38 protein-coding genes and 2 riboswitches are annotated in these 45,571 nt (G+C 41.9%); of the genes, 19 read left to right on the top strand and 19 right to left on the bottom strand.

All coding sequences use genetic code 11. The features are described 5' to 3' along the window. The coding region (locus E3K36_15145; protein ID MCF6156539.1) for an IS3 family transposase at positions 1-195 on the bottom strand (195 nt) is incomplete at its 3' end. 819 nt (positions 196-1,014) lie between these two features. Between E3K36_15145 and E3K36_15140 the strand changes: the two genes are divergently transcribed. Both E3K36_15140 and E3K36_15135 read left to right on the top strand, forming a co-directional pair. Next, complete coding sequence (locus tag E3K36_15140) at positions 1,015-3,099, top strand: electron transfer flavoprotein subunit beta (protein ID MCF6156538.1); 2,085 nt, start codon at positions 1,015-1,017, stop codon at positions 3,097-3,099. Between the two features lie 46 nt (positions 3,100-3,145). Then, positions 3,146-4,840 carry an FAD-binding protein gene (locus tag E3K36_15135; GenBank protein ID MCF6156537.1) on the top strand — a complete coding sequence of 565 codons (1,695 nt, stop codon included), beginning with the start codon at positions 3,146-3,148 and terminating at the stop codon, positions 4,838-4,840. Positions 4,841-4,904: 64 nt separating this feature from the next. Here E3K36_15135 and E3K36_15130 read toward each other — a convergent pair whose 3' ends face one another. Next, positions 4,905-5,165, bottom strand: a complete 261-nt coding sequence (locus tag E3K36_15130) for a hypothetical protein (protein ID MCF6156536.1) — start codon at positions 5,163-5,165, stop codon at positions 4,905-4,907. Between the two features lie 338 nt (positions 5,166-5,503). On the opposite strand from E3K36_15130, the gene E3K36_15125 reads away from it, so the two are divergent. Beyond that, on the top strand, positions 5,504-6,046 hold the full coding sequence (locus E3K36_15125) for an arginine decarboxylase, pyruvoyl-dependent (protein ID MCF6156535.1): 543 nt from the start codon (positions 5,504-5,506) through the stop codon (positions 6,044-6,046). Positions 6,047-6,189: 143 nt separating this feature from the next. After that, the gene (argJ, locus tag E3K36_15120; protein ID MCF6156534.1) at positions 6,190-7,425 is read left to right on the top strand and encodes a bifunctional glutamate N-acetyltransferase/amino-acid acetyltransferase ArgJ; all 1,236 of its coding nucleotides are present in this window, start codon (positions 6,190-6,192) and stop codon (positions 7,423-7,425) included. 71 nt (positions 7,426-7,496) lie between these two features. On the opposite strand, the gene E3K36_15115 is transcribed toward argJ, so the two are convergent. Beyond that, positions 7,497-7,694: a hypothetical protein gene (locus E3K36_15115; protein MCF6156533.1), complete on the bottom strand. Its 198-nt coding sequence runs from the start codon at positions 7,692-7,694 to the stop codon at positions 7,497-7,499. A gap of 126 nt (positions 7,695-7,820) precedes the next feature. Next, positions 7,821-8,924, bottom strand: coding sequence for an alanine dehydrogenase (gene ald, locus E3K36_15110; GenBank protein MCF6156532.1), 1,104 nt, complete (start codon positions 8,922-8,924; stop codon positions 7,821-7,823). A gap of 220 nt (positions 8,925-9,144) precedes the next feature. Here ald and mtaB point away from each other — a divergent pair, with 220 nt between their 5' ends. The 6 genes from mtaB (at position 9,145) to E3K36_15080 (ending at position 14,192) form a co-directional block, all read left to right on the top strand. Then, positions 9,145-10,479 carry a tRNA (N(6)-L-threonylcarbamoyladenosine(37)-C(2))-methylthiotransferase MtaB gene (mtaB, locus tag E3K36_15105; GenBank protein MCF6156531.1) on the top strand — a complete coding sequence of 445 codons (1,335 nt, stop codon included), beginning with the start codon at positions 9,145-9,147 and terminating at the stop codon, positions 10,477-10,479. A gap of 176 nt (positions 10,480-10,655) precedes the next feature. Next, positions 10,656-11,237, top strand: a complete 582-nt coding sequence (locus tag E3K36_15100) for a hypothetical protein (GenBank protein ID MCF6156530.1) — start codon at positions 10,656-10,658, stop codon at positions 11,235-11,237. A 156-nt stretch (positions 11,238-11,393) separates the two neighbouring features. Continuing rightward, positions 11,394-12,683: a hypothetical protein gene (locus E3K36_15095; protein MCF6156529.1), complete on the top strand. Its 1,290-nt coding sequence runs from the start codon at positions 11,394-11,396 to the stop codon at positions 12,681-12,683. 62 nt (positions 12,684-12,745) lie between these two features. Continuing rightward, positions 12,746-13,057: a hypothetical protein gene (locus E3K36_15090; protein MCF6156528.1), complete on the top strand. Its 312-nt coding sequence runs from the start codon at positions 12,746-12,748 to the stop codon at positions 13,055-13,057. Then, on the top strand, positions 13,054-13,323 hold the full coding sequence (locus tag E3K36_15085) for a hypothetical protein (protein ID MCF6156527.1): 270 nt from the start codon (positions 13,054-13,056) through the stop codon (positions 13,321-13,323). Before E3K36_15090 ends, E3K36_15085 begins: the two co-directional genes overlap by 4 nt. Before the next feature lie 53 nt (positions 13,324-13,376). Next, positions 13,377-14,192 carry a DUF4159 domain-containing protein gene (locus E3K36_15080; GenBank protein ID MCF6156526.1) on the top strand — a complete coding sequence of 272 codons (816 nt, stop codon included), beginning with the start codon at positions 13,377-13,379 and terminating at the stop codon, positions 14,190-14,192. Between the two features lie 182 nt (positions 14,193-14,374). Here E3K36_15080 and ahbC read toward each other — a convergent pair whose 3' ends face one another. From ahbC to E3K36_15025, 11 genes are all read right to left on the bottom strand, one after another. Next, complete coding sequence (gene ahbC, locus E3K36_15075) at positions 14,375-15,601, bottom strand: 12,18-didecarboxysiroheme deacetylase (GenBank protein MCF6156525.1); 1,227 nt, start codon at positions 15,599-15,601, stop codon at positions 14,375-14,377. 184 nt (positions 15,602-15,785) lie between these two features. Continuing rightward, a complete protein-coding gene (locus E3K36_15070; GenBank protein ID MCF6156524.1) occupies positions 15,786-16,946 on the bottom strand; it encodes a hypothetical protein in 1,161 nt (386 codons plus the stop codon). Continuing rightward, positions 16,946-17,782 carry a LysM peptidoglycan-binding domain-containing protein gene (locus E3K36_15065; protein ID MCF6156523.1) on the bottom strand — a complete coding sequence of 279 codons (837 nt, stop codon included), beginning with the start codon at positions 17,780-17,782 and terminating at the stop codon, positions 16,946-16,948. The genes E3K36_15070 and E3K36_15065 overlap by 1 nt, the downstream gene beginning before the upstream one ends. Before the next feature lie 167 nt (positions 17,783-17,949). Next, complete coding sequence (secD, locus tag E3K36_15060) at positions 17,950-21,498, bottom strand: protein translocase subunit SecD (GenBank protein ID MCF6156522.1); 3,549 nt, start codon at positions 21,496-21,498, stop codon at positions 17,950-17,952. 69 nt (positions 21,499-21,567) lie between these two features. Then, positions 21,568-21,933 (bottom strand): preprotein translocase subunit YajC, encoded by a 366-nt coding sequence (gene yajC, locus E3K36_15055; protein MCF6156521.1) that lies wholly within the window; start codon positions 21,931-21,933, stop codon positions 21,568-21,570. A gap of 78 nt (positions 21,934-22,011) precedes the next feature. Beyond that, complete coding sequence (tgt, locus tag E3K36_15050; protein ID MCF6156520.1) at positions 22,012-23,115, bottom strand: tRNA guanosine(34) transglycosylase Tgt; 1,104 nt, start codon at positions 23,113-23,115, stop codon at positions 22,012-22,014. A gap of 21 nt (positions 23,116-23,136) precedes the next feature. Next, the gene (locus E3K36_15045; protein MCF6156519.1) at positions 23,137-24,324 is read right to left on the bottom strand and encodes a SpoIID/LytB domain-containing protein; all 1,188 of its coding nucleotides are present in this window, start codon (positions 24,322-24,324) and stop codon (positions 23,137-23,139) included. Between the two features lie 32 nt (positions 24,325-24,356). Next, entirely contained in the window at positions 24,357-24,992 is a 636-nt protein-coding gene (locus tag E3K36_15040; GenBank protein ID MCF6156518.1) for an epoxyqueuosine reductase QueH, read from the bottom strand. Between the two features lie 12 nt (positions 24,993-25,004). After that, positions 25,005-26,030: a Holliday junction branch migration DNA helicase RuvB gene (gene ruvB, locus E3K36_15035; GenBank protein MCF6156517.1), complete on the bottom strand. Its 1,026-nt coding sequence runs from the start codon at positions 26,028-26,030 to the stop codon at positions 25,005-25,007. A gap of 43 nt (positions 26,031-26,073) precedes the next feature. Beyond that, the gene (gene ruvA / locus E3K36_15030) at positions 26,074-26,664 is read right to left on the bottom strand and encodes a Holliday junction branch migration protein RuvA (protein MCF6156516.1); all 591 of its coding nucleotides are present in this window, start codon (positions 26,662-26,664) and stop codon (positions 26,074-26,076) included. A gap of 58 nt (positions 26,665-26,722) precedes the next feature. Then, a complete protein-coding gene (locus tag E3K36_15025) occupies positions 26,723-28,093 on the bottom strand; it encodes a tetratricopeptide repeat protein (GenBank protein MCF6156515.1) in 1,371 nt (456 codons plus the stop codon). Between the two features lie 320 nt (positions 28,094-28,413). On the opposite strand from E3K36_15025, the gene E3K36_15020 reads away from it, so the two are divergent. After that, positions 28,414-28,614: a cold-shock protein gene (locus tag E3K36_15020; protein MCF6156514.1), complete on the top strand. Its 201-nt coding sequence runs from the start codon at positions 28,414-28,416 to the stop codon at positions 28,612-28,614. Positions 28,615-28,786: 172 nt separating this feature from the next. Here the strand turns inward: E3K36_15020 and E3K36_15015 are convergent, their stop codons facing one another. Next, the gene (locus E3K36_15015; GenBank protein ID MCF6156513.1) at positions 28,787-28,990 is read right to left on the bottom strand and encodes a hypothetical protein; all 204 of its coding nucleotides are present in this window, start codon (positions 28,988-28,990) and stop codon (positions 28,787-28,789) included. A 202-nt stretch (positions 28,991-29,192) separates the two neighbouring features. Between E3K36_15015 and E3K36_15010 the strand changes: the two genes are divergently transcribed. Together E3K36_15010 and E3K36_15005 are read left to right on the top strand one after the other, a co-directional pair. Continuing rightward, entirely contained in the window at positions 29,193-30,890 is a 1,698-nt protein-coding gene (locus E3K36_15010) for a peptidase M4 family protein (GenBank protein ID MCF6156512.1), read from the top strand. A gap of 194 nt (positions 30,891-31,084) precedes the next feature. After that, the gene (locus E3K36_15005; GenBank protein ID MCF6156511.1) at positions 31,085-31,513 is read left to right on the top strand and encodes a hypothetical protein; all 429 of its coding nucleotides are present in this window, start codon (positions 31,085-31,087) and stop codon (positions 31,511-31,513) included. A gap of 258 nt (positions 31,514-31,771) precedes the next feature. On the opposite strand, the gene E3K36_15000 is transcribed toward E3K36_15005, so the two are convergent. Together E3K36_15000 and E3K36_14995 are read right to left on the bottom strand one after the other, a co-directional pair. Further along, positions 31,772-32,692 carry an NAD-dependent epimerase/dehydratase family protein gene (locus E3K36_15000; protein ID MCF6156510.1) on the bottom strand — a complete coding sequence of 307 codons (921 nt, stop codon included), beginning with the start codon at positions 32,690-32,692 and terminating at the stop codon, positions 31,772-31,774. 110 nt (positions 32,693-32,802) lie between these two features. Next, positions 32,803-34,017 (bottom strand): DUF481 domain-containing protein, encoded by a 1,215-nt coding sequence (locus E3K36_14995; GenBank protein MCF6156509.1) that lies wholly within the window; start codon positions 34,015-34,017, stop codon positions 32,803-32,805. 620 nt (positions 34,018-34,637) lie between these two features. Here E3K36_14995 and E3K36_14990 point away from each other — a divergent pair. Then, positions 34,638-36,644, top strand: coding sequence for a hypothetical protein (locus tag E3K36_14990; GenBank protein ID MCF6156508.1), 2,007 nt, complete (start codon positions 34,638-34,640; stop codon positions 36,642-36,644). 59 nt (positions 36,645-36,703) lie between these two features. Here the strand turns inward: E3K36_14990 and E3K36_14985 are convergent, their stop codons facing one another. Continuing rightward, on the bottom strand, positions 36,704-39,616 hold the full coding sequence (locus tag E3K36_14985; GenBank protein ID MCF6156507.1) for a radical SAM protein: 2,913 nt from the start codon (positions 39,614-39,616) through the stop codon (positions 36,704-36,706). Positions 39,617-40,095: 479 nt separating this feature from the next. After that, positions 40,096-40,211: riboswitch (cyclic di-GMP riboswitch) on the top strand. A 207-nt stretch (positions 40,212-40,418) separates the two neighbouring features. Between E3K36_14985 and E3K36_14980 the strand changes: the two genes are divergently transcribed. The 5 genes from E3K36_14980 to E3K36_14960 all read left to right on the top strand — a co-directional run. After that, the gene (locus tag E3K36_14980; GenBank protein MCF6156506.1) at positions 40,419-40,631 is read left to right on the top strand and encodes a hypothetical protein; all 213 of its coding nucleotides are present in this window, start codon (positions 40,419-40,421) and stop codon (positions 40,629-40,631) included. Positions 40,632-41,094: 463 nt separating this feature from the next. After that, entirely contained in the window at positions 41,095-41,373 is a 279-nt protein-coding gene (locus tag E3K36_14975) for a PqqD family protein (protein MCF6156505.1), read from the top strand. A 25-nt stretch (positions 41,374-41,398) separates the two neighbouring features. Further along, a riboswitch (cyclic di-GMP riboswitch) is annotated at positions 41,399-41,503 on the top strand. 402 nt (positions 41,504-41,905) lie between these two features. Then, positions 41,906-42,937, top strand: a complete 1,032-nt coding sequence (locus E3K36_14970; GenBank protein MCF6156504.1) for a hypothetical protein — start codon at positions 41,906-41,908, stop codon at positions 42,935-42,937. Positions 42,938-43,397: 460 nt separating this feature from the next. Beyond that, entirely contained in the window at positions 43,398-44,849 is a 1,452-nt protein-coding gene (locus tag E3K36_14965; GenBank protein ID MCF6156503.1) for a radical SAM protein, read from the top strand. Positions 44,850-45,135: 286 nt separating this feature from the next. Next, positions 45,136-45,571, top strand: a 436-nt coding sequence (locus E3K36_14960) for a hypothetical protein (GenBank protein MCF6156502.1), incomplete at its 3' end; no start/stop codon positions are given.

The following is a 45,571-nucleotide window of genomic DNA, read 5'->3' as shown; positions in this document are numbered from 1 at the left end:
GCCTTTCTCCTGTTGGCGACGCCACGTGGTGAGATTGGACGAGTAGAGTCCTTCACGACGTAAAAGCGCCCCAATTTGACCCTGTGTAGTACATGCCTCCGCCTCTTGAAGGATGCGGAGTTTGTATTTCGCGGTGAATTTCCTCCGAACAGACTTCTCTGTTACTTCAGGGTCAGGGAAACGACCGCTTGGGATTGCGCCGCCAGGGGAAACTCCAGTCGCCCTACGGGCTCCTTCCGTTTCCCCTGGCGTGTTATTTGTTTTCAGACTTATTGTACTACTATTTTTCATAGTTTTTCTCCTTTACGCCCTACACTAAACTATATGGGGTAAAGTGTCTAACTATTATTGACACAGAGGGTTAGTTACAAAAACCGAACCGTTTTTAACAAAGCAAGGAAGGTTCTTAAAGAGATAAAAGAAACCTGCGATACTTTATACCACAAAAAGGACAAGAAAATACCAAAACTAGTAGGAGAAATTGATACCCTGTTTAAAGACATTGCAAAAGAGTTGAAACGTGCAAAACTTAAGTGGTCAATTTAGAAACGGCAATTAACACATAAACAATGTTGAATTGTTCGTAACCTCTTAATTTATAACTGCTCTAGGATAATTAGGGACAGACACTATATATTGTGCTTTGTTTCTTCGTCCTGCCTCTTGGCAAGACGCTTAATATTCTACCTGCTTTTCTCCCTAACTTCGCAATAAACTCTTCCCTGGAAGGGAAAGTAGGGGTCAAACAAATGACCCCTTTGTTCCTTTTGAAAACTGAATTCTCGGACAGTCTGTTAAAAATTAAGTAATTGCTTCTTCAAATTTGTTATCTTGTCACGCAGGTTTTTATTCCTAATCAGCTCAGCATTCGTCTGGCTGTATCTCATGGTAATTTCCGCACCTGATTTTTATATGCTTTCTTCGTTAATCAGGGATTAAGGGCTAATATAATCAGACTCAGTTTTCATCTAAAACTTGACTCCTTTTCAAATAATTTGTTATTCTTAGTAAGATATGAGTAATTATATTGTTCTTGTCAAACAGGTTCCGGACGTCACTCAAATTACCGGCAACGCCTTTGATCCTGAGACCGGCACCCTCAAACGTGGGGCTTTGCCCAGCGTTATCAACAAACTTGATACAGACGCACTGGCGTTTGCCAGCAAGATGAGGCAAGCTTCCCCGGGAAAGATTGTTTGTCTCACCATGGGTCCTCCCATGGCAAAAGATATCTTGATATATTCATTGACCAGGTGTGCAGACTCTGCGGTGCTTCTTACCGATAGGGCGCTAGGAGGGGCGGATACCCCTGCGACTGCTAATCCACTGGCACATGCAATAAGGCGGATAGTTAAGGATATGTTTAACGGCGATAATGATTATGTGGTGATAGCAGGTATGCAATCGGTTGACGGTGATACCGCTCAGGTTCCACCACAGGTAGCTGAGGAATTGCAGATACCCTGTATCGCATATGCCACGGATGTCGAATGTATTGATGAGAAGTTTAGAATTAAGAAAATCGTTGCGGGTGGGAATCAGTGGGTAATTCCGAAAACACTCCCATGCGTGATAACGGTTGCCAACTATGAGTATCCGTTGTTTGCATCTTTTCAGAGGTCACGATGGGCCAACAAATTTACCGTTATTACCTGGACCGCAGAAGATATAAAACCCACTTTATTCGGTACCAATGGCTCAAAGACACGTGTGATAAGGGTCTTCCCGCCACCAAAGAGCTCCAGGAAAAATAAGCATGTTAATAATATTGCTGAGTTTGTTACCGAGTTGGTTGAGGACTATAAAAAAGGCGGATTCCATAGTGCTTTTGAAAAGGAAGGAACAGATTATGTACTCCCGTCAAAAAGAACTGGTGATCCATTTAACCGCGATTATGAATTTACTGATAAGGAAGTTAAATTATTCAAAAAGGTCGCACAGGCACTTTCCAGGATGGGAGTAACCGATATACATCAGCTTAACGAAACACTCGTTGATAGGGTTCTGGAGATTATTGAAGAGAAACCAACCAAACGGATGATCCTGGAAATGTTTGAAGGATATAAGATCACCCAACCGAGTTATACGGGCGATGTTTGGGTAATTGCTGAACATGATGGTGAAAAGATGATTGATGTTACATCAGAACTCCTTGGAAAAGCCAATAGCCTGGCAAATTCGTTACAGGTGAAGGTTGGCGCTGTGATTGCGGGTCATAGATGCAAGCATATGTCGGATGGACTCGTTGCCGCCGGTGCCGATGATGTTCATATAATAGAAGATGAACTCTTAAAGGAGTTCAGGCCCGGGCCATATAAAAAAGTGATTGCTGGGGTGATAGAAAGACACGGTCCACAAATTGTTCTATTTGGCGCTACCCCTCTGGGGAGAACCCTGGCTCCCATGGTTGCTTATCGTCTTGGTTGCGGGCTGACAGCCGATTGTACCGGATTGGATATCAGGGATAATACAAGGCGGGGCGCTATCGCAATATTGATGCAGACCCGTCCGGCATTGGGTGGTAACGTAATGGCCACTATATGCACCATAAATTCAAGAATACAAATGGCAACTGCCAGACCGGGAGTCATGAAAAAACTGAAACCCGATCCTTCGAGAAAGGGGAATATTATAGAGCACAGGGTTGCCCTTTCAGAAGCGGATATTGATTTTGACATTATCAGTACAGAATTGAGCGGTGGGATTTCAAAACTTGCTACTGCTGATGTGGTTGTATCAGGCGGCAAGGGTCTGAGGAATAGAGATACTTATAATAAGCTTGTGAGCGATTTGTCTCTTGCGTTGCAGGAAAAACTGAATTGCCAGGTTGAGCGCGGGGCATCCAGGGCAGCCGTGGAGCATGGCTTTATTGACCGTATCCATCAAGTCGGGCAGACGGGAACCGCTGTGAGTCCCAAGCTGTACATTGCTCTTGGAATTTCAGGCGCCATCCAGCACTTAATTGGTATTGAAAATGCAGGGATAATTGTGGCCGTCAATTCCGATCCGCAGGCACCCATATTCAAGCACTCAGATTACTACATCATTGGAAATGCAGAGGAGATTGTACCCAAAATCATTGAGGCATTAAGACATTGACCTGTGATAACCGGAGAAATCAATCTTTAATGTACAAATATTCATTATGATGATACAAGAAAAAGATTATACACATGTTTCAATCCTTGTTATAGGTGCTGGACCTGGTGGCCTGGCTGCCGCAATTGCAGCCAAAAGTGCACATAAAGATGCAGACGTCGTGGTTCTGGAAAAGGGAGGGTCCCTTGGCAGCCACAATCTGTCTGGTGCAGTTCTGGAAATGGCCTCATTAAAACGCCTGCTTGACGAAGCCAGCCCTGATTGGCTTTCCATGGAAGGAGCTGATCATATCACAGGAAAGGAGGTAAAAACTGATGACGTCTGCTTCCTCCTGGGAAAAAAATTTGCCATCAACATCTCACCGCTCATTAAGATTGGGAAGAAATTGGGACTATCATTTGGTGAAATGGACAATAGTGGTGATCATATTATTTCAATAGGTAAGTTGACGAGATTTCTTGGTAAAATTGCCATCTCGCTGGGTATCGAGGTTTATACAAGCTTTGGCGTGAAGGAAATCTTATATGAGCAGACACGGAAAGAAGTTTACGGAGTTAAACTTGTTGATCAGGGTCTAGACAAAAAAGGGTATCAACAACCCAATTACCTTGAGGGCGAGACGATTACCGCGGATATTATTATCCTTGCCGAAGGAGCGGATGGCCTTGTTACCGAGGATTTGGTTGCAAAGGCCGGCCTACAACGAGAGATCAATCAGGTATTTTCGGTTGGCGTTAAAGAAATCATTCGGGTTAGTAAAGAGCGCTATGAATCGTTCGGCAATAACCGGGTGGTCCATACACTGGGTTATCCGTTATGGTTTCCCCTATTTGGCCCAGAAATTTTTGGGGGTGGATTTGCGTACAGCTATGGTGATAATCAGATCGCGATTGGCATTATTGCGGGGGCTGACTGGAAGTATTGTAACTTTAATCCGCAAAAGGCCCTGGAAGATTTTAAACGTCATGCGTTTGTCCGTCAGTTCATTGAAGGAGGCGAAATAATTGAAGCCGGTGTAAAAATGATCCCTGAAGGGGGTTATTATGCATTGCCTCGTTACAAACAATCAGGCACCAATGGCAAGACAACGGGTACTGTCGGTTACAAAAATGTGATGATCGTTGGCGACAGTGCAGGTTTTGTAAATATGCACAAGATCAAGGGACTCCACAATGCCGTTGAATCCGGATTACGTGCTGGCAAGGCATCAATTCAATGTCTCAACGATCCTAGCAAGGCTGCTGAAGTCTACACCCATCTGTTAGAACAAAATTCAGTAATAAATGAAATGAAGTCTGCCAGAAATTTTCGTGCAATAATCGCAAAATTTGGTCCAACATTCGGTTTCCCATTTTCGATTATTGGCAAGTTCTTACCTCGGTTTGGTATGGAAAGAGATTTCAAGGCAATGACCTCAGCCAAGTTCAAATATGGTATTCCAGGCAAATTTGACAAGACGACCTTCGTCTCATTAGCTGGTACAAAGCACAGGGAAGACCAACCTGCGCATCTCCGTATTTCAGACCAAAATTTTTGTATCAATAAGTGCGATCGCCTTTTTGATCGGGCATGCATAACGTTTTGTCCCGCAGGTGTTTATGAGCAGGTTGGAAATGATACCCTTCCAGCAAATCCTTCGAATTGTATCCACTGCAAGACCTGCCAGAGAAAGTGTCCTTTTGATAATATCAGATGGACTGTACCAGAGGGCGGTGGAGGGCCCAGATACAAACAGATGTAATTCATTAGATAATACGTGGATAACGGTTTCCGGTTTTTCAAAACTATCCAACGTTAAGTTTTGCCTATGGTTTCTTAGAAGCCGCTCTTTCAATAGTCGTACTGAGATAGTTCGCTGCTTCATCCGTATCGCGCCAGTTTTCGAGTTCTACCCATTTTCCCGGCTCAAGGTCCTTGTAATGTTTGAAAAAGTGGACAATCTGGTCGAGCAAAATTGCCGGTAACTGTTTGTACGAAGACACATCCTTGTAGAAGGGGTGGAGTTTGTCAACGGGAACAGCAAGCACCTTTTCATCCCGGCCTTCTTCGTCACGCATGACTAACATGCCAATTGGCCGGCAACTATTCCTGTACAGAAACAATCATGCATGGAAGCAACACGTAATGCAAAAATTTTACAGAATACCGTGTTTCTCACGTTCTCCAGAAAATTGTAAGAACACCTTACCATGAAGCAATGAGAAAATCAAAAATAAAGATAATTAAGTGCTAAGAATTACGTCACATCTCGGTATTCTACATGGTGAGTAAATGAATGAAAAAATATACCTCAATTTTTCAAAATTCTATTGAATTTCATTGAGAAATTTGTTTCACTAAGCAACTTAATTTATTTATTCCACATATTTTATTTCAAACTATTTGAGGGAGCCAATCAATTATGATGATACCGAGGTTGGTATTCTTTACCAAAGGTGTTGGAAAACATAAAGACAAGTTACAGTCATTCGAACTTGCCCTGCGAAAAGCAGGTATTGAAAAATGCAACTTAGTAAGAGTATCAAGCATCTTCCCACCGAATTGCAAGATTGTCACGAAGGAACAAGGTACTGCAATGCTAAAGAGTGGACAGGTGATTTTTTGCGTAATGAGCGAGAATTCTACCAATGAGCCTAATCGGATGATCTCCGCCTCTGTTGGCATGGCGGTTCCATCCGAGCACGAGCACTACGGATATCTCAGCGAACACCATGCCTTTGGAGAAACTGAAGAAAAATCAGGCGATTATGCAGAAGACCTTGCCGCCACCATGCTGGCCACTACTCTGGGTATCGAATTCGACCCTGCAAAAAACTATGATGAACGGAAAGAAACGTATCGGATGAGTGGTAAAATCGTAAAAACGAGAAATATCACACAAGCAGCGCGGGGGGACAAAAATGGCTTGTGGACTACCGTAGTTGCAGCGGCTGTATTTATTTTATAACCATGTTTTTATCTAACCGAAAGAAGCCGTGTAAACAACTCAAACAGCTCAAACCGTTTGTTATTTGCCTTCCTCATACTTCAACATGACAAATCTCTGTTGCTTTTTGATTTCATCATCAGCATGCATCAGCCCGGTCTGCAATGCAGGAAAGGATATCTGGTGACGTGGAAGTACTAACGACAGGATGCATTGTTGCCCCCAGGGGTTTCAAGGCAGGTGCTACCTATTGTGGAATAAAAACGGTAAAAGACAGTTTTGATCTGGGAATTATCTTTTCAGAATTTCCTGCAACTGGCGCCGCCTTGTTTACCACAAACCAGATCTATGCGGCACCGGTAAAGCTCAGCAGAAAAATCATTCAAATGGGTCGCGTGCGTGCCTTCGTCATCAACAGCGGCAACGCCAATGCCTGCACGGGAGAACAGGGTTACAAAGATGCCGAAGAGATGGTACGGATTGCGGCAAAATGCCTGAAAACCCCTGAAGATGAGATACTGGTCGCCTCCACAGGGATTATTGGAAGACCACTTCCCATGGAAAAGGTTTTTGCAGGTATTAAGGCCTCTGCTGCGTTTTTGGGAAACACCCCAGAGCATGGTAATGCCATGGCACGGGCCATCATGACGACGGATACGAAACAAAAAGATATTGCCGTTAAACTAAAGATAAACAACAAATTTGTAGTAATTGGTGGAATTGCAAAAGGGGCAGGGATGATTGCCCCAAACCTTGCAACCATGCTCTGTTTTCTTACGACTGATGTCTCCATGCCGGCATCACTCCTTAACGAATGCCTCAGAAACTCTGTAGAATCCTCTTTTAATTGTATCACCATTGACGGTCACATGAGTACCAACGACACCATTGCCATTATCGCAAACGGTGCCTCTGGGGTAAATATCCCCTCGAAAAATCACGATCTCCAGGTCTTTCAGCAAGGACTGGATTATGTGACCAGCTATTTGGCAAAGGCCATTGTGATGGATGGTGAAGGTGCCACAAAATTTATTCAGATTGATGTGATTGGTGCAAGGTCACGCAGTGATGCAACAAAGATTGCCAGGTCCATTGCAGATTCGCCACTGGTAAAAACGGCAATGAACGGAGAAGACCCCAACTGGGGACGCATCGTCTCCGCTGCTGGTTATGCAGGTGTGGAACTGGATGAATCAAAAACCAATCTCTCTATAAACGACATCCTGATCTTTGCCAAAGGGATGCCAACACAGTGCGACCTCAATGTACTCAGTACCTCCATGAAAGGCAGGGATATCAAGATTCGCCTGGAACTTGGACTGGGGAACTTCAAGGATACCATGTGGACGTGTGACCTGTCACATGAATACATTACCATTAATGCAGAGTACCACACGTGATCTTTTTGGCAAAGCATCAATTCAACCCGCCAAATACTCCAAAAAACAACAGATTGCACCCACAAATATTTTCAAACTTCCGAAGTAAAGTCTCTCTCCATTACTGTTTTGCGGCCATCTGTTTTTGCTTTCTCGATTGCCTGATTACACAAACGGCGAACGATATCAGACAATACTTCCGCAACATTGCCCGCCGTATTCATGTCAGCAGTAGAACGTATGTAATTCTTAAGTTTGGACACAACTATCAGTATTTCTTTTTCGCTCATGTTATCTTTCCTTTCTCTTGTTAATACAATGAATGAATTGCTTTTTTGAAAATCTATCCTATTTTATAAAATCCACGCTAAAATACAACGCAATTCAACCAATACGTACAACTAAAATTTTCCAAATTACTCAGATGCACTATATGTCATACCAAAAGCACTAGCAACTGCCTTGTTTGTAAGCTTTCCCTTTACCATGTTGACACCTCTCAGTATGGCAGGGTTTTCTCGTGCTGCAGGCTCGTATCCCTTGTCAGCAATCTCCAGGGCATATGGCAGCGTTACGTTGGTCAGTGCATGGGTTGATGTGCATGCCACGGCACCGGGGATATTGGTCACACAGTAATGGATAACATCATATTCCTTGTAAATAGGATTACTATGGGTTGTGGGTTTGCTCGTTTTCACACATCCCCCCTGGTCAATGGCTACGTCAACGATCACTGCACCGGGTTTCATCGTTCGAACCATTTCCCTTGTTACGACACGTGGTGCCCGCGCTCCTTCAATGAGTACGGCACCAATGAGCAAGTCGGCATCCCGTATCTTCTCCCGGATATTCTGGGTATTTGACATGAGCGTAACTACATTTTTTGGCATGATGTCATCCAAATATCGTAGCCGATCTATATTGATATCGAGGATGGTAACTCGCGCCCCAAGCCCTGCAGCCACCTTTGCGGCATTGGTACCTACAACACCACCACCTATGATAACCACCTCTGCAGGGGCTACCCCTGGTACCCCGCCCAAAAGTATACCGCGCCCAAGCATGGGTTTCTCCAGATATTTTGCACCCTCCTGGATGGACATCCGCCCTGCCACCTCACTCATGGGTGTCAGGATCGGGTGGCGCCCATGTTCGTCCCGTATCGTTTCGTAGGCAATGGCTACCACCCTTGCCTTCAGTATCGCGTCTGTTAATTGTTTCGAAGCAGCAAAGTGGAAAAAAGTGAATACGATCTGGTCTTCTCTCAGCAAAGGGTATTCTTCAGGTAAGGGTTCTTTGACCTTCATCACAAGCTGTGCTTTATCGTAAATTTCCCCTGGCTCATCAACAAGCTTTGCACCCGCACTTGTATATTCCTGATCAGAGATGCCGCTCCCTAAACCAGCGCCCTTTTCAACAATCACAGCGTGTCCGCGTTTCAACATCTCCTCCACACCTGCAGGAATAAGAGCCACCCGATACTCATCTGATTTAATCTCTTTCGGTACGCCAATAATCATCTGAATTTCTCTTCAAAAAGAATGTAGAGTCTGATAAAATCACTCCTAACTTTTAACCACGAATCGAACCCGGCTAAACATGAGAGAAAGGAAAATATTCGCAGAAATTTGTGCCAATTCGTTGCTCAATAATTCTTTGGGTCTATCGGTCAAACGTAGTGTACACAGACGGTAATTTTTGTCAAGCTAAATCGGATTCCTTTAAATCCTGTCAAAAAACATGAAGACGTGTGCCTTTATTACGCTTGGATGCAAGGTCAATCAGTATGAGACCCAGGCCATACGGGAATCCCTTGCCGCGAAAGGATTCATAGAAACCGCTCCTGAACAAGCTGCTGATCTTTATGTAATCAACACCTGTACGGTCACCTCGGCCAGCGACGAAAAATCACGACAATACATCAAAAAGGTCAGACGAAAAAATCCCGCGGCAACAGTCGTTGTTACCGGGTGTTATGCAGAGTCAGATACCGAAACCATTAAAAAACTGGAAGGTGTAGACTTTGTGATTACCAAGGCAGAAGAGGCACAATTAGCGGAAATTGTCAGTAGGGACACGGTGCACCGTGTCCCTGCTTCCCCTTCGAAGAGGGGGGGATGGGGTGATGATACATATATTCCCAGGTCCGAGAAAGAATCTATTTACAATCTTAAAATAAGTCATTTTGCAGGGCATACAAGGGCATTCCTCAAGATCGAAGACGGATGTGACTTGTATTGTTCCTATTGTATCATCCCTTACGTTCGCGGAGGTATCAAGAGCCGGAGACCACAGGATATCCTGGAAGAAGCGCAACGTTTAATTGATAACGGTTACAAGGAGATTATCCTGACCGGCATTCATCTGGGGGCTTACGGCAAGGACACTCAGGGAAACTACCGTTTATTGGATATTATTCAGATGCTCTGTAACCTATCAGGATTAGAAAGACTCCGACTAAGCTCTATCGAAGTTAATGAAATAACTCATGATTTAATCGACCTTGTTGCACATACAAACCAGATATGCCCCCATTTTCATATTCCATTACAAAGTGGAGATGATTTTATTCTGAAGAGGATGAACAGAAAATATTCCTCATCTCAATATTTAGAGGTACTTGATAGCATCCGTTCAAAGATTGATTCACCGTCATTTACCACTGACGTCATAGTAGGCTTTCCGGGAGAAAAGGATGCACACTTTGAAAATACTATCAATCTCTGTAAAAAAGTTGGCTTTAGCCGGATGCATATATTCCCTTTTAGTGCACGAGAAGGTACCCCTGCGGCGAAAATGACTGACCATTGTCACCCTCAGATTATCAAAAAAAGAAAGACACTCCTGGATGCTGTGGCAAAAACTTCAGCCTTTTCCTACAAGAAACATTTTTTAAACACACGCGCTGAGGTCCTTGTAGAAACGGAAAGAGACTCAAAAACAAACAAATTATGTGGATACTCCGAACGGTATATCAAGGTTTTATTTGACGGACCGGAAACCATCAAAAATTCAATTGTTTCGGTACGGATAGAAGAAGTTACCCCCTTGCTGATGACGGGGACTTTACAATAACTGCAAAAATTAAAAATAAAAAGGCAAAATGACATATCAAAGTTCAAATAGAAGACAAAAGACTATCTTTACATTTTGATTTGTATTTTTAACTTTTTATCTTTGATTTTTGATATAAAGACACTCTGTAATTTACAGTTTAAATTAGTTCTTGTAACCCGGATTGGAAAAATTTCATGAAACACTTACTATCCATAACAAGAAAAATATTTATCCTGAGTACCTTTGCTATTTGTGTTTTTTGTACCTCACCCTCTTTTGGTTTGCCGGCCGACGATGTCATACCACTGGTTGATGGAGACTATTACCCACAGGTGCACCAGGCATTAACCACCGCAAAGAAATCTATCCTGTGTGTCATGTACATAGCCGATATTAATCCAAAATATAAACAGGGGTGGGAATATAACCTGGTCAATGACCTTATTAACGCTCATCGGCGTAGCGTAAATGTAACAGTTATTTTTGATCAAAATGTCATGTTTTGGGAAACTGGGAAAAAGGGTAAGAAAACAGGAAGGAAAAGCGTAGACGCATACGAACTGCTCAAAAAAAATGGTGTCCCTGTGTATTACGACAGTATTGACCGTGTTACCCACAGTAAGATATTGGTCATCGACGATTATATCACCATTGTGGGGAGTACGAACTGGACGTATAGCGCGCTAAAGAAAAACCACGAGGCATCCGTCTTAATAAAATCACGCAGCGTGGCAGAGTCATTTCTTGAAAGGCTTAAGACAATTTCAAAAAAATGACTAAAGGAACTATCGAAAAAAGAATCATAGTCGTTGAAATAGGAAGGGCAAGTAAGGCGATTCTTCATGAATTGGATAAAAGACTGAGATTAACTTTTGGACTATGATTTTTGAAATTCAAATGTTTGCAAAATAATCATTAACGGAGGAAAATTTTTGTCTGATATCCCAAATATAATATGTTTAGAAGGTGTAGGAGAGTTTTGTTCAGATGGATTGTCATTTAATGTGCCATTCAGTTTAATTCAATATCCTGCAGAAACAGTAATTATAGCTAAAATCAATCCAGAATATAAAAAATACGATAAAAATTGGAAACTTAAAGGATTTTTAAATACTGATAAAAGACCTATAGAATGCGAACATTTGCTCTTATCCTCGAATCCTATCTCGATACTCCAACGCGTACAAGATTGGAAGTTTATGTCTTTAAATGCCGATATTATTATTGGCAATAAATTAGATAAACCAATAAAAGAGGCTTATTACCCTTTAGTATCCTATTTTGAAGGGGTTTTTTCATTAACTGATGATAGATGGAATATAGAAGTTATTAATCCCAATAGCTCTGAGCAAACAAAGTCAATAGCAAAAAACTGGCAAATACCTATTGAAGGCTTAACTTTGCATCTTTCACATCCTAGTGCAACACTAGAACAATATACAGAAAAGGCATATCAAATTGCAAGGTTGCTATCATTAGCAAGTGGGAATGAGGTTACATTTCATAGGCAAATAATTTTATGGAACGAAGGCAATGAAGTAGAAATTTGGCGTAGGATGCTTGGTGGTGAGTTTGGACCGAGATTTTGTATATTAGAAACTTACATTTCGGATTACCTTCGAGAGGCACTTTCTTCTTGGAGAACATTTTCACCGCAAGAACAAGAGAATATTCGTATAGCCACCACTTATATTAATTTATCAGCTAATGGATACATGGATGAAAGGCTGCTTCGAATAACCCAAGCATGGGAAATGTTGGCTAATGCCTGGGGAAATCAAACGAAAGAAGTTAAAGACTCGGCTAAAGATCCAATTAAAGAATTAATCACAGAAGTAAATGATGCATATAGAAAATGGAAGGTTAAATTCTCAGACAAAGATAAAGATGGGTTTTTAAAATCAAGAATAAATGACGCTTTAAATTGGGATAAAGTTTTAAAAAAAATAAACCTGTTGGCTAATTCATACAAAATTAACACTCAAAAAATTGGACTTAATTTTCAACAATTAATCAAAGCCAGAAATGATATCGCCCATGATTGTAAAATGTCTAAAGCAATTCGAAATAATGCAGATTCTCCACCCTACAAACTTTTAATTGCAGGTCAGTTTGGCCTAAAAATTCTACTCCTTAAAAAACTAGGGTATTCAGGTAAAATAGTAACGAGTAAAAATGGGAGGCGTACTCATGAAGAAATATCAGAATATATCATTAAGTAACGGGAAGGAGAACTTGAGAAAACATAGTTCTATAGAAGGTTAAATGCGTTGGATAATTTGCTATGGCCGTAAAAGAATATATAATTCATTACAACGAAGATACAAGGAAAAGACATTATCATCAAATACAGAGCGGTAAGGTGGTAAAATTTATGGTTCAATTAGAGATTAAGCATGAAGGGTCTTGGAAAGAGGTTGTTCGATATGACTGTGCTCATGGCTATGCGCATCGCGATTCTTATAATAAGAAAGGTAAGCATATCAAAGAGGAATTACACCTTAAATTTGAAGATGCTTTGACTCTGGCTGATGATGATATTGACGACAATTGGGAGACGTATAAAAATAAATTTTTGAAGGGAGACATGCCATGAATATTTTGGAAAGGAAAAATACTGATTTAATTAAAGAGTTTAACAGATATGTGCGTGAGCATCCGGAGTTTGCAAATAAAATTCCAAATAATGCGATCGTAATTATGCAATTAGAGGGAGACGAGGAGTTTAATAGTTGGAGTTTTAAATTGGGAAAAATTCATGCTGAAAAGGGACAACCTATCGTATGTATTAGAATAAAAAAAATACAACCGATTCGCTCACGCATCGAAGAGATTGAAGTTGAGCAACAAACAGCATATTGAAGAAATAATTTTTAACGCATTTTCCATTAGACTTGTTTCCCTGGTATTTAAAAATGGTAATAGGAATCTTGTTTTATAATCTTTGTTCCTCTGCACCTCTGTGTTTTACTATTTCCAAAAATCTCAGATTCTTTATCTGTGTCATCTGTGTCATCTGTGGTTTCAACCTTTTTCCCTGTAAAAGTTTTGCCATGGGAGATGCCTCGAAGTTTGCTTTTGCACAATTGCAATATGATGGCGGGAACTGGAATCCCAGGCCAAATGCGGGAAAACGTCTTATGTGGGAAATTATCAAACGAACCAGTGTTGAGGCACGTATTGATACCATTACTCTTCGGGCGGATGATGCCAATCTTTTTGAATACCCATTTCTCTATATGTCCGGTGATCAGGAATTCCCGCCTTTCAGCGAGAAAGAAATCAGCAATCTGAAATTATACCTGGAATTCGGGGGTATGCTATTGATTGACGACTGCCTCGGAAAGAGCGATTTCGGGTTTGATAAATCTGTACGCCGGGAAATTAAACGGCTATTTCCCAACAAATCCCTGGAAAAGCTGCCTGCTGATCATATCATTTTTAAGTCTTTTTATTTGCTGAACCAGGCATACGGCAGGATTATGGAGAAATCTTATCTGGAAGGTATAACATTAGAGAATCGAACGGCTATTATTTATTCGCAGAACGATCTGGGTGGCGCCTGGTCAAAAGATCCTCTTGGGAGTTGGGAATATGAAGTAATTCCCGGTGGTGAGACACAAAGGTCTATGGCATTCCGCCTCGGGATAAATATTATTATGTACGCTTTAACAGGTGACTATAAACAAGACCAGGTACATCTGCCTTTTATCCTGAAAAGGCAGATGTAATGCATCTTTTTAAACCAGGACTTCGGTGACTTTTTCAATGTAACACGAGTTTTAGTTCGCACAGGGTGTAAGCGAACTGAAGTTCGCGCTACAATTGCAGATTTGAAATTCCTTATCGTCAGGGAAAGGTTTACTGCCTGAAAATATGTCAGACAATCCAACGTAGCAGGGTTAAAATTAAATCACTGAACAGTTACCTTTTGCCTTGCTTTTTTGGGAGATCCGGATTCTATTCCTATTTCTTCATCGGTAAGGTAACAGGCGGGGTCATGTTCCCACATATCACCATAGTATGCCTCTGCCCTGGCCCTGAAGTTTCCGCCGCAGATATTAAGCCACCTGCATTTTGCACAACGCCCTTTGATATAAGGGTTTTTGTTCTTCAGTCTGGCCATTAATTCATTGGAAGTATCCTCCCATATCTCGCTAAACTTCCTTTTCCTGACATTTCCAAAGGAATACTGTCTCCAGAACTGGTCGGCATGCACCTCTCCATCCCAGCTAATACAAGCAAGTCCCTTGCCAGAACTATTTCCCTCGTTCATCTGGAGGAGTTCATATACCTCTTTTGCCCTCTTTGGATTTTCCTTCAGGAGCCGTAAATACACATACGGACCATCGGCATGATTATCCACGGTAAGCACCTCTATTTTTCTGCCTTTGTCATGGGCCTCTTTGGTCTTATTGATAATAAGGTCAACAACCTCGCGGGTTTCTTTGTGAGAAAGGTCTTCTTCAATCAGGTTGGAACCCCTCCCTGAATAGACCAGGTGATAGAAACAGACCCTTGGGATATTTTCTTTTTCAATAAGTTGAAATATACCAGGAATATCATGTGCATTCCTTTTATTAATCGTAAAACGCAGGCCAACCTTAATGCCCACCGACATGCAATTTCGAATGCCTTCCAATGCAGCATCAAATGCACCGGGAATACCACGGAAACGGTCATTTGTCTCTTTAAGACCATCCAGACTGATCCCTACGTAGGAAAGCCCGAACTTTTTCAATTCATTTGCCTTTTCTCTCGTAATTAAGGTACCATTCGTACTAATAACCGCCCGCAAACCCTTCTCTTTGGCATAGCCAATTAATTCCAGGAGGTCTGCTCTCATAAGAGGCTCTCCGCCGGAAAACAGGATCACTGGAGCCCCATAATCTGCAAGGTCATCTAACATTGCTTTTGCCTCACCAGTAGTCAATTCATTGAGATATTCAATATCTTTTGATTGAGAATAGCAATGGATGCATTTCAAGTTACAACGTTGTCCTACATTCCATACAACAACAGGTTTTTTATCGTGAGAAAACTGTAACAAATGGGATGGCAGCTTCCTGGACTCTCTCCCATAACGTAACGCATCTGACGGTTCTACGGTACCACAATATAATTTTGATATACCAATCATGTTACTCCATCTCCTGCACAGGGTATATGTGCTAAAGTAACACATGGTAACACATGGTTACTTACCACATGTACGATTATAATGAACGGTGTAAATACGCTAGCATAGTGCTGTAAATAAATTATGCTAATCATTATAACTGAAAATGATTATTAAGTAAAAAAGATTTTGTGATTCCAAAAACTTATTGCCCTATTGCATAGAGTTTCCAATCTACACAACCGACATAGAGCGTACCTTTTGGATCAATCGCAGGGGAAGAAAGTAATGGGTCACCAATTGTTGCGCTCCATTTGAGAGTACCATCATTATTCAGGGTGTATAATTTACCATCCCATGACCCCACATAAATAACACCATTTGCATCGATAACAGGAGTGGCCGTAATTGAATTTCCGGTTTTGTATTCCCACTTCACAGTACCGTCTTTTTTTACCGCATATAAGCTGCCAGCCTGTGTACCAATATAGGCTACTCCTTCGGTGTCTATAGCCGGAGAAGAATGTGTTCGGCTGCCCAAGTCAAACCCCCACTTTAGCGTCCCATCGAAATTTGCAGCATATAATTTCCCATTCATATCCGCGACATAAACACCGTCACTGCTAACGGCAGGCGTAGAATCTATTTTACCTTCGGTTTCAAGACTCCACTTTAAAGACCCATCCTGGTTTATGGCATACAAATGTTTATCCCAGGAACCAATATAAATGGTATTATCACGATCTACGGCAGGAGAAGAAATCATAATAGACGCCCCGGTTTTATAACTCCATAATAGTTTTCCATTTGCACCTAATGCATAGAGCTTCCCGTCATAGGAACTGATATACACCGTCCCTTTGTCATCAATAGCAGGGGACGAATGAATAGCCCCGGCAGCCTGGAACTTCCATTTCATCTTTCCGTCAGGATTGATCACATAGAGCCTCCCGCTCACCGTACCAAAACAAACAACACCGTCTATGCCAATTGCTGGAGAACCAAATATCTCATCACCACTTTTAAAAGCCCATAATACCTTCCCTTTTGGAGTTATGGATAACAAACTGCCATCGGTGCTTCCTGTGTAAATAACCCCATCGGCATCCACAACAGGGGACGACCATATTTCACCAGAACTGGAAATACTCCATTTAACATTGTCGCTGGAAGGCCCCACAAAAGGCACACAACCAGTCCTTTGTAAATTATATTTATACATTGGAAACGTATCTGCAGTGCCCTGAGCATGAAGAGAGGAAATCCGTGACGTGCTACAGAACAGAAGTGTAATCGTTGACAAGAGGAGGGTTACAATACACGGAAAGACACTTTTCATTTTCATTATTTGCTCCTTCCAAAGCATTAAAGATCTGGAATAACTAGTTCTTGCCCAATTTTCAAAGATTTTTGATCCTTAAGGACCTTCCTGTTAGCGTTAAATATTTTGCTCCACTTTGTGCCATCATTATAATACTTTGTGGCTAACGTATAAAGCGAATCACCTTGCTGAATTATGTGTTTTCTAACGGTTTGTTTTGCATCTTCCATTTCGACTACCTGGGAAAGTGTCGGGGTCGTTATCTCCGTCTTTGTCTTTTCTTCAGGTATAATAAGTTCTGTCCCAATCCTAATGCTGTTACGATCTTGAATTTTATCCTGATTTGCATTGAAAATCAGTAACCACTTGGACTCATCCCCGTAGTATTTTCTTGCTATTTTACGAAGACTGTCACTATATTTCACCTTATGCATTCTGAATTTGGAGGTAGTCTTTCCATCGCTATAAGAAACGTCTTTCCAATCTTCCTGATTTGTGACTGATGCTTTTGTATCATTTGCGGTTACATTTACAGGTTCTTTCTCCTTTGCCTTCTGCCATTCCCCCTCGACAATATTGTCTTCTTTTTCTGCTGTTTGTTCCTCAATTTTTGTGGTATCCGCAACGATGGAGGTCTTTTGTGTCGTACTTTCTTCAGTACCTTTCAAGGCAGCCTTCGTCTCTTCAAGAGATTCCTGAGATGCGTTTTGCGTATCTGGTGATAATTGGCTTATGTCCAATACACCACTTTGTGTTTCTTCCTCTTCATCCGGAATAGGAATAGCTGGTTCTTTCACGCTCGTTCTTGTGCTCAGAAAGACGCCAATAATTGCCAGAATAATCACTCCTAAAGTTACACCAACTTGCACATCTCTTTTCATCGTTTTTTATTCCTTTCGAAGGTTTTAAAGGAACGAAGAACCCCAATAGAACACTTCCGATATTTTCACATTATTTTATGAATCAATATTTTATGTGCGTTTTCCACAAAAATCCTATTCATACCCAATAATTATTTACATAATGGAAATTGGACGATTGTTATCCCTCAAATGTTTTTTCGTTTTGTCTCCTTTCCCTGAATTGGATAATTTTGTCGTGGCAATACCTGACTTGTGGCAGAAAGGCCTTTCCAGTTAAGCAACATTGGGCAAGCAATGAATATGGTAGAATAGGTACCCACAAGGATTCCTACCAACATAACAAATGCAAATCCATGAACCTCAGACCCGCCCAGAAAAAACAAGGCGCACAATACACCAATAGTCGTGATGCCTGTCAGAAGTGTACGACTCAGGGTCTGGTTAATACTATCGTTAACCAGTTGCGGAGTCAATATCTTTCCCCGTCCCCCCATATTCTCCCTAATCCTGTCAAATACAACAATCGTATCATTCAGAGAATAACCCACTACAGTAAGAAACGCTGCTACCATGGCACTGTCAATCTTCATATTTCCAAATAAGTAGTCTGCAACCGCCACGGCACCAAGGGTAACCAGAATATCGTGAATAACGGCGATAATTGCAGCAGAACCAAATTTGAAGTCGCCGAAACGAAACCATACATAAAATATTGTTGCAATACAGGAGAAGATTACCGCCAGGATGGCGCGCCCCTTCATTTCACCAGCGACGGTGGCGCCGATACTCACGATCCTTTTTAGTGGCTGAGGTATTTCAAATGCACCTTTTATGGTCTTTTCAACTGTTTCAGCATTTTGAGAGCCAAGAACAATCTTGACAGCCTGGTATTCCCTTCCTTTTTCCAAACCCTGTTCAAGAATATTGGGGTATCCCGCCGAGGTTAGCACCTCTTCAATAACCTCTTTTTTCAATGGTTTTGATAACATCATGCGAAATTGTGCCTGATTTGTTTTCGTCATTTGAGGTATTTCAACGCCTGCCGTATCTCCAGAGCCCTCTTTAATCAATTCAAAAGAGACATCAACCTTTTCTTTATACCAGTTGTCTTTAAATTTATGAACGATATCTTCCTTAATTTTCTCCTGGATTTTTCCTGCGCTCAAAGGCTCCATACGAATTGCAAATACAGGTGCCGGGGCATTCCTTGAATAAATACTTTTTATGGCATCTTTTACAGATTTAATTCCACGAATCATCGTCACAAAACTTTCTTTACCAATACCCTCTTTCAATTCTACCCGAATCGCTTCATTTCCGATGATACTGACGCTCGGACTGGGAATCGTTTCCTTCAAAGTCTGTTTTATTTCCTGCAAACTTGTTCTTGGGCCTTCAATTTTGAGCTTACTTGTGCGTACCATAGGGGATTCTTTTGATAGTCCCGTTACAGTAATATTACTAAACCCCTGCTTATTCAGTTCAAAATTGAGGATAACGGGTTCTATAGGCTCACTTGCTTCCACATCCATGAAAGGTTTAGATGTCTGCATACCCACATCCTGAGCCTGCAATGTTTCAGTAATTTCACCCAGCGTTATTTTTACATCGTGGAAAACCAGATTATCTTTTAATCCATCTACAACCGAGCCAACCAGTTGCGGGCGTTTTTTAGCATCTTCCAAACCCGAAATATTCACTACATATTCTCTGGCTGGCTGATTAACAGGTGTTATCGATACCACATCTTCCTCACTATAACCTGCTTCTTTCAAGCTTTTCTGAATAGCCACTTCATCCACCGGTTTTTGCAATTCAAGATGAAAAACCAAAGGTTCGACAAAATCAATCCCTTTAAACAGCCCGGCCTTATCCAGAACCCTTTTTACGTCCTCTGTTATTTTTTGTTTTACCTTTTCCTCGTTAAGCTCTTTTATCCTGATACCAAATTCGTTTGCTGTTGACGCGAACTGGGTCAGACTCTCCTCAGACCAGATACTTTGCACCTCAGCCTCTTCATAACCCGTCTCTGCCAATGCAGTCCTTATAAATCCAGGTGGTGTTGGATTGTTTAGGTGTAAATGCACAAGGGTACCGCCGGTGAAATCAATATCATATTTTTTATTCCCGCGAAGAGTAAATATGGTAAGTCCGGCGATAATACATGCACCTGAAACAGCTACCAGAATAAAACGATAATTCAGAAATCTGACGTGAGGAATACCGATCAGTTTTAACATGGAAAACTTCTTGATCCAGCTTAAATCCATGAACAAATCATACATGACCCTTGTCACGAAAATGGCGGTAAACAGGTTAATAATCAAACCAAGGATTAATATCCATGCAAATCCTTTCACGGGGCCTGTGCCTACTGCGGCAAGTATAACACCTGTAATCAAGGTAGTAATGTTAGAATCGAAGATAGCAGAAAATGCCTTTTCATATCCTGCCTTAACGGCTGCACGGATAGGTTTCCCTTTGGCTTTTTCCTCGCGGATCCTTTCAAAAATAAGCACATTGGCATCGATTCCCATACCAATCATAAGCACCAAACCTGCAATACCCGGAAGTGTCATGGTGGCGTCGAGCAATGCCATTGCAGCAACTATCAGGAAGATATTTAATGCGTTTGCACAGTTGGCAACCCATCCTATTCCCATGTAATAAATACCGATGAAGAGAATGACGAAAATGCCACCTATTGCTCCCGCTATCAGGCCTCGGTTAATCGAATCTCTCCCCAAACTTGGTCCGACCATAGTTTCCATTTCAAGTTCAAGGTCAGCAGGTAAGCTTCCTGCCCGCATTATGGCAATGAGTTCGTTCACTTCATCCTGCGTGAAATTCCCTTCAATAATCCCCGCCCCAGGAATGCGGTCGCGTATAACAGGCGCTGAATACAGGATGCCATCCAGGATTATCGCCAGAGGTTTGCCAATATTACGTTCTGTAATCTGCCCGAACTTGGACTTACCGATAGCGTCAAACTCAAACCCCACAACCGGTTCAATCCCTTTACGGTCAGCATATATTCTGGATAGATGTTCACCGGAAATTGCTATCTTATTTTGAACAAGGAACCACTTACCAGCCTCACCCTCTTCACCCTTTTTCTTTCTTAACCAATGTTTATAAAAACCGGGGATTTGTTTCCCCTCCACGGCCTCTGTATATTCCGGACTGTCACTGCTGGCTGCCAATCTGAACTCAAGCTTGCCAAGCCGCGTAATTCGGTTCTTCAGTCCTTCTATTTCCGTTCTTGTTGCCCCCGGTACCTGAATAAGTATCCGATGGCTACCCTGTTCTTGTATTCGGTACTCTATAACACCCTGCGGGTCAATCCTCTTCTTGAGCACCTCGATAATTTCTTTTGTAATACCCGGACGATCTTCCCTTTCATCCACTCTAACCTTATAGAGTAATTCGGAGCCACCTTTGAGGTCTAATCCAAGTTTAATTTTACCCTTTGACACATATTCAACAACCTTGTTCCGGATATTCTTGCCGTCTTTGTCTGTTTCCTCGCTGATGATCATCTCCCGGACAACGGGATTTGTTATGAAAAACTGCGTCCATGATTTTTCTACTGTAGTCCGTTCTACTACCTTGCCGTCAATCTCTTTGACACGCTCTCTCTTCAAGACCTTTTCTGCCGGTGGATACAATACCATGGTACCAATAGCAATAACTACCGCAATGAGAGGTATCCTCCACCTTAAGTTTTTAATCATTTCTTTCTCCTCAACAGGCTCCCTTTCCGCTGTTTATGATAAACTGCCGATTCATAAAATATTATACCCTTATTTTGCTTCTTTGCCTTCCTTTATCGCCTCTTTAGACTCTTCGGTATCTTCATCGTGAAAAACCTCTAATACCGTAACAATCGCGCTCCTGTCGACTTTGATCTTTACATCTTTGGCGTCATCTACACGGAGGATAATTTCATTCTCTCTGACAGACGTAATAACTCCATGGACTCCCCCAGCCGTTACAACCCGATCGTTCTTTTTGATTCTGGACAACAGCGCCTTGCGCTCTCTTTCCTTTCTTTTCTGCGGTCTCAGTATCAAGAAATACATCACGACAAACATGAGTATAAATGGGAGCAACATCGACAGCATGCCACCTGGTGATTGTTTTCCTGCCGCTTGTAATAAAAAAAGCATCATATTCCTCCTAACCGTTATTAAAGATTTTCATTCGAAAGTACGATTTCCCAATCTGAGTCGTATCGCCAGTGCTTGTCACCCAGACTGTTTTAATAAAAAGTCTGCTTTAAAATCCTTAAATTCGCCTTTTATAATGGATTCTCTTATCTGCTGCATCAGGTTTTGAAAATAAAATATGTTGTGTAATGAAATCAAGGTTAACCCCAGGATTTCGCTTGCCAGAAAGAGATGCCGCAAATATGCCCTTGTAAAATTCCGGCATGTATAACAGCCACACATCTTGTCCAGAGGCTCTTTGTCTTCTTTATATTGGCTATTCAGGATCTTTATTTTACCGGTACTTGTAAAGGCACACCCGTTTCTTCCATTGCGTGTGGGAACAACGCAATCAAACATATCAATCCCGCGTTCGACAGCATTTATGATATCAATAGGAAATCCAACACCCATCAAATACCGAGGTCTTTCCTGCGGTAAATAATCTACGGTATAGTCAAGTACCTCGTTCATCAGGAATGCCCCTTCACCAACACTGAGCCCCCCAATTGAGTATCCCTCGAAATTCATTTCTACGAGTTTTCTGGCACATTCAATACGCAGTTCCCTGAATACACTTCCTTGAACAATACCAAAGAGCGTTTGTTGTTTATTCTTGTGTGCGGTTAGACAGCGTTCCGCCCACTCAAGTGTCCTTTTTACCGCCACACCCGCCCTGTCCTGTTCACAGGGGTACGGCACACATTCATCAAACGGCATAATAATATCCGCGCCGATATCATTTTGTATTTGCATCATCCTTTCGGGGGTAAGGAACATCCTTGTTCCATCAATAGGGGATTGAAATTCCACTCCATTGTCTGAAACCTTTGTCAAACCAGTAAGCGAAAAAACCTGATATCCACCACTATCAGTAATAATCGCACCATCCCATCCTATAAATTTATGGAGACCTCCGGATTGCCTAATAATTTTCTCCCCCGGTCTGAGGCAGAGATGATACGCATTACACAAAATAATCTTTGTATTCGTCTCCTTGAGTTGCTGTGGCGTTAAAGTCTTGATCGTTCCTTGCGTACCAACTGGCATAAAAACTGGTGTAGGGATACTGCGATTCGCCAATCGAAGTTCACCGCACCGAGCTTTTGTTTGCTTATCAACTGCCAGGGGTCTAAAAATCAAAAACACCTCCACAGAGAGGCATTAATATACCCGAACCAATTCTATCTTTGGATAGTAATGTTTTAAAATGGCAGTCCACTTAAAACCTTTTTGGGCCATAGCTTGAGCACCATACTGGCAAAGTCCCACGCCATGTCCCCATCCTTTACCGGAAAAGGTGATGCTCTTTCCATTACTTCTAGAACGAAAGGCCGTGCTAAACAAATAATTCGGACCTACCAATAATCGAAAATCGTTGGCATTCAGTTCTTTGCTTCCATTCGCAGAAGTAATCTCGACTTTCGATCCATGATCACCAACTCCGGGATCTATTGCCGTGACAGTGCTGATATTCGAGACAAAGATATTAGCTTCTCGTAATTTTTTTTCTATTGCTGCTTTACTAATGTCTGTACTCCAGCTGGAATGTTTGGAGTTATTACAGTAATTACACGACACTCCACTTAGGGGTGGTATACTCTCTCTCCCAAATACATGGTTGATATCTTCCGTATGTCCTCCACACGTACTGTGGAAATAGGCAGGGAAAATATTCCAGTTGTACACCATAACAACACCCTTCGTTTCCTGTACAATTTTATTGAGGCGTGCTGTTTCTCCAGCCACACCTCTGTATGCAAGTTCCAGCATATCCAAGTGATATACCTCATCCCGCCTTACCTTTTTTTTATACATTGCATAGGTCCTTGCTGTTACCGCCTGAGCACGCAAAGCGTCTTCATCCCAGCTTGGCGGCATTTCACTGCCAAGTACACCGCCAATAAAACTTTCAAGGTCTATTTCTTCGATTACCGATAATTTGTTATTAAATTGCTGCAATATCCTGATTTCTCCGCGATATCGTACGTCATTTAACACAATTTCTCCGTCTCGATGACTTGTGACCCTTAGTTCACCGTTGTTATAATGTTTATTTCCTATACTGATACCACCGTTATTTACCGATATGGTACACTTTTGGAGTCCTTCTCCCTGATCTATAATGTTTTTCAGGCTGCCGGTAATCTGGTAACATCCACTAATGGCCAATTGTGCCTCCCGCTTGTCATTTACCAGGAGCACACGCAGGACGGGCGTTTTATCCAAGAGGGGCCCGTAATCAAGAACCTCATCTTGAACCACAGGGGCTTCCTTCTGGCATGAAAGAGGTAACCCTGCGGAAACAGTCGGTAATATCGTAGCAATCATCAGGAATAACGTCCTAACCATATCGTCTTGTATTCACAGTTAACCTAAAATATCTATCCAAAACAATCGCATCTGTGCAACACCTCTGTCATATCTAAAACTTTACGGGTGCTTTCCTTGTCCCTGCTATGGGGGTTGTTACCCTTATACAATTCCCGGGTGGTGTCTTTATACCTTTCATATTCACTGAATACACATCCACAATAGCCTTGCCGATAAATCATTTTTTTCCTGGCTATATCATGGCTGCACTCAGACAAGTAACGATAGTCACGATAGATAAAATCAATCCCGTATTCTTTTGATAAATTTTCTGAAAACATCTTTAACTGCTCGTGATTCTGATAGACGCTAAACAACATTGTGGATGTAAAGGCGCCAAATCTGTTTTCCTGTGCATAGGCAGCCGTAAATTTTAATCTCATGGTGTAACAATCGGCACACCGGTCATCTCCCTCATAATTGACTTTCTTCAGATATTCCCTTAAGCCATAATCCTCACGGTAAATTACCGGAATGGGATCGCTTTCCTGGAATACGCGCAGCGCTTTCAGCCTTCGTCTGAACTCAAGCAACGGATGTATATTTGGATTGTAAAAGAGCCCGGTTACTTTAAAACCTTCTTTTCTCAGTTCATTGAGCGGTGCACATAAACAACAGGCGCAGCAAATATGAAGCAATAGATTCATAAAACGACTCCTTCAAAATAGTTTTTTTTGGAGTCCGGCTTCGGTGCGATACGGATATCCTAAATGTTCATAAGCCTGCTTCGTGACAACTCTTCCCCGGGGTGTTTTATCAAGATACCCCCTTTGAATCAAAAATGATTCATACACCTCTTCTATTGTATCCTCTTCTTCGCTTACCGAAACCGCAATAGTCTTCAAGCCGACAGGACCTCCGCCATATCGAATGATTGTTTCCAGTATTTTTCGATCCATGTCTCCCAAACCATTCTCATCCACCCCCAACATCCCCAATCCCATATTGGCTACCTCTTCATTAATAACGTCATTTCCACGCACCTGGGCAACATCCCGAATCCGTCTTAAAAATCTATTGGCTATTCTTGGGGTACCCCTGGATCTTTTTGCAATAATTTCAGCCCCCTTCTCTTCTATGTGAATGGAAAGAATACGGGCAGAATTACACACAATTTTGTAAAGGTCATCCCAAGGATAGAACTCCAGCTTTTCAAGTACGCCAAATCGAGAACGAAGGGGGGCAGTAAGCAATCCTTCCCGTGTAGTTGATCCAACAAGCGTAAATTTTGGCAATTTAATTTTTACCGACCGCGCCTTGGGTCCCTGATCAATAATGATATCAATGAAAAAATCCTCCATTGCCGAATACAGATATTCCTCTACCGTTGTATTTAATCTGTGAATTTCATCAATAAAAAGGATATCCCCATATTGCAAATTCGTAAGAATACCCGCAAGGTCTACCGGTTTATCTAAGATAGGGCCGGAAGTCGTTCTAATCGTTGTGTTAATCTCGCTGGCAATAATTTGTGACAACGTTGTTTTCCCTAAACCGGGCGGTCCGGAAAACAAGATGTGATCTAATGGTTCTCCCCTTTTCTTTGCAGCTTCGATGTAAATGAGCAGATTTTCTTTTATGCGATTTTGTCCAATAAAATCACTGAATCGTTTTGGCCTTAGCGTAAGGTCCAGATTTTTATCATCAACAATTGCCGTAGAAGATAAAATATCTTCATTTACCATGTTTCAATCCTGCAATTGGTTTGAAGTCACCCACCAGGGTAAATCAGGCTTTATACTTCAGCGCTTCCCTTACGAGCACTTCAACATTATCAACGGTTCGCAATTTTTTTATTGCCTCGCTTACTGCATTTTCAGCCACTGATCGTCCATAGCCCAAGGAAACCAGCGCCATAACAGCATCCGATACAAGTGCCTTCTGCCGGGCATCTCTATTATTGTGTGGGGACGTTGTAATCTCTTTTATAATCCCCTTTAATTCCAGGATAATCCGCTCAGCTGTCTTCTTGCCCACCCCTTTAATCTTTTCCAGTGCCTTTGCATCTTCATGGATAACTGCATACCTGACATCCTCAACGGTACTGCCCGAGAGTATCATGATTGCCGTATTGGGTCCTATGCCATTCACAGAGAGTAACAATTGAAACAAATCTCTTTCTTCTGCTGTTGCAAACCCAAACACCTTAATCTGGTCTTCCCTTATAAACAACTGGGTGAGAATTGTAATCTCTCCATGGTTGGGTATCTTCTCGAAGGTAGATAGCGGAATGTGTAATAGATAACCGATGCCTGCTACTTCCAGGATAAGTCTGGTGGGAGATTTACCAACCACCTGTCCTCGGATGTAATCTAACATGTATACAGCACTCCAAGCACATTGTACTTATGGCATCCGGAATCATTGTTTCAATAGGCTATTCGGTAACGTTCCTTTCCAACTCTGCCCCAGAATTGTCCTCGGTTTTCAGACTAAGGCCAAGCCTGGAGAGATTTTCCTTTATCTCATCTAGATAATTTTCTTTGACACCTTTTTGGATTAACTCTATCTCGGTCATTTTTATAAGGTCTTCAACCCCTTCAATGCCAGCCTTGCTAAGGGCATTCCTGCAACGGGTGGAAAGATTAAGCTCCGAAATATCCTCAAGAGCAGCACCCTCTTCTTCTGTTGTCGTTTTTGCGCTAAACAACTCTGGCTCAGTATCAATTTCTAATGCCTGACCTAAACGTAATCCCTTTTGGGCTAAAATAGCCTTAATCTCATTCAGTGAAGTTTCTCCAAAATTTTTAAACGAAAGCAAATCGGCCTCTGTAATCCTTGTAAGATCCTTCAAAGAACGGATATTCATTTTTTCTAAACAATTTTTACTTCTTACAGAGAGCTCAAAATCAGAAATTGGGATGTTCAATACCTCGCTTTCTTTCCCCTGTTTTTTTGAAATCTCTTCATCATAATACATAGAAATTGATGCTTTTGCATCTTTTAGAAACAACGATGCCCGTTCGTTGGTTGGCTCTGCATCCAAAACCATCTCAAAACAATATGCCGCATCATCATAGTCGCCTCTATCTTCATATAATATTCCCAGGTTGATAAACGCATTCTTATGGTTAGGACTTAAATTGATGCATCTCTCGTAGTATTCAATAGCTTTTTCATCTTCTCCATCCATATCATAATTAAAAGCTGTGCGGAAAAGGGCCTTTGCATAATTCGGGTCAATTTGAAGCGCCTGCTCATAATGCTTGAATGCTTCCTGATACTCCCCCAGTTCATCCAGACAATATCCCCACTGGTAATGCAATTCGGCGCTGTTTCCATGCGATTGTGAAAAACTTTTGATAATTTTCAAAGCACCTTCGATATCACCGGACATCCTTTTTATCTCGGTAATATCCATATGAATATCAAACTCCTCAGCATCCGTTCTTTTCGCACGTTCAAAACATTCCAGGGCTTGGCTATAATCACCTAACTCTTGATAACATTTTCCTAAATAATACGCCCCTGTCTTCCTTGACTTCACTTCTTTCAGAATCTCCGACGCATCTTTTACCCTTCCTACTATCCACTCGCATATTCCCAATATGAGTGTTAAATCCTTTGCTCTGGCAATATCGTGTTCCTTTTTTATATCAAGCTTTAACGACTCAATCTTTGTATCCAGCTTTTCCCTATTTTCTTTGGAACTGTATACTTGGTCCTTTATGTATGTAACAGTTTCCCTGGATATCGTTTCCTCTTCGAGCAGTTTGTCAAAATCAATATCTGCAACAGCCTTAATCATTCTCTTATTCAGCCTCCATCACTTCTTAAAAATAAATATCTCTTTTCCCCAAAATATCAATTTTAGGCAACTTTTGAAAGGTGGAGTGTAACAAACACGCATCGGAAATTCAAATAAATTTTGTTACACAATTCTTATGATAATTCTATTATTTTTCCTTGATTTCATTATTGCTCTTTGATAATATATTTTTATGTGGTTTGGTCGTATCGTAAAGTTTTATTATAATCCATTAATAACAAGGCTACAAGGGCTAGAACCTGTAGCCTTTTTTTTATTTTATTAAATTTTTTCAGAAATGAGAGGGGGTGATTTTTAGAATGGCAACTGGAACCGTAAAATGGTTTAATGACAAAAAGGGATTTGGCTTTATTTCCCAGGATAATGGCCAGGATGTCTTTGTACATCAAACTGCCATCCAATGTGAGGGTTTTAGGACACTTGCAGAAGGAGACAAGGTCGAGTTCGAAGTTATAAAAGACCAGAAGGGCTACAAAGCTACAAAAGTCGTCAAATTATAAATTTATTAAAACAAGAGCACTCTTATATTTATAGCAAATCGTTTTTGTTAACTGGTGTATAAAAATATGGAGTTGTCACTTAATTATAATTGCGACAAAATAACCCCAATATCTTCACAGATATTGGGGTTATTTTGTTTTCAGTAATCAATTATAAATTATGAATCATAATCTAATAGGTTTTCTTGCTTATCGTACGCAAAATCTTTTCGTATTTCTTATTCACTTTCTTTTCGTGCTTCACGGCATCTTTTACAATTCTATGAAAAAATGCCTTTACGAAGGGATCTGTCTCCTGATCCGCCAGCTTTAAATATTTTTCCTGCAGTTCCCGCTCATCTTTTGCAACTATATCGAGCGCCTGAGATAAATCCATTAATTATGCCTTTCTAAAGTTTTTAGGGGTAATGTACATTAGTGTAGAACATGAATTTAACAAATAGAACAATAAATATCAATATTCTTTTAATAAACAGCAATAAATTTTTATTGACAGTCAACAATAGAAGAATTTGAATGTGCAAATAAAGCATTTTAAAGAAAGTTTGCTCATATCATTTCCAAAAGGAGATTAAGTCATGAAAAATTTGACGAAAGGAGTTGTTCTTTTTTTGGCAATTTTTAGTTGTGGTATAGTAATGGCCGGAGAGATTCCTACCTCAGCAAACGAAGATCAAAGGACTGCTATTTCGGAAATAAAAAAATTATCTCCAAAAGATTTCAGTATTACCTGGGATGAGAGGAGAGGCGTTGCGAAATTTATTTCGGGAGAGCTTACCAAACCATCCGAGATGTCTCAGGAAGAGATAACCGTAGATTTCATAAAACATTACAGGGCTTTATTTGGTATACAGGACCCAGAAAAAGAGATAGCATTGGAGAACACCAATACCACACCAGAAGGGGATTTCATCAACTTCAAGCAAAAAAAAGACGGTCTGGATGTCTCCGGTGGCAAAATTACCGTAAGGATACGGAAAGGTGTCATAACCACCATTGCAAACCACTTTGAGCCAAATATTCCTGTTAAAACCATACCAACTCTTTCCGCAGAAGAGTCAGCGGCTATCGCAAGGCACGAGGTAAATCTCCCAGAACTGACTACTGATAACACGCTGATCATTTTCCACTGGGAAGGAAAGTTCTATCTTGCCTATAGGATAGATTTCCCGTTTCATACACACCCGGAGCCATCAAGGTATCGGATATATATTGATGCAAATAAAGGCATTGTCGTTCTCGTTGAAAACAGGGTCATGCATGAAGGTGCTGCCGTCGGCTCTGGCGAAGGGGTGGATGGTGTACTAAAAACCTTCGATACTTACGAAAAAGAGGGAACCTTCTATCTTGGCAATCCCCCCCTCCAAAACACGACCAACATAAGGATAATGACTTATACCGCAAACAATACCAAGACCCTCCCTGGGAAACTAATGACCGATGCAAATAACTTTTGGGAAGATCCACCAGGGGTGGATGCACATTTCTACGGAAACCTTGTTTTTGATTTTTATAAAAACAACTTCAGTAACTTCTCCTGGTTTGTTGGAAGTGGTTTCGATGCATCTAACGGCATTTTATCAAGCGTACATTATGGCACGGCATACGACAATGCCTTCTGGAATGGAACGCAGATGGTATATGGCGATGGCGGTACGACATTTTATCCCCTTTCAGGGGCACTGGAAGTAGTTGCCCATGAAATCACCCACGGTGTTACAGAGGCCATAAACAACCTCATATACAGTCAGGAGTCCGGGGCACTGAATGAGTCGTGGTCTGATGTTATGGGAATATTTGCATCTATCGATTACGGCGATGACCTCCCCTACTGGCTTGCAGAGGATATTATGAAGATCGCTAAAACACCAGGAAAAGAGGCCTACTATGCGCTAAGAAGAATGGATGATCCCCCGTTCAGAACCGATAGCTATCCTGAAAACGACTATAATCCTAAAGATGCGCTGAACAGTTGGGGACAGCCGGAACATACCTCCGAACAGTATCACGCAGCAAGCAGACCCTGGACAGACTACGGAGGGGTACATATAAACTCTGGTATCCCCAATAAGGCCGCTTATCTGATTATTACGGATACGAGCGTCGGCACCGAAAAGGCAAAACAGATCTATTACTATGCCATGTTCTATCTTTCTTCTAATTCTCAATTTGTAGATGCCAGGGATGCGGTAGAACAGGCGACCATAGATCTTTATGGAATAGGACTAGAACTTATTGCAGTGCGGGCAGCTTTTAATACAGTTGGAATTAAATAAAATTTTATCCAACAATGCCGATATATCTCTATAGTTGCGAAAAAAGACAACCTCATAATCTTCGCTTAAGAAATAGTATCTCTCTGGTCCGGGAAAAAGTATTGAGAAAGGAGGTGGCATTCTTAATCTGAGCGGAAGAAGAAGTAGCAGGGTACAGTACTTTAATAGATCATTTTTGAAAAGGAGTAAGGAATATGAAGAAGTTATTAGGTGTTTTCTTTGCAATATCTGTTACGATGGCGTTGGTAAGTTCGGTTTACGCAGGTCCTGCTGACGATACGGCACCACAAGTTGGTGATGACACAACATTCTTTGGTAAATCCGAAGGACTAACCCTTCCATCTTTATGTGATAATTTCGGATATGTGTGGACTCTCCAGGTGGCTGGCCCTGGTCGATTGGTAGGAAAGGTTGATACCGGAACCTGCGGTGTCTGGGACGTAACCGGTACCTTTGATGCCGTGAATGTACAACTCACAGGAACAAACAACACGGGAAACTCATGCTGCGGACAGTTCACCTATACCGGCACGCACACAGGAAAAACGGGTAAGACTGCTTCCGGTACCTGGCTCAACACTTGCGGTGGTAGAGGTAGTTGGACAATGGCAATTTGCAGATAAAAAGCAAAACTCAATAAACATGCCAATGTTCTTTATAACAAAAGCATAATAATCTGCGAATTTTCGTTTAATTACTGCTTAGGATGCAACAAGGCGCATTTCTCATAAAAAGGGAATGCGCCTTGTTTTTTATAATCTTTAAATACCCTGTGTTCTTCGATTTTAAAATCCCGGACTTCTTCTCAAGCTTCCCCAATGCATCTGGCAACTATTGGAACTGAATATTCTGCCGTTTGACCGCACGCAACCTTTTAGGACTTAACGGTAGTGACGACTTAACTCAGAGGCATATCTGGTTCCGATATTCCCTGCATTGCGTGTCAGCCAATCACTCAAGCGCATGTGTCCCGTTGGAGTTTTTTCTGAAATCAGGAGGTTTGACATCAATCCATAAACTTCGTCTCGGGTTAACACCACGTCATTGACAATATAGCCAATAAGTCTCGAAAAGAAAAGCGCCAATTCCGGCCTGAGATGAACTATCTTTGGTTTACTATGGATTTTGCCGGCAATAAGTCTAACCATTTCATGAAACGTGTAAATCTCAGGACCAACCGCATCGATAATCATATTCTCCCCGTGCTGGCCAGCATTCACCGCTATTTCGGCCACGTCTTCCACAAAGACCGGTTGTAGTTTGTAATCACCGGAACCCAGGATGGCAAATATCGGAAACCGCCTGAGGAGCCAGGCAATATTGTTGATAAGGATATCCTCATGTCCGAAGAGCACAGTTGGCCTAATGATGGCATAGGATAGTCTAGACTGGTTTATGGCCTTTTCCAGAATTCCCTTCCCTCTGAAATAAGGAAAAGGCGATGCTTCTGAGGCATTCGTGATACTGATATGTACAATCCTGCGGATACCTGCCTCTTCAGCCGCTTTCATAAGGGTCTTCGTATTCGCAACAGCCTTGTCAAATGTAACTTGCCTGTAGGAAAAGCGTACCCAGTAGGTATTGTAAAGGATTGTCGCCCCTTGCATGCTCCTGATCAGCTCTTCCGGCTTGTCGAAATTAAATGGAGCAACACCCACCCGGTCACCAAAGGGGTTCGGACGGTTGGGATGCCCGGTGAGCGTTTTAACCTTCCTTCCCATGGCCAGGAGTCTTTGGGCGATATATTTGCCCGTATAGCTAAATGCACCTGTTACAATATTTAATTCATCAAATGTTTCCATAGAGAAGTAAATCGGAGACCACACTCTGCCAACGCAATTCCACCTGCAGGTTTTATCCTGACAGAGTATGGTAATGCTACCAAAATTTTTTCAAAGGTATACGTCGGTACTTAAAAATTATACCCCACGCTTCCAATCATTGTGGTATCATCTTTCTGGTTACCCTCCAGCGGTGTATTATCGTATTGGTTGAGGATTTCAAAGCTTAATGCTATAGATTTTGTCAGGTTGTGCCTGACTCCTACACCTGAATCTAAACGCCAATCTTCTTGATTTTCAACACTTTGTACATATTCTTGTTTAGCATATAATTTTGTATCCTGCAGGAAGATCCAATCCAAATAATGACCAAACCTTATACCCCAAAAATCATCAGTGATCCCACCATGGAATCTTTCATAGGTATATGCAGGACCAGTTTCTGCTTTATATTTCAGCCTTTCTTCGTCGATGAAACGGTAACCAGCGCCCGGTGATGAAATAGAGCGATAATTTAAATCCTCAAGTTCATCATGTTCAAAGTACTGGTTAAAAAAAGAATATAACCTGGGAGTATGTTTATATTCGTATTTTCCCGTAGCCCGCTGTTCATTGACAGTTTCTTCGTCTTCATCTGTATCTCTGTCTTTCTGCGTTTCATAAAGGGAAATCGCATTGAAATATATATTGTCCCGATTTCGTTCGTTAACATATGCCCCTTTTAAATAGGTGGTAGTTGACTCTGTATTTCCGTCTTTAATATTTATACCGGCATCAGCATTTCCCTTCCATGTCTTTTGGGGAGGGGGAACTTTCTTTTCCTCTGATTGAGCAAGTTTTTCACCGCTCGTATTCGAAGATTGCTGCGGACTGCTTTTTACTTCAGCTTCCTGTGTACTTGATGGAGATTCTTCTTTATGGGCACTCTGCTCATCGCCGGAACTTGTCTGCACCTGTTCCGATTCTTTTACAGCAACCGTGATTGTTTCAGTTCCCGTCTCAGAAGAAGCCAATGTATCCGTAGTATTAATATCGATATCTTTTATAGAAAGACCTTCTGGCTTTTTTATCTTAAGGACAGAGAATCTCTTTCTCGTGTTTTCGTGATTTACAATAATGATTTCATTATCCCTTGCAATGAGGCTTATTGTATTGATCTGAATAGCACGGATGCTCCCATCCTTTTGCTGAAGATCAAGAGATTCTTCTGAGATTTTTAATACTTCTCCCCCAATAAAAGTACCATCAATCATTTTTATTTCATCCGAAAATGCCTTTATTCCAAATAACGTTACCAGAAAAAAAACTACTGCGGGATATACCTGCAAGTATTTCTTTAAGAACATATTTCATTCACCTTTCTCACTAAATGCTTAGGGACTCTACCCCCATCTATCAATAAACAATTCCAGGGCGCATTATTACACATTACACGATGATTTCAACCATGCGGAGGTGTGACGTCCAAAGGCTTAAGTGATTTTCTGCCAAATGCCACTATTGTAAATTGCCTCCGAAGGTAACCTGAAAAGGACTTCAACAAATTTCACCCAGTACGGAATGGGCCATATTATATCCACATTACCTTTATGTCAAGATTAAAAGGCCTCCGTAAATTGTGTTTTTATCAGGTGGGAAAACCCACCTTGCTGGGTCTCTTGTGATGCATTTGGAATCTCCTAAGGCAAAGGGAAAAGACAAGGATATTTATTCTTCAAATACTTCTGGAACGCATTTTTCTCTCCTGTTCAGAATCCTGTCAATAACCAGCGTAACGAACAATACTTCAATTGGGATAAACATTATATCTCCCGACTCGAACGAATCGGAAGAGTTTTTTGTTTTAAGATAGGTGGGAGTAAGATATTATTAATTGAAAATTTATCGTAAATCAACCAAAGGCAGACCAAACAGAGCAGTGACAAGCAGTCCTTACTCTGGAACTGTCTTTAAATGAAAACTATCCATGAATAAAAAGCTTTTCATATCTTTTATTCTGCTCTTGGTAAGTCACATAACTTTTTTGTCACCACAAAACGCAGGTTCTCAATCCACAGAGAGTGCCTCAACAACAGTATCAAATGCCCCAATATACCACGTCGATGCTATCTGCACCATCTATAAAGACGTGTTTGGACAATTTGGTGATAATGCTGAACGACTCTACCAGCAATACGGCACGTTTGCCCTTGAATTTTTGAAAGAGTATAAAATCGATGGGCTTGCACTCCTGGAAAAATATGGCAGGGAAATGGCCGACCTGTTTCCACTCCTGGATTATAGAGACATCTTTCACCTTTATAACAATTCTGGTAGCAACACAAATAATTACCCCATATTCTCACCCAAAATCCTTGCTGAATTTTACAAAAACTTTGGAGAGGAAGGGATGAAATATATTGCTAATAACCCCGAAAACTTCTTCCGTATAAGCGAGGATAAAGACAAGGGCATTGAGCTCATTAACCTTGCCAATGAAAAGGGGGACATTGTTTTTCCCCTGGCACGAAAACATGGAATCGCCTTTGCGCGGCTTTACGACAAAGACGTATTAAACATTGTCATGAAATTCCAGGACGACGGCCTCCTGGCCGTAAAGGAATACGGGGAAAAGGCAAAGACTTTATTCAATCTTTTCATGGATGATGATACCTTTTATCAGATAATTAAAACGTACGGGCATAAACAGACCATTCCCATCATTTATCTTTTTTATAGCAATAAAGATTTTAACAGCCAGTTATACAACTACCTGAAGACAACAAGCGCCTACGAATGGATATCAACCTGGTGGTATGGCACAGGCACATCTACCGCAAATACGCAAGGAGATGCAACCGTACAACGTGAAAATGCCAGTAGGGCCATTCGTCTTATTTTTGAGTTGGGAAACGATTTCATGGATCGGTTTGAAATCCTCGATATCAATAACGTCAGGGAAGAAGCCATTACCACCATTACGAACAAATTAAGGAATTTCTTTATTTCCGATGCCGAAAAGGTCAGCCGGAAAAGAATTCGGCAGGAAGACATCAGCTTACAGGACAAGTTGTTTGCAGGACTGGATATCCTGGGACTTGTCCCTATTGGTAGCGGGATATCCAGGGGGGCAAAACTTGCGGTAAAAGGGGCACGTTTTGCAAAGACCACAAAAGGGTTCAATGGCCTTGTCCATGTAACCGAAGACCTCGTAACGGCCTATGGCGATGACGTCATTCCATTTGTGGCAAAACACGGAGACGATGGCATCAAGGCGCTGAAGGTAACGGACGGCAAAATCCTTACCCTCTCACAGCAATATGGAGATGATGTGGTTCGATACGTTTCTCAATATGGCGCCGATGCTGGGAAAGCAATTGAACAATATGGGGATGATCTCCTATCCCTGGCACGCCGATATGGTGATGATGTGATCAAATACATTGCGCTCTATGGTAACGACGGCCTTAGGGTTATTCAGAAGTATGGCAAAGACGTTGTGCTTTTAAGCTCCATTTATGGTGACAATGTTATCAAATTATCAGCCCTCTATGGGGATGACATCATTCTGTATATATCCAGATACGGTTCAAGCGGTGTAAAAGTTATTGAAAAATATGGTCATGATGTAATCCGAATGGCGAAAAGGCACGGAGACGATGTCATTAAGTATGTTGGTATGTACGGAGATGATGGTCTTCAGCTTGCCAGCAAAGGGAAGGCTGGCCTCCTGGTAATGCGATTTCTCTCGCCCAAAACATTTGCAAAATGTGTAAAGTTTATCAAATATGGCCTGGTTGCATCCATCCTGCTCACCTTTCTCACCCACCCCATTGCATTCCTATCCGGCCTCATTAACGTCCTTGCCTGGTTATTTGGTACCAGCCCAGTGACTATAGCCACTATCATGGGTCTTGCAGTCACCTTCGTTCTCATAAGGTTTTTGAGAAAATTTAAAGGTTTTTATAATAAGTCAAAAAAATACCATGGCTAAAAATCGGAATTGCCCGTTTTGGAAATTGCGTAAAACTGGTGTCAGAAAAAATGAGCGCCCTAAACATCAATCATACCCGTATTTATGCTGCAAACAAGGCATTGGTGTTCTCCTAAGGGCAGACCAAAGAGAAATGTTTCACTGATAAAGTCATTGCATGATTCGCATCGTTCAACATTTTGCAAAACAGGATTTTTTCCATAGTATCCCAGGGCTTCTATCTTTGTACAGACGATTTCCTTTTTCCTCCCGAATCCGTAGCAGGTCATTAAAAATTCCTGGATATTAAAACGTTTTGATGCCACCATGAAAATGGAAAATTCGGCATCTGATTCTTTCACTTGTTGGGTTTTGTAAATCCGCGCATAAAGGACAACGGCATTCTTTTTATATTTTGTATCTACCTTGAATATCGCCTGCCCATCCCTCTTTAATAGCGTATGCTTAACATAATGTGCGTGAAGATATTCTCCCAGTTTTTGTTGCAGAAAAGACGCCGTAAATTCTTTCGCGAGACACATCCTGTAGAGGATATAGTGCACATCCGGTATATCACCGGGACCTAAAACAAATTCCTTAATCCTGAATCCGCGGCAATATGCTTGTATACTATTGAGTTTTCGGGGAAGGGCCTCACTATTCAAGAGTTCTTTTGTTCTGTCGTCTGATAAAAACGCCAGGTGATAAACATTAATACCATGTGTAAAATCAGCAGTGACCTTCTCTCCACCAAAATCTCTTGCATGAGCAGACAATGCCTGATAATAAGGTACAATTTCAGGCATGGCAAGCATAAGGGCGCGTGCAATGGCCACTCCAATAAATTGTTTTTGGGCTAAACGCAGGGCGGGTTCGATCTCCACAACGACTCGTAGTATGAGGGGGTTTCGTTTCCTGTCAGCAATCCGGCGAATGTCTTCCATGAGAAAGGGTTGAGAAATTTTGTGGTGTGTAATCTTTTTCTTATGAGCGGCCGTTGGGCAAGCCCCGCATCCCAGGCATTGTGCTTCGATCTGTGGACGACCCAGGCAGTACTCACGCTCGGTAAAATAGATTGAACGCTCGTATTCTTCCCACAAAAATTTCTTTGTAATGCCCAAATCGATATCGTCCCAGGGAAAGACCTGATTTTTCCCCTTTGCACGAAAGTAATTTTCTTCGGATAACCCTAATTCCATTAAATAATTACGCCAATTCCTGAGTATTTGTTTTGGCACAGTGTTATAATAAACAAATCCATCCATAATCGATGAGCGTACGAGGGCAGGGGTTAACCGTCTATCGCCCATTGCCAGTAATTGTGTCAGCCATATTTCTTCATAAGAAGCGCTTTCCCGGAATTCCATGCCGTTAAATTTACAGATACGTTCAATTTCCCTTCGTATCTGCTTTTTATCGTCAAGGGCTGTTACACACTCGTGATATTGCAATGGTGTATGCGGGGGATAATAAAGGGGCGTCATGCTAAAAACGATGCGGACACTGCTATCTGACATACTTTTCAAGTCCCCCAGACGCTTTACAAATCTTCCGAATTCCTCAAAGTCTTCCGCTTGTTCCAATCCCGTGCAGATTAAAAAAATCTTGAGTTCCCTGGCACCCCTTTCAAACAAAAATTCACAGGCCTTATAGATTTGTTCTTCGGTAAGGTTCTTGTGCAGGTATCGTCTCAACCGCTCGCTGATACCTTCCATCCCGCAACTAACCGTTGTCTTTCCGATTATCTGTTGTACCTCTGCAAGGAACCGGTCGGCAGACAACAGATCAAACCGCTGGCTCTTGAGGCTGATGCTGGCCATTTCCCTATAAAAGGATAAGATCATGGGATACAGTTCAGTATGGGTATTGAAGTTAAAACTCAGGAGATTTACGCTCTCCAGCCCTTGCTGTGCCTTTGCTGCTTTCAGCGCTTCTAAAAGCTTTGATAATGACCGTTCCCGATAGGGTTTTCTCTCCCAGCTTTCGGCACAAAAGGCACAAAAGCATGGGCATCCGTTACTGATTTGCAAACTTCCCATACCGAGACTTTCTGTTTCATACCAGAGAGGACCCGATTCTAACGTCCTCACCTGATCAAGATTGTATATAGTTGCGCTTTTTACGGGATATGGCACGTACGGTTCTTTTGGCGTAATCTCTGCCAAAACACCTTTATCTGAAAGGAGATTGTTAACTTCATCGCTGTATATTTTTTCTGTTATCGTTTGTATTTCTGCGGGATTCTGTACAACCACTTTATACCGATGTTCGTATTTATCCGGTTCATAGAATCCATCAACCTTCCCGTGACATGCACTGAGAATCTCAGTTTTGCTCAACCCATGTGCCTTCCCGTTTTTTACCACCTCCAAAAATTGTTTTATAGAATATTCTCCTTCACCAACGAACACGGCGTCTACAAGCCCATAATTATTCCCAAATCCCTGTTCTTTGAGAGGTCCGTGCAGTACAGAAGTAACTGCCGAGCTGGCGCCCCCCAGCACAACCAGTGGAATATCCGGACGTATCATGCGTTCGTTCTTGAAGAGCGGAATACCTGAAAAATGCAAAAGTTTTGGCAGATTCAGTAACTCCAGCACAAAGGAGTTACTAATACCAAGGACATCGAATGCACAAGGAGGTTCTTTCGTCGTAGTGCCTGTCCAAAGGGGAATTTTGGAGCCAATCATTACCTCCAGGTCTTTCGGTGGGGGGAGAAAGGAGAAGTCTGTAAAAACACCTTTCACCTCCTGTGCGATCTGAGCTACCAGGGGGTGAGAGATAGAAACTGCTACATCACGATACGTTGACAGCCTGCAGATGAGAAATCGCAGCTCTGCCTGATGAAACAAGACATGGTCCATGGTATTCGGCTCGCCACCTTTTAACCATAGGCCAGCCAATGACAGTAAATAGTAATTCTTTTCATACCACTGTCTGATCTCTTGTGAAGATTTCAGGCAGTCGTAGGGTTTGATATCAATCATGTTCATTTCGTAAACTGGAACTGTTATTTATTATACACAAATCGCACCCGGAATATCCCGTGAGTTATCTCTTCACTGAAAAACTGTATCATCTTTGTTTCTCCCCTCACCTTTCCTCTTTCGCGACCCTTCTTTCTTTTACCTTGCGGCCCTATCTGCTTGACTGTTGCAGCATAGCAGATTCATATCAGTTATCTTTATAAAGTATATCAATTCGCAACACAAGGGGAAAAAATAAGGCGACGAACTCAAAGAAAATACAACAGTTTTGAATTTGTTTGTAGAGAAACGATAAAGGCGGGGTATCAGAAGCTATAAAATAATTATTTTATTCTTGACATCTTATAATTTTATGTTAGACTGCTTTTCAACTTTCAACTTTCAACTTTCAACTTTCAACTTTCAACTTTCAACTTTCAACTTTCAACTTTCAACTTTCAACTTTCAACTTCTGTAGCCCATTACAAAGTAACGTAATAAAGACATTCCGATAAAGGCAAACCCTGAGTGATCGGGGGGCGCAAAGTAAAGGGTCTTTATAAACGGTTTAAACTGTTTGAACCGTTTAAGCGGCTAAAAATAAGACAGCCTTACTGCCGAAGATGTTTTACAAGGACATTTTTGCAGTAAGGCTTTTTTGTTTCTAAGCGGACGGGACTGTCCAAAAAGTAGTGATGGTAATTCTCCTCTCTATCAAGAGGGGTTGGGGGGGGTTAAGTAGAGTTGTTTGTTGGGTGCGCTCCGCTTCACCCAACCTACCAAACTATCAAGGCAAAGCCTTGTGCTGATTTCGCCCCGGAGGGGCAAATTGCTCATAGGCAGGCAATTTATTGCCTGTGTTAAGAGAAAGATAAAAATAAGCCCTGTAGGGGCGAATGAAGATTATGGATACAAAATCGTCTCAATCGTCCCTACGGGACTGTATTTCTCTTTGATAAAAATACAGGCAATAAATTGCCTGCCTATTGCCTCACGTCCCTATAGGGACTTAAAAAGCACAACTCATCTTTCAAAAAACTAAACTGTTTCTCCAAAAGTAGTGATGATAATTCTCCCCTCTATCAAAAGGGGTTGGGGGGGTGTCAAGAACAGGGAATACACACCCCTTAATCCCCTCTTTCTAAAGGGGAAATAAGGTAGTCTGTCACTTTTGTTGAATGTGTTTACAAAGTAAAGTAAGGATAGGGTTAAACGAAGTAAACCCGTCATCTTTAAAGTCCCCCTTATCAAAGGGGGATACAGGGGGTTGTTGGGTGCGCTCCGCCCCTCGGCAAACTCGGGACAGGCTTCACCCAACCTACCAAACTTATAACCCCGCTTCCCCTCCTTACGAAGGAGGGGGCTAGGGGGAGGTAATAAAAATAATCTTCCCTGTTTCTCCTTGCGAAGGAGGGGGCTAAGGGGAGGTCTTAAACTGTGTTTGTTTAATACCGTTGATAAAGATTTGACTGTTGTCTCCAAAAAAACGCAAGGGGTAATAGACTGTGAATACAACAAAACCGATCCGCAAACAAGGCATTCTGGTGCAGGATATGGGACGTGAGACATTACTTTATAGCACCGAGGGAAAGGCAATACATGTCCTTAATCCCACAGCGAAACTCATCTGGGAACTGTGCGATGGTGGGCATACCCGAGAAGAGATGGAACAGGTGATCAGGACAAGGTTTTCTATCCCTGATAACCATGATGTTGCCGGAGATATCCTGCATACGTTGGAGGTTTTTGTAACGAAAGGGATCGTGGAGGAAAAAGATTTGTAACAAAAAAATGGCAAAATCAAAACCATTCCGATAAAGGCAAACCCTGAGCGATCAGGGGGCGCAAAGCAAAGGGTCTTTAGAATATTTTCCTGCAAAGGCAGGAAAATATAAAGACAGCCTTGCTGCCGAAGATATTGAGGAAAAATCTTTGCGGTAAGGCTTTTTTTATTTTAATCCGTAGTTATTTCAATGTAGGGGCACGTTGCCACGTGCCCTGATTTTCTGCACCCATAAATAGTGGACACGGACAAGAAGCTGTAAAAATTTTGATGAGATAAAAAAGAAAGGAGGTATTGTGCGACAGATAGCCAGGTATTTGTTGTGTCAATGTGGTGGTTTGAAAGGGAATGAGAGAGGAGAATATTGGGACTAAATTATATAGTCCTGTAGGGAAGGAAAACGTTTATAAGAAAGACGAAAAGGGGATGCTGATTTTTTTAAAATCATGAAAAAGAGCAAAAAGATTTGTCATTTTGAAAGATTTGATCCCCTATTGCCACTTGCAAAGAGTTGATAAAAGAGGGAATGAAAAATGAAAAAAACTGAATGGAGAGCAATGAAAAAGACAGGGCTGTTGTTGCTAATGACCGGATTTTTAATCTTCCTAGCCAATTTGCCTGCACCCGTGGCATGGGGAGGTATTGAGTTAGAACCCTTAACAGCCACGAATACTATAGACACTGATCATACCGTTACTGCTACAGTGACAGATGACAGTGGTAAGCCGCCCTCGGAGGGAATCAGTGTGGGTTTTGATGTCAGTGGAAATAACGTTCAAACAGGCTTTGCCAGAATAGATAAGGATGGAAAAGCAACTTTTACTTACCACGATAATAAAAAAATAGCGGCTACAGATAGTATAGTGGCAAAAATACTAATAAGTGGTGAAAAATCAAATGTTGTTGAAAAGAGGTGGGTAAATGCCGGCATTACTTTATCTCAAGATAAGGATGAGAATACCGTAAACACTAACCATACTGTTGAAGCAGAGGTTGTGGATATCGCTGGTAATCCGGCCAAGCAAGTCACTGTAATTTTTCTTGTCGATGGAAGTAACAATCTACGTGTGGAAAGTGATACAAACGATAAAGGCGTAGCAACGTTTACATATCACGATAATGAGGGTAAACCAGGTTCCGATACTATTTCTGCATTTTCTTATGATCTGGTCACCGATGCAATTATTGAGTCAAAAAACAAACTAACAAAGAAATGGACTGAAAAAGGCAATGCTGTAGAACTCACATCCTTCGCCGCAAAAGCAAATGATGATGGTAGTGTGATCCTGACTTGGGAAACGGCCACGGAGGTGGACAACGCCGGCTTCAACCTCTACCGCGCAAGGCTCAAGGATGGTACTTACAAAAAGATTAACGACACACTCATCCCTGCCCAAGGCAATACAGTATCCGGAGCCAGTTACAGCTATGTAGACACACCACCGGCCAAAGGCACATACTATTATAAGCTGGAGGATGTGGACTATAACGGCCTGAGCACCATGCATGGTCCAGAAAAGGTGAGGGTGAGGTCTGGGAATAATGCATCACGAAGGTCAAGGTAGCAGTTGAAATGGTGCATTTAGATAGCGCTTAACAGAAGTAAGGAGACAGAAGTTAGAATTAAAAAACGTAAGCAGTCATGGATCAGGCAGAGGCTGAAGCCCGACCGCTTGTGGCTGAAGGCGTAAAGAGATATCGAATATTTTCATAGAGAAATGGGGTGAAAAAAGAGAAGAGAAGGGTTAAACGAAGTGAATACATCGTTATTCGGGTTGTTGGATACGCTAGCTTCACCCAACCTACAAAATAAAACATTACTTTGTTAAAAATTAAGTGGCAATATTTGCTTAAAAACTTGAATTTAAATCTTTCGGGTCTGTTTTTAACAAAGCAATGCTAACGGTGGCTATAGTTGAATCGCCTTTTAAAATAAAAAAAGATGTAATATTGTCCAGTTTTCGGGAAGCCAAGCAGGCTATTGACTTCTTAATTAGAACTTAAAGATATGGAGTGTAATAAAATATGAAAAAAACGGCTACGATATCCTATCACCTTTTCCAGTTTAGAGGCAATAAATATGTTTTTGATATCGAGTCGAGTGCTGTCGCACGGATTGACGACCCCGCTTACGACGCGCTGTCGTTGCGTCTGACAGAGACTTCTCTTGACGCTATTTCTGGTCACCTGTCTAAAAAATATGGTGTGGAGACTTCCCAGACCGTCCTGAGCGAGTTGAACTGGTTAGAACGAAAAGGGTTCTTTCAGGGTTCTGTTTACGACCACCAGGAAAACGGAGCCTACATCCGACAACTCACGCGGATGTCCGCTAATAGTATTGAGCTTTGTCTGGCTGAGGCCTGTAACCTACGTTGCCATTACTGTTATGTCGGCGAGAATAATGCGCTCAACAATGGCCTTATGTCTCTGGGAATTGCGAAAGAGGCTGTAAATCTTGTATTTCAAAGGGCAGACAAAGTTCGACAAATCAATATCACTTTTTTTGGTGGCGAGCCGCTGCTTAACAAGCCGGTGATGCGCAGCGTAATCCGTTATAGCCAGCAGCTAGCCCATGAACAGGGCAAAGAGGTTCGTTACTCGATGACGACCAACGCCACGCTACTGGACGATGAGATCATAGGCTACATCAAGAGGTATAACTTCGGCTTGATGGTTAGTTTGGACGGTTCCAAAGAGATACATGATCAAATACGACCATTCAAAAACGGGCAAGGATCGTTCGAAATGGCATCTCGCAATATCAAACGGTTGATGCAGCATCGCCGCTCGGTAACGGTTCGGTGCACTATTAGCAAACAATGTCTAGATCAGATCGGGATCGTCCAATTTTTGGAGGATTTCGGTTTTACCAGAGTGGCATTGAGTTATTGCACCGGCAAGTCATACTGCCAGGGACCGTATGACATTGGTATCGAGGAAAATACTATACTTAAAGACCAGGAAGATTATTTACTGGACCGTCTGCTCAAGCAATTGGATCGGGGAGAGCGAATTCGATTCAATCCCTGGGCCAAGGTGGTACAGGACATCCACAATAAGCAAAAACGACGGATTCGATGCGGCGTGGGACGTGGTTGTACAGCCGTGGGAATTGACGGAAGACTTTACCCATGTCATCGTTACGTAGGTATGGAAAACTATGTCCTGGGCGATGTCTCGACTGGGATTGATAGTAAAAAGTTTGCCGACTATCTGCACGCCTATTTTGAGACAAAGAGAAAGTGCGAGAGTTGTTGGGCAATCAACATCTGTGGCGGATATTGTCCCTGGCATGTATCAAATCAGGATGGCACATTTCAACCACCCCTTGACTGGTGGTGTGAGGAACTATTGAGATGGTACGAGCAGGGGGCCTGGTTGTATGATACGTTGCGCAGCCGATATCCCGATTATTTTCAGAAACTGGTGGGGAATGACAGCGTTCGGCCTCTGACCACAACTCCTATCCAGCGGTAGCGAAGTCGTATTAGGTTGTTTTGCGGGTTTTGTGCCTTGTCGTTACGTATGATTTCAGATATTTACACTGTATTGCGTATGAGTTTCACTCCAGATAAAAAAAGACATATGGCAACTTGTCCAACTTGGGTTATGACAAGTGGGATTCATTCGTGATTCAAAAAATTACGTATTGGCGAAGCTAATCAGAGTGAGATTGGTTTCCGATCGTGATGGCGACTTAATGATATGAGTCAGCTACTTTTATCTCTTTTAATCTTTTTCTTTAAAAAAGGGGGTGAAAACAATGAAATCGGAAAATGAAGGTACAAAACTCGACCGGCGAGATTTCCTGAGGAAACTCGGTGCAATTATGGTGGGGGCAGGGTTGAGTCACTTCCAGTTTGTAAATTTTGGAGTAAAGTCAGCCTTCGCTGCTGCGGACGTTTGCCCTCCCAGCGACATCTGCGACCCTGGTACGAACAACCCGGACGTATGCGATCCACCGAATTCTGAGGATAAGTGCTTAACGAGCGTGGGGGATACGGATGAGTGCAAAGGTGGCAGCGACATCTGCGACCCCGGTACGAACAACCCGGACGTATGCGATCCACCAAATTCTGAGGATAAGTGCTTAACGAGCGTGGGGGATACGGATGAGTGCAAAGGTGGCAGCGACATCTGCGACCCCGGTACGAACAACCCGGACGTATGCGATCCACCAAATTCTGAGGATAAGTGCT

It is taken from the genome of Candidatus Brocadia sp. (assembly GCA_021646415.1).
GTDB lineage: Bacteria > Planctomycetota > Brocadiia > Brocadiales > Brocadiaceae > Brocadia.
Note: the sequence above shows the minus strand (reverse complement) of the source record. Positions and strands in the feature narration are given on the sequence as shown.

Excerpts from the sequence above, each read along its gene's own strand:
- E3K36_15015 (MCF6156513.1), bottom strand. The coding sequence starts at position 28,990 with ATGGATTTATCTCAGGCGCTCGATATAGTTGCAAAAGATGAGCGGGAA.
- yajC (MCF6156521.1), bottom strand. The coding sequence starts at position 21,933 with ATGCTTTTTTTATTACAAGCGGCAGGAAAACAATCACCAGGTGGCATG.
- E3K36_15100 (MCF6156530.1), top strand. The coding sequence starts at position 10,656 with ATGAAACACTTACTATCCATAACAAGAAAAATATTTATCCTGAGTACC.
- E3K36_15010 (MCF6156512.1), top strand. The coding sequence starts at position 29,193 with ATGAAAAATTTGACGAAAGGAGTTGTTCTTTTTTTGGCAATTTTTAGT.
- E3K36_15025 (MCF6156515.1), bottom strand. The coding sequence starts at position 28,093 with ATGATTAAGGCTGTTGCAGATATTGATTTTGACAAACTGCTCGAAGAG.
- ruvA (MCF6156516.1), bottom strand. The coding sequence starts at position 26,664 with ATGTTAGATTACATCCGAGGACAGGTGGTTGGTAAATCTCCCACCAGA.
- E3K36_14995 (MCF6156509.1), bottom strand. The coding sequence starts at position 34,017 with ATGTTCTTAAAGAAATACTTGCAGGTATATCCCGCAGTAGTTTTTTTT.
- E3K36_15140 (MCF6156538.1), top strand. The coding sequence starts at position 1,015 with ATGAGTAATTATATTGTTCTTGTCAAACAGGTTCCGGACGTCACTCAA.
- E3K36_15070 (MCF6156524.1), bottom strand. The coding sequence starts at position 16,946 with ATGCTTTGGAAGGAGCAAATAATGAAAATGAAAAGTGTCTTTCCGTGT.
- E3K36_15085 (MCF6156527.1), top strand. The coding sequence starts at position 13,054 with ATGAATATTTTGGAAAGGAAAAATACTGATTTAATTAAAGAGTTTAAC.
- E3K36_15080 (MCF6156526.1), top strand. The coding sequence starts at position 13,377 with ATGGTAATAGGAATCTTGTTTTATAATCTTTGTTCCTCTGCACCTCTG.
- ruvB (MCF6156517.1), bottom strand. The coding sequence starts at position 26,030 with ATGGTAAATGAAGATATTTTATCTTCTACGGCAATTGTTGATGATAAA.
- E3K36_15005 (MCF6156511.1), top strand. The coding sequence starts at position 31,085 with ATGAAGAAGTTATTAGGTGTTTTCTTTGCAATATCTGTTACGATGGCG.
- secD (MCF6156522.1), bottom strand. The coding sequence starts at position 21,498 with ATGATTAAAAACTTAAGGTGGAGGATACCTCTCATTGCGGTAGTTATT.
- E3K36_14990 (MCF6156508.1), top strand. The coding sequence starts at position 34,638 with ATGAATAAAAAGCTTTTCATATCTTTTATTCTGCTCTTGGTAAGTCAC.
- ahbC (MCF6156525.1), bottom strand. The coding sequence starts at position 15,601 with ATGATTGGTATATCAAAATTATATTGTGGTACCGTAGAACCGTCAGAT.
- E3K36_15115 (MCF6156533.1), bottom strand. The coding sequence starts at position 7,694 with ATGAGCGAAAAAGAAATACTGATAGTTGTGTCCAAACTTAAGAATTAC.
- argJ (MCF6156534.1), top strand. The coding sequence starts at position 6,190 with ATGCAGGAAAGGATATCTGGTGACGTGGAAGTACTAACGACAGGATGC.
- E3K36_15065 (MCF6156523.1), bottom strand. The coding sequence starts at position 17,782 with ATGAAAAGAGATGTGCAAGTTGGTGTAACTTTAGGAGTGATTATTCTG.
- E3K36_14985 (MCF6156507.1), bottom strand. The coding sequence starts at position 39,616 with ATGAACATGATTGATATCAAACCCTACGACTGCCTGAAATCTTCACAA.
- E3K36_15020 (MCF6156514.1), top strand. The coding sequence starts at position 28,414 with ATGGCAACTGGAACCGTAAAATGGTTTAATGACAAAAAGGGATTTGGC.
- E3K36_15090 (MCF6156528.1), top strand. The coding sequence starts at position 12,746 with ATGGCCGTAAAAGAATATATAATTCATTACAACGAAGATACAAGGAAA.
- mtaB (MCF6156531.1), top strand. The coding sequence starts at position 9,145 with ATGAAGACGTGTGCCTTTATTACGCTTGGATGCAAGGTCAATCAGTAT.
- E3K36_15040 (MCF6156518.1), bottom strand. The coding sequence starts at position 24,992 with ATGAATCTATTGCTTCATATTTGCTGCGCCTGTTGTTTATGTGCACCG.
- ald (MCF6156532.1), bottom strand. The coding sequence starts at position 8,924 with ATGATTATTGGCGTACCGAAAGAGATTAAATCAGATGAGTATCGGGTG.
- E3K36_15000 (MCF6156510.1), bottom strand. The coding sequence starts at position 32,692 with ATGGAAACATTTGATGAATTAAATATTGTAACAGGTGCATTTAGCTAT.
- E3K36_15135 (MCF6156537.1), top strand. The coding sequence starts at position 3,146 with ATGATGATACAAGAAAAAGATTATACACATGTTTCAATCCTTGTTATA.
- E3K36_14965 (MCF6156503.1), top strand. The coding sequence starts at position 43,398 with ATGAAAAAAACGGCTACGATATCCTATCACCTTTTCCAGTTTAGAGGC.
- E3K36_15125 (MCF6156535.1), top strand. The coding sequence starts at position 5,504 with ATGATACCGAGGTTGGTATTCTTTACCAAAGGTGTTGGAAAACATAAA.
- E3K36_15045 (MCF6156519.1), bottom strand. The coding sequence starts at position 24,324 with ATGGTTAGGACGTTATTCCTGATGATTGCTACGATATTACCGACTGTT.
- E3K36_15130 (MCF6156536.1), bottom strand. The coding sequence starts at position 5,165 with ATGTTAGTCATGCGTGACGAAGAAGGCCGGGATGAAAAGGTGCTTGCT.
- E3K36_14970 (MCF6156504.1), top strand. The coding sequence starts at position 41,906 with ATGAAAAAAACTGAATGGAGAGCAATGAAAAAGACAGGGCTGTTGTTG.